The sequence below is a fragment of the Halobacterium hubeiense genome, assembly GCF_001488575.1.
GTDB classification, from domain to species: domain Archaea; phylum Halobacteriota; class Halobacteria; order Halobacteriales; family Halobacteriaceae; genus Halobacterium; species Halobacterium hubeiense.
Window position 1 is genome coordinate 713,389 of record NZ_LN831302.1, and the last position, 54,971, is coordinate 768,359.

The window sequence follows — 54,971 nt, forward strand, 5'->3', positions numbered from 1 at the left end:
GTGGACGTGCAGGACGGCGACGTCGTCATCGTCGACGCCGAAGGCGACGACTGAGCCGACTGCCGGCGGAACTCGCGACGTGGCGGGGGCTTTTCCTGCCGACGCTCCTTGACTCGTGTATGCCGTCTGCACTATTCGTCGTCAGCGAGGAAGGCTACTGGGGAGAGGAGTGCGTCGAACCGCTCACGACGCTCGACAGCGAGGGCTTCGACATCACGGTCGCGACGCCGAGCGGGTCGCCGCCCGTCCTCGACGAGCGCTCCGCGGACCCCGAAGAGGTCGGCGAGGAGACCGCCGAGTGGGTGCGCGAGGTCCACGAGAACGACGAGCGGCTCAACGACCCCGTCTCCGTCACGGAGGTCGAGGCCGCCGACTACGACGCAGTCGTCTTCCCCGGCGGCCACGGCACCGCGTGGGACGTCAATCAGGACGTCCACGCGCGCCGCCTCCTGCGGAACGCCGTGGAGGGCGACAGCGAGAAGGCGCTGGTCGTCTGCCACGCCGTCGGCATCCTCGCGTTCACGCGGGACAGCGACGACGACTTCCTCGTCGCCGGCCGCGACATCACCGGCTTCCCGAACGAGTGGGAGGAAGGCATCGTCGACGACCACGACCGGATGCCCGACGGCCGCAAGCTCCCCTACTGGGTGGAGGACGAAGTGAAGGTCGCGGGCGCGAACTTCGACGCGGAACTGGACGCCGACACCAGCGTCACCGTGGACGGCGACCTCCTCACCGCGCGCGGCCCCGGTTCGTCCAGCGCCGCCGCCCAGGCGCTCCTCGAGGAACTGGACGCGTAGCTGGGGGAGAACTCCCACACGGCGTCCGAAACAGAACCCTTAACTGCCGGACCGGGCTACGAAGGAATGCAGCGGGATGGGATAGCCAGGAGATTCCGCCGGGCTCATAACCCGGAGATCGGTGGTTCAAATCCACTTCCCGCTACTCCTCTGATACTCACGCTTCATAGCGTCGCCTCCGTGCGACGCGTCACGTGAGTTGCTGTGAGTTAGCGAAGTGGATTTGAACGAGAGAACCGAGCGCAGCGAGGTTCGCGTAGTTCAAATCCACTTCCCGCTACTTCTTCCACGAAACCAATCGCGGAGTTTCATCTCCACTGTTTTCCCACCACTCTCGTTCCGTAACGTCCCGTTCGTTCACCCTGCCAGTTTCGCGCCGAGCGCGTCGCGGTAGCGGGCGGCGAGCTCGCGGACGACGAAGCGGTCGCGGGGGTCCACGCCGAGCACGTGGAGCGCGGCGACGTAGACCGGGAGGCCCACGAGCACGCCCACTGGGACGGCGGCGATGCCGTCGATGGCTGTACGAACGCCGGCGAGTACGGCGGCCATGACGACGCCGGCGGCGAGCGGGCGGAGGTAGGTGGCGTCGAACGGCCACAGGTCCTCGAAGCGCCGGAGGAGCACGACTTGGATGCCGTTCTGGACGGCGATGGCGAGCGAGGTGCCCAGCGCGGCGCCGACGAGCCCGAACTCCCGGACGAACAGGTAGGTGAGGCCGACGTTCAGCACGGCGAGCAGCCAATCGAGGGCCATCCGGGCGTACTGGTGGTCGGTCATCATCAGCAGCCAGCCGGTGGCGCCGACGGCGCTCCCGACGAAGACGCCGCCTAAGTAGACTGACAGCGGAACGTACCCCCGGACGTACGTCTCGCCGAACAGCGCGAGGAGTTCCCGGCCGAACACGAGCTGGACGGCGAGAATCGGGACGACGCTCGTGACGATGAGCCGCGTGACCGACGAGTAGACGGCGTTCAGGGTGGCGGTGTCGTCCTCGGCGTAGAGCCGGGAGGCGACCGGCGGGAGCAGTTGGTTGAACGACAGCAGCGGAATCCACGCAATCGAGACGAGCACGAGTACGACGTTGTAGACGCCGGCCGCGACCGCGGTGAGGAGCGCGCCGACGAGGAGGACGTCGACGCGGTTCTGGAACACCTTCCCGAGGCTGCTCATCGCGACCGGGAGCGCGTGGTCGTAGAACTGGCGGGCTTCGCCGCGCGCGCCCCGGAGCGACGGCCGGATGCCGGTGACGCTGGCGGTGACCGGGTAGCCGGCGACGACCACGACGAGCAGGCAGGCGACGAACGCGCCCGCGACGCCGACCACGGAGTAGCCGAGCGCGAGCGCCGCGAGCGCGCCGACGAGCCGCGTGGCGGGTCGCAGGAGCTTGTTGAACAGGACTTCGCCGCGCGCCGACCCGCCCGCCCGGAAGGTCGCGGCGTACGTCATCACGAGCCCGAGCAGCACGACGAAGACGCCGAACAGCCGCATCGTCGCCGGGAATGCGGGGTGGGCGACGGTCTGTCCGTTAATCCACGGCGCGAGCACCCACACGCCGGCGGCGATGAGCGCGCCGACGCCGAGCGTGGTGAGGTAGGCGAGCCCGGTCACGCGGGACTGGCCCGCGGGGTCGTCCTCGTAGGCGGGGAGGTAGCGCTGGAGGGTGGGGACGCTGCCGAACGTGACCAGCCGGGAGAGCAGTTGCGCGATGCGCCACGCGAGCGCGTACACGCCGTACGCGACGGGGCCGAGGCCGCGCGCGAGCACGAACTCCGAGGCGGTAATCAGCGCGCGCTGGGCGGAGACGCCCCCGGAGGTCACGACCGCGCCGTGGGCGATGGTCAGCAGCGCGTCGCGCTCGGCTTCCGGCACTTCGTCGTCGTCGGACGCGGCGCTCATCGGTTCCGCTCGGGCGGAGTCGACTGTGAGCATTAAGCCGTTCGGTCCGCGAGGCGGGACGCGAACCCGAAAGCGTTTGGCGGCGGCCGCGCACGGTTCCACCGATGGAGTACGGCGTCGTCCTGAAGTGGTGGTTGCTCTACCAGGCGCTGCTGGTCGTCGGGCTGCCGTTCGCGGCGCGGCTGCTGCCGGACGCGCCGGACCGCGGCGCGTCGCTGGCGGTGCCGACCGCCGTCGTGTTAGTGACGGTGCCGACGCTGTGGGTCGGCCAACTGGCGTTCGGGCTGTGGGTGGTCGTCGGCGTCGCTGCGGCCGTGGTCGCGGCGTCGGCGTGGCTGGCGCGCGGCGGCATCGACGTGCCGAGGCGCCCGCTCGCGGAGGTCGCGGCGGTGTTCACCGCCGCGTTCCTGTTCCTGATCGTGATTCGGGCGGCCGCGGACGGCGTCCACCCCCACGGCGGCGAGAAGTTCCTCGACTTCGGGTTACTGCAGAGCCTGCTGCGCGCCGAGCAGCTGCCGCCGCAGGACTTCTGGTTCGCGGGCGAGCGCGTCGTCTACTACTACGGCGGCCACCTGATGGCGTCGATACTCGCGCTGTTGTCCGGGACGAGCGGGCGGTTCGCCTACGACCCGGCGCTGGCGGGGTTCTACGCGATGGCCGTGACCGCCGTGTACGGGCTCGCGAGCACGATTACCGCGAGCCGGTTCGCCGAAGCCGACCCAGTGGAGGGTTCGACGGCGCTCGGCGTGGCGGCGGTCGTCTTCGTCGTGTTGCTCGTGACGCTGGGCGTACCGTGGTACTACCTCGCCGTGCCGGCGGCGTTCGCGGCCGCCGTGTTCGCGGGTTCGACGCGAGTCCGCGCAGGGATGCTGGCGGCAATCGTCTACGGGTTCGCGAGCAACCTCGTGACGCCCGTGCGCCTGCTCGCGGGCACCTACGACGTGGTGCGGGAGGCGGTCGTCGCCGCGGGCGTCAAGTCGAATCGGGCGCCGACGATAACGCCGGCGGAGTTCGACATGTGGCACGCGAGCCGCGTCGTGGAGACGGGCATCAACGAGTTCCCGCTGTTCGCGTACCTGAACGGCGACCTGCACGCGCACATGATGAGCGTCGCCGTGCTGTTCCTCGCGGTCGGCATCGGGCTGGCGTACGCGCGGACGCCCGAGTCGGCGCGCCGCCGCCGGCTCGCGCTGCTGTTCGGCGCGTTCCCGGTCGCGGCGGCGACGATTCTCACCGTGAACACGTGGAGCTTCCCGGCGGTCGCCGGCGTGGCGATGCTGAGCGTCGCGCTCGTGGACGCCGACCCGCGAACCCTGTTGCCCGGCTCGCTCGCGCGTCGGTTCGAGCAGTCGAGCGCCGCGGTGCGCGAACTCCAGCGCGTCCTCCTCGGCGTCGCGGTCGCGGTCGCGGTCGCGGTCCTGGGGCTCGTCGTCGCGGCGCCGTTCGTGCAGAGCGTCCTGCTCGCCGGCGCGAGCAACCAACACCCCGCCGCGTTCCCGGTGCCGACGAAGCTCGGCGCGTTCCTGCTCGTCCACGGCCTGTTCCTCGTGGCGTTCGGCGCGTACCTCGTTTCCCGCGTCGCTCGCGACGGCTCGGACTGGGCGGCCGCCGCGCTCGCCGCAGTCGCCGCGGTGCTGCTCGCGGCGACGTTCGACCCCGTGATTGCCGGCGTCCGCGTCGGCGTCGTCGGCGTCCTGCTCGCCGGGCCGATACTCGCGGGCGCGTGGCTGCTGCGGCGCCGGGACGCCGTCGGCTTCGAGGGCGTGCTCGTCGTCGCGGGCGCGGGCCTCGTCGTCATCATCGAGTACGTCTACGTCGCGGACGCCGCCTCCTACGAGCGCTACAACACGATTTTCAAGGTGTACGCGCAGGTGTGGGCGCTGTGGTCGGTGCCGGCCGGCGTCGCGCTCGCCGCGCTCGCCGCACGCAAGCCCGACGTGTCCCGGCTGCGGTCGGTCGGCGGCACCGCGCTCGCCGTCCTGCTGGTCGTGTCGGCGTCCATCTACGGCGGGTTCGCGGTCGCCAGCCACGTCGACAGCGCCGACGACGCGACCCTCGACGCCTTCGAGCACGTCAACGACGAGCGCCCGGACGAGGGCGCCGCAGTCGAGTGGCTGAACGACAAGTCGGGCCAGCCCCACATCGTCTCCGCGCCCGGGACGACGCCGTACACGTGGCAGAATCCGGCGTCCAGTCTCACCGGGATACCGACGGTCGCGGGGTGGGCGCACGCCGGCAACTACCACAGCGACTCGGCGTACCGGACGCGCGTCAGCGACGTCGGCGTCGTCTACGAGACAAGCGAAGCCGTCTCGCGGGCCATCATCCTGCGGAAGCACGACGTCCAGTACGTCTGGGTCGGGCCGGTCGAGCGCGAGCGCTACGACGTGCGCGTCACCGACGAGGAACCGGGTATCAGCGTCGCGTTCACGAACGAGAACGTGACCGTCTACGAAGTCACGCACTCGGAACTCGTCGAGCAGTAAGCAGGGAGGTCGGAGCCGAGAATCAGACCGCGAGGTCGCCGGCGCGCTTTTTCACCGTGATGTCGTCGGCGTCGGCGGTTTCGACGTCGAGCCAGTGCGGGACGAAGTTGCGTTTCTCGTAGTCCTCGAGTTCGTCCTCGTCACCCATCACGCACCACAGCTGGACCTCGTCGGGGCCGTGCCAGTCGCCGTTGCGCGTCACCTGGAAGAGGACTTTCTCCTCGCCGTCGTACTCGATGACGCCGTCGCGGCGCACGCCGGGGTCCCCGTGGATGATGAGTCGCTTCATGACTGCGGGTTCGGAGGGTGGCGGATTAAACGCTTCGAAGCCGGCCGTCACTCGGCGGCGAGCGCGGCGCCCAGCCAGTACGTGGGCAGCCCGAACACGGCGAGCAGCGGAATCCACCCGAACACGAGGAACCACAGCAGCGACGTCGGGCCGAGCAGTGCCACGATGCCTCCGAGCGGCGCGATTACGGTGACGAACGGCGCGACGGCGGTCGCGACGTCGGTCCACCCGCCGCGCTCGGTTCTGGTCGCGCCGACGACCGCGAAGGCCCAGCCGTGCGCGGCCAGCAGGCCCGCGGAGAGCGCGCGAGCCGCCGTCATGGTGGCGACACCCGGGTGGAGGGCCGCGCCGACGCCGGCCGCGGCGACGCCGAGCGCCAGCGGCGTCCCAACCGCGGCCGCCGTCAGCACGCGAGCGCCATCGAGCCGTCCGGTGGCCGCGAGGCCGCCGACGACGACTGCGGTGAGCGCGGCGAACAGCGCGGTCGCGCCGACGAGGCTGAAGGACGTGTCCGCCAGTCCTGCGGCGACCGCGACGACCGCGACGAGCGCTCCGGCCGCCGCGAGCGCGGTGCCGACGCGTTCGGTGTCCTCGGGCGTGCCGGCGCGGTCGACAAACGCGCCGAACGCGCGGAGGAGGACCGCGAGCGCGACGACCGGCACGGCGAGCACGACCCCCGAGGCCGCGAGGAAGCCCGGGAGCACCTCGACGCCGATTGCGAGTTCGGTCGCGACCGTCGAGACGACGCCGCTGTCGGGCGCGAACGCCACGTAGTCGTCGTCGAGGTACTCGCCGGACGCCCGCGAGAGAACGTCGCTGCTCGCGCCCGCGGTAATCGTGTAGCCGTCCGGCGCGTGCAGGCGGAAGGCGTCGGTGTCGACCGCCCAGCCCGTCCGCGCGTCGTGGACCGCGTCCGCGAGCACGACGCCGCCGAACGACGCGTGCCCGAAGTCGGGGTCGAGGTGCGTGATTCTGACGCGGGACTCATCGACGCTGAGGGTGGCGTTCTCGGGGACGGGCGCGAGCCCGTCGTCGCGCTCGGCGAGCACGGCGAGGACCGCGTCGGAGTGGTTCGCGACTCGCTGTGCGCCGTCGCCCGCAAGCTCGTTCTCCACGACGACGTGCGCGCTCCCGTTCGCGCGGACGTGGACGTCCAGCGAGGACGAGACGACGGTGACTGGCGCGCCCGCTTCGCCGGCGGCGGACTCGAAGGACTCGCCGCACGCGCCGCAGACGTCTTGTGGCGGCGGTGCGGCGGCGGCTCCGGTGGCGAGCGCGAGCGCGACGACGAGCGCGGCTGTGGGGAGGGCGACCGTGCGGCGCGGGACCATACTCGGGGCGTCGCGGGCCGCCAGCAAAAACCTGTGCGTGCGCTGGGGGTTCCGTCCGCGAAACCAAACGGATTTTAAGCGGCCGCGTGTAACCGAGAGACAACAGAGCTGATTTAGCCTATGGAGATGCCACGCCGATTCAACAGCTACTGCCCGCACTGTGACGAACACAACCAGATCGAGGTCGAGAAGGTCCGCACCGGCCGCTCGTCCGGCATGAAGTGGGACGCTCGCCGCACCAAGCGCGCGAACGCCTCCATCGGGAACCACGGCCGCTTCTCGAAGGTGCCGGTCGGCAACAAGCCGACGAAGAAGACGGACCTCAAGTACCGCTGCAACGAGTGCGGGAACGCCCACCTCCGCGAGGGATGGCGCACCGGCCGTCTCACCCTTCAGGACTAACGATGACGGGTGGATTCTTCAAAGTCGAGTGTCCGGACTGCGAGAACGAGCAAATCGTCTTCGGGAAGGCCTCCTCGGAGGTCGCCTGCGCCGTCTGCGGGACGACGCTCGCGCGTCCGACCGGCGGCGAGGCGGAGTTCACGGGTGAGGTCGTCGAAACCGTCGAGGCCAGATGAAGTACGTCGGCTGGCCCGAGGAGGGCGAACTCGTCGTCGGCAAGGTCGACGACATCGAGGACTTCGGCGTGTTCGTCGACCTCGAAGAGTACGAGGACAAGCGCGGCCTCGTGCACGTCAGCGAAGTGGCCAGCGGCTGGATCAAGAACGTACGCGACCACGTCAACGAGGACCAGACGGTCGTCGCGAAGGTGCTGGACGTCGACGAGTCCGCCCAGCAGATCGACCTCTCGCTGAAGGACGTCAACGACCACCAGCGCTCGGACAAGATTCAGGAGTGGAAGAACGAGCAGAAGGCCGACAAGTGGCTGACGCTGGCGTTCGGCGAGGACATGGACGACGACCAGTTCCGCCGCATCGCCAACGAGCTCCTCGGTGAGTTCGGCAGCCTCTACGAGGGGTTCGAGCAGGCCGCGATTCACGGCTACGAGGCCCTCGAGAAGACGGACCTCGACGACGACGAGCAGGACGCCATCGTCGAGACCGCACGCGAGAACGTCTCCGTGCCGTACGTCACGGTCACGGGCTACGTGACGCTGACGTCGCCGGACGCCGACGGCGTCGACGACGTGAAAGAAGCCCTGCAGGCCGCCGAGGGGAACGGCGAAGTCCCCGACGAGGCCGACCTCGACGTGACGTACGTCGGCGCGCCCGAGTACCGGATTCGGGTGCAGGCGCCGAACTACAAGACCGCCGAGGACCAGCTGGAAGCCGCCGGCGCCCGCGCCGTCGAGGAGATCGACGCGCAGGGCGGCGAAGGGAACTTCCACCGCGAGCGCCAGCTCGAAGAGGAATGAAGTCCGACATCCGGGTGTGTTCGGCGTGGCGCGAGCGCCACGACCGCCCGGTGTACACGCTTTCTGCGGAGTGTCCGGACTGCGGCGCCGACGCCGTCAACAGCGCGCCGGCGCCGTTCGACCCCGAGGACCCACACGGGCGGTACCGACGCGCTCTTAAGGAACGCAGCCGCCCCTAGGGTATGGACGAAATCGACATCGCGTGGGAGTCAGAGCCGGAGCTGGACGACCCCGTGTTCGTCGAGGGACTGCCCGGCGTCGGGCACGTCGGGAAGCTCGTCGCTGAGCACGTCGTCGAGGAGGCCGACAGCGAACTGGTCGCGCGCGTGCACAGCGAGCACTTCCCGCCGCAGGTCACGGTCGGGGACGACAGCGTGGCTGAGCTGGCGAACGCCGAGATTCACGCCGTGGACACGGCGGGCCGTGACCTCCTTGTGCTGACGGGCAACCACCAGGCGCAGGACAACGTCGGCCACTACCGCGTCACCGAGGCGGTCCTCGACGTCGCCGAGGAGTTCGGCGCGAGCGAGCTGTACGCGCTCGGCGGCGTCCCCACGGGCGAACTCGTCGAGGAGCACGACGTCATCGGCGCCGTCTCCGACGAGGACCTCAAGGAGCGCCTCGAAGACGCGGGCGTGGAGTTCCGCAGCGAGGAGCCCGCGGGCGGCATCGTCGGCTCCAGCGGCCTCCTGCTGGGCCTCGGCGGCCGCCGCGGCTTCGACGCCGCGTGCCTGATGGGCGAGACGTCGGGCTACCTCGTGGACCCGAAGGCCGCGAAGGCCGTCCTCGCCGTGCTGGAGGAGATGCTGGGCTTCGACCTCGACGAGGAAGCCCTCGACGACCGCGCCGACGAGATGGAGGAGGTCGTCAGCCGCCTCCGCGAGATGGAGGACGGCCCCAGTCCCGGCGGCGAGGAAGACCTTCGGTACATCGGCTGACGGACGCGGCGCTGTTTTCGACCGCTGGACCTAACCCCGCGTAGCGCCGACTGGGGGGCGTGAGCGACACTCCCTCGTGGCTGGCGTTCGGTGAGCGCGCCGCGTACCTCCCGGAGGCGGACGCGCTCGTGCTCGCGGACGTCCACGTCGGCCGGGACGCGGCCTCCGACGTCGCTCTGCCGCTGGGGGAGCGCGCGGACCTCGTGGAGCGCCTCGACGCCCTGCTCGCGGAGTTCGAGCCGGCGACAGTCGTGGTCGCGGGCGACCTCCTGCACGTCCACGGGAGCGTCCCCGAGGGCGTCCGCGAGACCGTCGGCGCCATCGAGGCGGCCGTCCGCGAGGCAGACGCTACGTTCCGCGTGGTGCGCGGGAACCACGACGCGATGCTGGACGCCGTCGGTATCGACGCCGAGGAGTCGGTCGTGCTCGCGGACGGCACCGCAATCTGGCACGGCCACGACGACCCGCCGGTGGACGCCGAGCGGTACGTCGTCGGCCACGAGCACCCCGCGGTCGAAATCGAGGGCGCGCGCCACCCGTGTTTCCTCTACGGGCCGCGCCAGCACGACGGCAGCGACGTCGTCGTGTTGCCGGCGTTCACGCGGCTCGCCCCGGGGACGCTCGTGAACGGGCTCCGCCGGGACGACTCGCTGTCCTCGATGCTGTCGGACCCCAGCGGCTTCCGGCCGGTCGTCGTCAGCGACGGGGAGACGCTGGCGTTCCCGGCGCTCGGCGAGTTCCGCGGCCTACTGTAGGTCCGCGCTGACGGCGTCCGCCGCCGCTTTTCCGCTCTCCAGCGCGCCGTTAATCGAGGAGTCGTGGGTGTAGTCGCCGGCGAGGTAGACCGGGCCGTCGGGGTCGCGGACGTCCGGGAGCGACTCGTGGACGCCCGGCGGCTGGGCGAACTGCGCGAACGGCAGGCGGTCGGTGCGCAACACCTCGAAGTCGCCCAGCGACGCCGCCGGGTACCACTCGGCGACGGTCTCCCGGGTCCGGGTTTCGAGGTCGCCGTCGGACTCCGCGCGGACGCCGTCGCGGGCGTCGTCGTGGCCGACCGTCGTGGCGGCGACGAGCGCGCGGTCGTCGGGCGCGTACTCGGGGGCGACGCCGGATAGCGGCGCGACTGTCGTCGGCACTTCGCCGTCGGCGTTCAGGTGGATGCGGTCGCTGTCCGCGAGCGGGTGGCCAGCCGGGACCGCGAAGTACTGGGTGACGCAGCCGCGGGCGTCGGTCGGAATCGCCTCGACGCCCGTGAGGTCGCGGCTGGCCTTCGGGTCCGCGGCGACCACGACGGCGTCCGCCTCGACGGTCTCGCCGGGAATCTGGACGGTCACTTCGCCGTCCCCAGCGGCGAGGTCCTCGACGGGCGCCTCGGTGACGACGCGGGCGTCCTGCTCGACTGCGCGGTCGGCGAGCTGGCGCGTGATGGCGCCCATCCCGCCCGCCGGAATCACGGTCTCGCCCTCAGAGAGCATCTTGAACGTGAACTCGAAGATGCGCTTGGAGGTGTCGAGGCCGCGGTCGAGCGTGATGCCGCCGTAGAACGGGCGCACGAACCGCTCGACGTACCGCTCGGAGAAGCCGTACGTGTAGAGGTGCTGTTCGATGGTAGCGTCGGGTTCGGCGAAGATTTCCCCGACGGACTTCGCCTTGAGGTCCGCGCGCAGCCGGAGCGTGCGGAGCTTGTCCATCGTCGAGACCTCGCTGTTGAACAGCGTCTGCGTGAGCGCGCCGGGCTCCCGCAGGGGGTCCGCGAGCACGGAGCGCCGGTCGCCCCGGCAGATGGTCGCGCCCGGCGAGAACGCGCGCAGGTCCAGCGCGTCGAAGTCCAGTTCGCGGCGCGCCGCGGGGTACGCGGTGAAAAGCACCTGGAAGCCGCGGTCGAAGACGTAGCCGTCGCCGCGCCGCGAGCGCACGCGCCCGCCGACGTCCTCGTTGCGCTCGAACAGCGTCACGTCGAAGCCGTCCGCGGCGAGGTGGCGCGCCGCGGTGAGCCCGGCGAGCCCGCCGCCGACGACCACGACCCGAGAGTCAGACATATCCGAGTGTTCGCCCGCGGGCGACAAGAACGTGCGGGCTCTCGGGGCGGCCGCGCCGGAAGGGACAGGGCTTTTCGCGCCCGCTGTGAAGGCCCGCACATGGAGACGACGCCGGCCTTCGAGGGGCTTCGGTGCGTAGACTGCGAGGAGACGTTCGACGCGGCCGAGGCGACCCACCGCTGTCCGGACTGCGGGGGCATCCTCGACCCGACCTACGACTACGACAGCCTCGACGTCACCCGGGAGACCTTCGAGTCGCGGCGATTCGACTCGATGTGGCGCTACGAGGAGCTGCTGCCGTTCTCGCGGGACGCCGCGGTGTCGATGGGCGAGGGCGCGACCGCGCTCGTGGAGTGCCCGACGCTCGCCGACGAGATGGGCGTCGGTGAGGTGTACGTCAAAGACGAGGGCCGCAACCCGACGGGGACGTTCAAGGACCGCGGGCAGACGGTCGCCGTCACCGCCGCCGCTCAGCACGGCGCCAGCGACGTGGCGCTCGCGTCCGCGGGCAACGCCGGGCAGTCGGCGGCCGCGTACGCGGGCCGCGCGGGCATCGACTCGCACGTCTTCCTGCCGTCGCGCTCCGGCTTCGCGAACAAGGCGATGGTGAACGTCCACGGCGGGGACATGACCATCGTGGAGGGCCGCATCGGGGACGCAGGGGCGGCCTTCGACGACGCGATGGACGAGCACGACGACTGGTACTCGGTGAAGACCTTCGAGACGCCGTACCGACACGAGGGCAAGAAGACGATGTACTACGAGACCGCCGAACAGCTCGACTGGGAGACCCCCGACCACGTGGTCTACCCGACCGGCGGCGGCGTCGGCCTCGTCGGGATGCACAAGGCGGCGAAGGAGCTCCGCGACCTCGGGCTCACCGACGACCTCCCGGCGATGTACGCCGCGCAGGCGGAGGGCTGTGCGCCCATCGTCCGCGCGTTCCAGGAGGGCCGCGACGTCCACGAGCCGTGGGACACCCCGGACACCATCTGCGGCGGCATCGAGATTCCGGACCCGGGCGCCAGCCCGCTCGTCCTGGAGGCGCTCCGGGAGAGCGACGGCGGCGCGGTCGCCACCAGCGACGAGGCGATTCTGGACGCGGCCACGCAGGTCGCGGCTCACGAGGGCTTGGAGATGGGCGCGACGTGCGCGGCCGCCGCGTCGGGCGCGTCGGCGCTCGCCGAGGACGGCGCGTTCGGCGAGGACGACACCGTGGTCATCCTGAACACCGGCACGGCGAACAAGGACGCCGACGTGTTGCGCTCGCACCTGATGAGCAAGGGCATCTGACAACGAACAGAAGTCTGACACGCGTCCACTCCGGAAAATATCAACTACAAAATCAGATAATATCTGGCCACGTTACCCGATTTTGGGCGTCGAACGCGTCTGTTAGAGCGAAATCTTAATACGTTCTGGGGGAGTCCGAATGTACGTATGTCAAATCAGCAATCACGCAGGCGGTTCCTTCAAGCGGCCGGTCTGACCGGCGTCGCGGCACTCGCCGGCTGTCTCGGTGGCGGCAGCGACGGTAACCGGCTCTCGTGGCACGCGGGCGGACAGGGCGGCACGTACTTCCCGCTCTCCAACGAGTTCAAGACGGTCGTCGAGGACAACACCGACTACACGCTGAACGTCCAGTCCACGGGCGCCAGCGTCGAGAACGTCGGTAGTCTCGCGGATACGGACGCCGACTTCGCGCTCATCCAGAACGACATCGCGTACTTCGCGAAGAACGGCACCGGCATCGACGCCTTCCAGGACGACCCCGTCGAGAACCTGATGGGCGTCGCGACGCTGTACCCCGAGACCATCACGCTCGTCACGCTGGAGAGCACGGGCATCGAGACGGTCTCGGACCTCTCCGGCGCCACCGTCAACACCGGCGACCTCGGCTCCGGCACGCAGGTCAACGCGCTCCAGATTCTGGAGGCCGTCGGCGTCGATGACTTCGAGGAGCAGAACGCGTCGTTCTCGCAGGCCGCCGACCAGCTCCGCAACGGCGACATCGACGCCGCGTTCGTCGTCGGCGGCTGGCCGGTCGGCGCCATCGCGGACCTCGCGAACACGAACAACCTCAACATCGTCCCCATCGACGGCGAGAACCGCGAGGCCGTCAAGGACTCGGCGTCGTGGTTCGCGAACGACACCATCCCCGGCGGCACGTACTCTGGCGTCAGCGAGGACGTCGAGACGGTCTCCGTGCAGGCGATGATTGCGACCAATGACAGCGTCGACGACAGCACCGTCGAGGAGGTCACCGCGGCCATCTTCGACAACGTCGACGACCTCACCATCAAGACGGACTTCATCGGCGCGGACAGCGCACAGGACGGGATGTCCATCGAACTCCACCCCGGCGCGGCCGCGTACTTCGACCAGTAACGCCCGACTCGCGGCGGCCGCTGGCCGCCGCTTCGAACCGCGTTTCACTCGTCACGACCCCACACAGATGACACTACAGACGTCCCCATGAGGCGGACGCGCGTCGCCGTCCTCGCCGTCGTCGCTCTCGCGGTCAGCTCGGTCGCGGTCGCCGCGGTGGCGCCCGGCGAGACCGTCCTCGTCGTCGAGGACACCGAGACCGGCGAGCAGTACCTCGACGCCCCGGTCGAGGACGGCACCACGGTCGCACTCGAGTACACGCACAGCGTCGAGAAGACGCGCGTCTACGACGGCTACACGGTCCGTGGCGACCGCCTGGAGATGACTCGCATGGCGTTCGAGTCCTACGGCTGGGGGTTGCCCAGCGGCGCGAACGTCACCCGGGAGAACGGGACGTTCGTCTACGACCCGCCCGGCAACACGACGCGGCTGACGGTCGCTCCGGGTCGCGTGGCGAAGCACAAGCTTCACGTCGGCGATGAGACCTACGACCTCGTAGCGCTGACGGACGCCGAATCAGTCGACGTTCACGTCGTCCACCGTTCGGTGTTGGCGGACGCACTCGACGCTATCCATGTCTGAACACCCAACCGACTCCCCGGCCGAGGACGCCGAATCAGTACTGCAGGAGATAGAACGCAAGCGCAGCTTACGCGGCTGGAGCGTGATAGCCGTCGCCGTCGTCGGCGTCGCGTTCTCCGTCTTCCAGATGTGGCTCGCGGCGCGCGGCTCCGAGCTCTCGGTCACGCTCCCGCTCGTCGGCGAGTTCGTGCTCGCGCGGCTCCAGCTCCTCCAAACCAACGCGGTCCACGTGGCGTTCGCGCTCGTGCTCACGTTCCTGCTGTACCCCGCGAGCACGGGTGACGGTCCGGTCGCGAGGCGGTGTGTCGCGTTCGCCGCCGCGCTCGACGACCGGCTCGGCGCCTCCCATCCCGTCACGCGCGGCGTCCGCCGCGTCGGCGCGTTCCTGGCGTGGGCGATGGTCGACCGCGACCTCGACCGCGTCGCCCCCGTCGACGTCGTCTTCGCCGCGGTCTCGGCGCTCACCGCCGTCTACTTCATCACGGACTTCGCCGAGATTCAGGAGATGCGCCGGTTCGGGCTGGAGGCCGGGCGGCCCGCCCCCGAGGTGTGGCTGGGCTACCTCGACGCGCTCAGCTTCGTCGTGGAACCGCTGGCGTCCCTATTGGAGCCGCTGGCGTTCCTGCTCGGCCCGCTCGCGGACACCTCCTACGCGTTCGTGCTGGGCGTCGTCGGCGTCCTGCTCGTGCTGGAGGCGACCCGCCGCGCCATCAGCCTCTGGCTGATGGTCATCGTCGGGCTGTTCATCGTCTACGCCCGGTTCGGATTCTACATCCCACAGGACGCCGCCTACGTCGGCGTGCTTTCGATTCCGTCGTTCTCGTGGCCGGACATCGTCCAGAACCTCTGGTACAACACCGAGAACGGCGTGTTTGGGATTCCCGTGACGGTCTCCGTGCAGTTCATCTACATCTTCATCCTCTTCGGCGCGTTCCTGGAGATGTCCGGCGCAGGCCAGTGGTTCATCGACCTCGCGTACGGCGCCACCGGCACCCGAAAGGGCGGCCCCGCGAAGGCGTCCATCCTCGCCTCCGGATTCATGGGCACCATCTCCGGGTCCTCTATCGCGAACACGGTGACCACGGGCGCGTTCACGATTCCGCTGATGAAGAAGTCCGGCTACCGGCCGGAGTTCGCGGGCGGCGTCGAGGCCTCCGCGTCCTCGGGCGGCCAGATTCTCCCGCCCGTGATGGGCGCGGCGGCGTTCCTCATCGTCCAGTACACGCAGACGCCGTTCGCGGACGTCATCGTCGCCGCCACCATCCCCGCTGTCGTGTTCTTCTTCGGCGTCTGGGTGATGGTCCACTTCGAGGCCGTCAAGCAGGGCATCGGCGGCCTCGACAAGTCCGAGCTCGTGGACATCCGCTCGCACCTCCGGTCGGGGTGGTTCTACCTCCTGCCGCTGGGGCTGCTGTTGTACTACCTCATCATCGAGCGGCTGTCGGTCGCGCGGTCGGCGTGGTTCACGGTCGTCGCCATCGGCGCGCTACTCGCGCTGGTCGCCGCGTACGGCGACGAGACCCGCGGCATGCTCGCGGTCGTCTTCGCGGCGCTGGCCGGCGGGACGTTCCTCTCGGAGCTGCTGGTCGGCGGCGGCATCCTCGCCGCGCTCACCGGCGGCGGGAGCGGTGCCCAGCCGGCGGCCGCGGCGTTCGCCGCCGTGCTCGGTGACATCGGCTGGCTCGCCATCGCGGCCGGCGTCGTCACGATGCTGGTGCGGCCCGGCCTCGATGCGACCGTGCTGAACTTCGACGAGGCCGTCGACGACGCCGCCGAGACGACCGCCGGTGCGGTCAACCGCCCCGGTCTCGCGTCGAACGCGCTCTACCGCTACGGCACGTTCGTCGCGAAGTCCATGGAGGACGGCGCGCGCACGGCCGTCCCGGTCGTCGTCGCCGTCGCCGCCGCCGGCATCATCCCCGGCGTCATCAGCATCTCCGGCCTCGGCCCGAACCTCGTCTCGCTCATCCGGTCGGTCGCCGGCGGGTCGCTGGTGCTCGTGCTGTTCATCACCGCCGTCTCCTCTATCATCCTCGGAATGGGGATGCCGACGACGGTGACGTACATCATCCTCTCGGTGCTGCTGGCGCCCGTGTTGACGCCGTTCGGCGTGCCGGAGCTGGCCGCACACCTCTACATCCTCTACTTCGGGGTGATAGCGGACATCACGCCTCCCGTCGCGGTTGCCGCGTACGCCGCCTCCGGGGTGGCGAAGTCGGACGCCTTCCAGACGGGCATCGAGGCGTTCAAGCTCTCCTTGAACAAGGCCATCGTGCCGTTCGCGTTCGTCGTCACGCCCGGCATCGTGATGCTGCGCCGCAACCCCGGTGACCTCCCGGTCGGCGAGCAGTTCAGCGTCGTCGGCGTCGCTGACCTGCTGGACTTGAGCTACTCCGTCCCCGAGATTCTGCTCCCCGTAATCGGCGTCTTCCTCGGAGTCATCGCGCTCGCCGCGACGGTCATCGGGTTCGTCTACACGGACGTGAGCGGCGTCGAGCGCACCGCGTTCGCGGTCAGCTCGCTACTGTTGATGGCGCCGTCGCTGGTCGTCACCAGCGCCTTCGACGTCCTGGGGCTGTTCGGCGTCGCCACCGGCGCCGTGCCGCTCGCGCTCGACCTCGCGCTCCGCGGCGTCGGCCTCGTGTTGTTCGCCGCGCTGCTCGCGCGCAACCGCCGCGAGAGCACCGCTGCGACGCCCGCGGACGCCAGCGACCCGGCCTGACTCACTTCCACTCCTTCCTCAGCCGAGCGCGTACAGTCCGCTGTCGTCGTTCGCGGCGACGAACACGCGCCCGTCGGTCGCGCCCGCGACGTACCCCCAGTCCGTCGGCAGCGTGACCCGCCACTGCTGCGTCCCGTCGGCGGGGTCGTACGCCGCGACGACGGTTCCGTCGGCCGACGCGCCCCACGTCGCGTACACCAGCGACCCCGCCGCGGCCAGCGAACTCGGGCGCGCCGGCAACGACTCCCTCCAGACGGGGCCGTCGAAGTGCTCGTCGAAGCCCGCGAGCCGCGGCCCCGCGGCGGCGACCGCGCGGTCGCCGGCGACTGTCAGGCCGTCGAACCACGCGCCCGGGAACGTGTGGCGAACCGCGACGCGACCCTCGGACAGCGAGACGGCGGACAGCACCGCGCCCAGCCCTCGAATCCCGGCGCCGACGTGCGCCCACCCGTCCCGGACCGCGAGTCGCTCGACGGTCCCGGGGACGCCGAACTGCCACTGCACGTCGCCGCTGTCGGCGTCGTATGCGACGACCGTCGACCGGGTCCGCGCCGTGGTGTCGTCGTCCCGCGGCCGGTGACGGTACGTGTACGCGGCGACGACCGTGTCCCCCTCGCAGGCGACGGCCGGCACGTGGTCCGCGTGAGCGGCGCCGCGGGACCACGCGGTTCCCCCGCCGGGTCGTGCAGCGGCTATCGTGTCGGAGCCCGCGTCACCGAGAATTCGGCCGGCGGCGAGTGCGGTCGGCGCCACCTTGGCGCCGGTCCACGCGCGCTCGCCGGACTCGCGGTCGAGCGCGACGAGACCGCCGTCCATCGAGTCCGCGACGACGGCGTCGCGCGTGAGCAGCGGCTGGCCGTAGTAGCCGGCGTCGTCGCGCCAGCGCACGCCGCCGTCCGGCGCGACGGCGACGACGGCGTGCGTGTCGACAACGAAGGCGCCGCCGTCGGCCGTGAAGACGGCGCCCTCGTACTGCGGGAAGTCGGTGTCGCGCCACTGTCTCGCGGGCGCGGCGGTGACGGCGGCCGCGTCGCTGGCGCGGGTCCGCCGGCTCCCGCCGTGTCTGGTCGCCCACGCGTCGGACGCACCGGTCGCGTCCGGACGGCTCTCCCGGAGGGGGCCGCTACAGCCGGCGACTGCGCCGGTCGCGAGGGCGGCGGTGCTGGCGAGGAGGGCGCGCCGGGTGCGGGGCATACGCGGGACTGTCAGGCGGACACTACAGGTAACTTGTCCTTCGGCGCCCCCTCGCGCTCACAGTTGGCCTCCGCCAACTATTTGTTTAGACGCGTCTAAAACACGACAAGGAATGCTCTCGGACGTCATGGAGGACTACCTGAAGGCGGTCTACGTGCTCCAGCGCGAGCGCGGCCCGCCGGTGAAGACCTCCGCCATCGCCGACTACCTCGACGTCACGCCCCCGACGGTCACCAGCATGGTCGGGAAGCTCGAAGACCGCGGGCTCGTCGCCCGCGAGAAGTACAAGGGCGTCGAACTCACCCCCGAGGGCGAGACCGTCGCGCTGGAGGTGCTTCGCCACCACCGCCTGCTGGAGTCGTTCCTCGCGGACCACCTGGACTACGAGTACGACGAGGTCCACGACGAGGCCGACGCGCTCGAACACCACATCAGCGAGGAGTTCGAGCGCCGGCTCGCCCGGAAGCTCGACGACCCCGCCGTCGACCCGCACGGCGACCCGATTCCCAGCGCCGACCTCGAACCCCCCGAACACCCTGAGACCACCGCGCTCGCGGACCACGCCGCCGGCGACCGCGTCGTCGTCGCGCGCGTCGACGACCGCAACTCCGAGGAGCTTCGCTACCTCAAGGACGCCGGTATCCAGCCCGGCACCGAACTCGCCGTCCGCGAGCACGCCCCCATCGGGCTGTTCGTCGTCGAGGCCGACGGCGAGGACGTCCACCTCCCGGACCGCGTCGCGACCGTCATCCGCGTGCGCGCAGCCGACGACGACGCCGAGGTGACCGAGGCGTGACCGGCTTCGCGGAACTGGCCGCCATCGCGTTCGCCGCGCAGCTGGCCGCCCTCCCCGGCGAGAAAGTCCAGTTCATCATCGCCGGGCTGTCCACGCAGTACGACCCGAAGGTCGTCGTCGCCGCCGCCACCTCCGCGTTCGCCATCTGGACCGCCATCGAAATCGTCGTCGGGAACGCGCTCCGCAGCGCGCTGCCCGGCGTCTACCTCGACGCCATCACGGGCGTGCTCTTCTTCGTGTTCGGCGTCGTCCTGCTGCGCTCGATGCCCGCCGAGGGCGAATCCGGCCCGATGCAGGGGGACGGCGGCGTCGTCGCGCTCGGCGGCCGCTTCGAGCAAGCCACCATCTTCGGGCGCGCCATCCCCACGTACTTCGGCGGGTTCGTCCCCATCTTCGCGATGATGTTCGCCGGCGAGTTCGGCGACAAGACCCAGATGGTCACCATCGGACTGGCCACCCAGTACGGCGCCGCGCCCGCCATCTGGGTCGGCGAGATGGCCGCCATCGTCCCCGTCAGCCTGCTGAACGCGATGTTCTTCGCGCGGTTCTCCCGGAGCTTCGACGTGCGCCGCGCGCACGCCGCGGCCGCCGCGCTGTTCTTCTTCTTCGCCGGCGACGTCGCGCTCCAGCTCCTGTTCGACGTCTCCGTCTGGGAGGCCATCGTCGCGACGGTCGCCCGCCTGCTCCCGGTGTCGCTGACGCCGTAACCGGCGTCTTTTTCTCCGGCCGCGACTACCTGTAGCCGTGTTCGACGCCGCCGTCTCCGTGGTCGCCGGGCTCGCGCTCGGGCTGTCGCTGGCCGCGCCGCCCGGCCCGATGAACGCCGTCATCGCCGAGGAAGCCGTCACCCGCGGCTGGCGCGCGGGCTTCTTCGCGGGGCTGGGCGCGATGACTGCCGACGCGTGCTTCTTCGCGCTCGCGCTCGTCGGCGTCGTCGCCTTCATCCAGGACGCGCCCACGGTGCGGACGCTGATGGTCGGCGTCGGCGGCGTGTTGATGCTCTACTACGCGTACGGCGCGTTCCGCGACGCTGGCTCGTTCTCCGACGCCGAGCCCGCCGAGGGCCGCGGCTTCCGGAAGGCGTTCGTGCTCGCGCTCACCAACCCCTACCAGGTGACGTGGTGGCTGACCGCCGGCGTCGGCCTGCTGAACCCGACCGAGTTCTCGGCGTTCGGCGTCCAGCTCTCCGCCGCGAACGGCGCGCTCACCATCGCCGGGTTCTTCGCCGGCATCCTCGTGTGGGTCGCGGGGTTCCCCGCGTCGCTGCGCGCGGCCGGCGAGCGCGTGGACGCGTTTGGCACGGTCGTCGCGTACGCCAGCGCGGGAGTGCTGGCGCTGTTCGGCGTACTCTTCCTGAGAAGGGCGGCCGGGCTGTAGCTACTCGCGCATCCCCGGCACTTCGGCTTCCAGCCACTCCCGGAACCACCGCACGCGCTTGACGCGCTGGTGGGCGATGGAGTCGGCGGTGTCGCTCTCCACGCGCTCGGCGGCGGTCTCCCCTCGTTCGAGCACGCGGTCTATCATCTCCGCGGCGTCGACGTGCGTGCGGGCCTCGTAGCCCATCCGCAGCAGCATCAGCGCCGCGCCGTTTGCGCCCGCCTTGTCGAGGACGTCGGCCTCGATGAGACACCGCGTCTCCAGCGGGAGTTCCGAGAGGTCGCCCTGATGGGAGTGGTCGGCGATGGCCGCACACACTTGGTCGACGAACGACGGCGCGAAGTCGCCGTGGGTCTCCAGGTACTTCCGCGCGATGCGCGCGCCCTCGTCGGCGTGTTCCTCCTGTTCGGCTTCCAGTTTCGCGATGTCGTGGAACAGCGCCGCGACGCGGACGACGTCGACGTCCGCGCCCTCCTCGCTGGCGATGCGCTCGCCGAGGTCGACGACGTTGCGGATGTGCGTGAACCGGTACTCCGCGGAGTGCCACGGGTACCACCGCATCCGCCCGCCGTCGTCCTCGTTCTCCACGCTGGCTTCGAGGTAGTCGCGGACGAACGCCGCCATCTCGTCGAACTGCGACTCGGAGACCGGCGACTCCTTTATCTCGACGCCCACGGTCTCACCTCCGTTAGTCGGCGTACACGTACAGTCATTACTACAATGAAGGCTTGTTTCTCTCTTTAGCCTTTTGCAGGCCTCCCGAGACCCAGTGAGTCACTCGAGGTCGTAGTCCGCGACGGCGGCCTCGCAGTCCCGCATGGCGTCGAAGCGCTCCTCGTCGGGGTCGTCGATGGCGACGGACTCGACCTCCAGCCAGCCGTCGTCGTACACCAGCCCCGTCACCCAGTCGTCGGTGCCGAGGATGACGCGCTCGGTGATGACGACGGGCTCGCGGGTGTCGGCCTCGACGGCGTCCTCGCGGTCGACGGGCACCACCAGCGAGAACGCGTCGGCGTGGTTGAGCGCGGTGACTTCCTGCTGTCGCAGCGGCCGGTCCGGCAGCGACTCCAACGTATCGCTCATACCGGCTGGAGGCGGCCGCGACGGTTAGGCCGTTCGCTCCGCGGGCTCCCGAGACCTATTTATTCACCTCGCTGGAACGCACACAAAACATATATACTGACACTTCATCCCCTCCAATCGAGATGCCGCTCTGCCAGAACTGCGAGTCGTTCGTCACCAAGGACTACGTCCGCGTGTTCACGCCGCCCGGCGTCGAACAGCCCCGCGTCTGCCCGGACTGCCCGGACATGGTGCGGGACGGCGCGGACGTCCGCGAGGCTCGCGCGACCCGGTCGTAACGAGCATCAGCCGCATCGGCTTCTCTCCTGCCCTCCACCACGCGGTACCGCTGCTCGCGCCCGCCGCGTCGCTGGCACCTACTGCGCGTCCGCGATTTCCTCGACCAGTTCCACGCCCGTGAACTCGAAGCGCGCGCCGCCCTCGGCGCTGTCCGTGACCTCGACCTCCCAGCCGTGCGCGTCCGCGATCTCCTCCACGATGGCGAGCCCGAACCCCGTGCCGTCGTCGCTGGTCGTGTACCCGTGCCCGAAGACCGCCTCCCGTTCCTCGGCGGGGATGCCGCGGCCGTCGTCCGCCACGTAGAACCCCGAGGCGTCGTCGAGCACGCCGACGCGAACCGTGACGTCGTCGCCGGCGTGCTCCACGGCATTCCGGGCGAGGTTCTCGAACACCTGCTGGAGCCGGTCGCGGTCCCCGCGAATCGCGAACTCGTCGACGACCGCCAGCGACCCCGACTCGTCGACGACGCGCTCCCAGCACTGCTCGGCGACCGCCGCGACGTCGACGCGCTCGCGGTCGGTCACCGCCTGCCCCTCGCGCGCGAGCGTCAGCGTGTCCTCGATGAGCGTCTCCATGCGGTCCAGCGCCTCCGCGACCGCCGCGAGGTTCTGACTGTCGCCGTCCTCGCGAGCGAGTTCGAGGCGACCGCTCGCGACGTTCAGCGGGGCGCGGAGGTCGTGGCTGACGATGGTCGCGAACTCCTCGAGGCGCTGGTTCTGTCGCTCCAGCTCAGCCGTGCGCTCGCGGAGCCGGCGCTCGGACTCCAGGCGCGTGAGCGCCTCGCGGGCGTGCCCCGCGAGCAGCTCCGCCAGCTCCCGGTCGGTCGCGCCGAACGCCTCCGGCTCCCGGGAGACCGCCTGAAACGTCCCGATGTCCGCGATGGGCGTCGTCAACGCCGACCGGTAGTCGGGGTCGGCGGGCGTAATCTCGTACTCCCGGAGGTCGTCGGCGACGATGGTCTCCTGCCGGCGGTACGCCCGCGTCGCGAACGTGTCCTCGTCCAGCGGCGTCACCTCCCAGTACCCCTCGGTGTCGGCGTCCAGCGACCACGCCGCCTGCACGAGCGCGTCGCCCTCGTGGATGTCCACGGCCACGAGGTCGAAGTCGAGGATGTGCTCGGCGGCGTCCACGAGAATCTCGTACACCTCGCCGTTCGTGTCGGCCGCTTCCAGGTCCGTTGCCGCGTCGTGCAGCGCCGCCAGCGCCTGCCCGCGCTCGCGGTCCTCCGTGACGTCCCGCACCGTGCAGACGAGTTCGTCGTTCTCGGTCTGGGCCAGCGTGTGGTCCTCGACGAACGTCTCGCCGTCCGCCCGCAGCCCCGTCGTCTGCCCGCTCCACACGCCCGTGTCCCTGACGTGCGGGAGGATCTCGTTCTCGACGCGCGACACCGCGCCGTCGGGGTACAGGATTCGCCAGTGCTCGCCGACGAGATCGTCGGCCTCGTAGCCGTAGAGGTCGGCGTACGCCTCGTTGACGTACATGAACTCGCCGTCCGCGTCGAGGATGCTGATGCCCTCCTCGGCGGCCTCGATGGCGTCCAGCTGGCGCTGCCGGTGGGCGTTCGCGCGCGCCGTGTCCACGTAGTTCAGCACGCGGTTCGCCAGAATCGTGTACTGGTCGGTGCCCGCCTCCTTCTGGAGGTAGTCGGTCGCGCCCGCGGAGATGGCGTCGCTGGCGACCTCCTCGGAGCCCTTCCCGGTGAAGAGGATGAATGGAAGGTCGGGATAGTCGTCGCGGACGGCTTCGAGGAACTCGATGCCGTTCTTCCCCGGCATGTCGAAGTCGGAGACGACGCAGTCGACGTCGTCCTCGGCGAGAATCCCGCATCCGTCGCTGGCGTCGGCGGCCGTCACGACCTCGATGCGGTCGTCCTCGCGTTCGAGGAACTCGCCGGCCATCTCCGCGAACCCCGGCTCGTCGTCGACGTGGAGGACGCGGATGGTCTCGGTCATTGTCCTCCGTACGCGCTACAGATTAACGGGTCTGCCGGTCCCCTCAATCGACGTCCGCGCTGCAGCCCTCGCAAAAGTGTAAGAAATTTGACAGTAGTCCCGGGCGGATTCGAACCGCCGTCATGGGCTCCAAAGGCCCATATGATTGGCCACTACACCACGGGACTGCAACCGACGGTAGCCGGCGGGAACACAATAAGATTGCTTTTCGCGGGCTGTGGAGGAGTCCCCGCGCCGCCTCAGTCGTCAGCTTCGATGCCTTCCTCGACGAGCAGGCCGCACGCGTCGGCGTCGGCGTCGAAGCACTCCGGACACTGCGGCTCGCGGTCGATAATCATGTCGAGGCGGTCGGCGACCGTCTCGTCGATGACCGGTTCCAGCTGGCGGGCTTCCGCGCGGAAGTCGTCGACGTCGAGGACGTTCGCGAGGAAGCGCTCGAGGATGCAGTACGTCTGCAGCGCCTCGCGGGCGCGGGCTTCGCCGTCGTCGGTGACGGACGCGCCCTTGTACTTCTCGTGGGTGACGAGTCCGCGGTCCTCGAGCTTCCCGACCATCTCGTTGACGCTCGCGGGGCTGACGCCGAGGCGGTCGGCGAGTTCGCCGGTCGCCGCGGGGCCGTCCTCGAGCTGTTCGACGAGGAAGATGGTCTTCAGGTACTGGTCGGCAGTGTTCACGCGACACACCTCCGGCGTTGAGTGGGTTCGTTCGTGCTCATGCGCGGGCCTCCATCAGTTTCGCGACTTCTTCGACGCCCTCCGCTTCGGCGTGGCGAATCTCCCGGAGCGTCTCCAAGACCGACTCGCGGTCGACGCTGAACGACGCCTCGCTGGCCTCGACGGCGTCGATGAGGTCGTCGTAGAACTTGTACGCGGTCTCCTCGCCGTGGAGCTGGTCGTAGAGCACGCCGTCGAAGTCCTCCGGGCCGGTCTGCCCGTAGCTCCCCGCGACGAGCTCCTTGACGTCCTCGAAGGGGATGCTGTCGGCGTCGAGGGCCTCGACGAGCGATTCGAGCCGGCGGCGGTGTTCCGCGGACTCCTCGCTGGCTTCCGAGAGCAGCGCCTCGATGGCTTCGTCGCGCTCCGCGGCGGGCAGCGACTGGTAGTGGCGGTGCGCGCGCGCCTCCACGACTTCCTCGAGGACGATGCCGATCTGGAGGAGGCGCGCGAGCTGGTCGTCGGAGTCGACGCGGGCCGCGACCGTGCTCACGGCACACACCTCGACGGCGGTACTCCGGTCATACTACTCGTAACTGAGAGAGAAGCGGACTTAAACCGTTCCCTCCGACGACGGCGCGTCGGTGCCGTCCTCGGAGCGAGCGCCTACTGCAGGCGCTCGTGGATGCGCGTCTGGAGGTCCTCGCGGAGCTCCTCGACTTCGACCTCTTCGAGCACCGGCACGAAGAAGCCCTCCACGAGCATGTCCGTGGCGAGCTGCTCGGGGACGCCGCGGTTCTCCATGTAGAACAGCGTCTCCTCGTCGACCTGGCCGACGGTCGCGGAGTGGCTGGCCTCGGTGTCGTGGTTGTTGATGATGAGCTTCGGGGAGGCGTCGGCCTCGCTCTCGTCGCTCAGCATCAGCGTGTTCTCGCGCTGGTAGCTGGACGTGTCCCAGGCGTCCTTCCCGACGTCCTGGACGCCCTCGTACACCGAGCGCGCGTCGTCGTCGATGACGCCGCGCGTCACGAGGTCGGCGGTCGTGTGTTCGGCGCGGTGCCAGACCTTCGAGTCGAGGTCGAAGTGCTGGCCGTCGTGGCCGAAGAACGCGCCGACGATCTTCGTCTCGCTGGAGTCGCCGTTGAGCTCCGTGGAGACGCTGGTCTTCGTCAGGCGGCTGCCGAGGTTGCCCTCGATCCAGTCGACCGTGCTGTAGGTGGTCGCGTCAGCGCGCTTGACGGTGTAGTTGTACGTGTCCTCGTCGAAGTCCTGCAGGCTCCCGTACTGGACGTAGGAGTTCTCGCCCGCGTCGAGTTCGACGACGCCCGAGTAGTAGCGGCCGTCCTCGACCTCGGCGGCGTCCTCGGCGGTGTCCTGGCGCTCCAGAATCGTCACGGAGGCGTTGTCCTCGGTGACGACGAGCGTGTAGTTGAACAGCGACCGGGAGGTCATCGACGTCCGAATCGTCACGTCCTCGGCGTCGACGCCCGCGGGCACGTAGACGACCGTGCCGGTCGTGAACAGCGCCGTCGAGAGCGCGGTCAGGCGGTTCTGCTGGGGGTCGACGATGCTGCCGAAGTGCTCCTCGACGAGTTCGGCGAGGTCGTCGTCCTGCAGGGCCTCGTGGAAGGACGCCACTTCGACGTCCTCGGGGCCGACCTGGTCTTTCTGCTCGGTCTGTCCGAGCGGGTCGACCAGCGCCTCGAAGTCGAGGTCCTCGAGGTCCGTCCACTTGCGGCCCGGCGTCTCGATGACGTTCGGGTAGTCGAGGTCGTCGAGCGCGTCGAGGGCGTCCAGTCGCGTCTGGAGCAGCCACTCGGGCTCGTCGCGCTCGTCGGCGAGCTGCCGTACGGTCTCTTCGCTGATGTCCTGGTGCAGTTGCGCGCTCATGTTATCCGAGGCTCCCCTCCATCTCGAGTTCGATGAGGCGGTTGAGCTCGACCGCGTACTCGATGGGCAGTTCCTCCGTGATGGGCTCGATGAAGCCCGCGACGATCATCTGCTTGGCGTCGTCGTCGTCGAGGCCGCGCGACTGGAGGTAGAAGACGTCCTCGTCGCCGATCTTGCCGACGGTCGCCTCGTGGGCGACGTCCACCTTCGACTCGTTGATCTCCATGTACGGCATTGTGTCGCTGGTGGACTCGTTGTCGAACATCAGCGCGTCGCACTCGACGGACGTCGAGGAGTTCTCGGCGCCGTCGGCGATGTGGACGAGGCCGCGGTAGTTCGTGCGGCCGCCGTCTTTCGCGATGGACTTGGACTCGATGGTGGACTTCGTGTCGGGCGCGTTGTGGTAGACCTTCGCGCCGGTGTCGATGTCCTGGCCCTCGCCCGCGAACGCGATGGTGATGTGGTTGTCGGTCGCGCCGCGGCCCTTCAGAATCGAGGAGGGGTACAGCATCGTCGCCTTCGACCCCATGGAACCGGAGACCCACTCCATGGTGCCGTTCTCCTCGACGATGGCGCGCTTCGTGTTGAGGTTGAACGTGTTCTTCGACCAGTTCTGCACGGTCGAGTACTGCACGTGAGCGTCCTCTTTCACGAAGACTTCGACGCCGCCGGAGTGGAGGTTGTGGCTGCCGTACTTCGGCGCCGAACAGCCCTCGATGTAGTGGACCTCCGAACCCTCCTCGGCGATGATGAGCGTGTGCTCGAACTGGCCCATGCCCTCGGAGTTCATCCGGAAGTACGCCTGCACGGGCATATTCACGGTCACGTCCTCGGGGATGTGCACGAAGCTCCCGCCGGACCACACCGCGCCGTGGAGCGCCGCGAACTTGTTGTCGCTGGCCGGCACGCACTTCGTCATGAAGTGCTCTTTGACCAGTTCGGGGTACTCCTGCACGGCCTCGTCCATGTTGCAGAAGACGACGCCCTTCTCCTCCCAGCGCTCCTGCATGTTCTGATAGACGACCTCGGACTCGTACTGGGCGCCGACGCCGGAGAGCGCCTCGCGCTCGGCCTCGGGGATGCCCAGCTGTTCGAACGTGTCCTGGATGTCGTCCGGGAGGTCCTCCCAGTTGTCCGCGCCCGAGCGCTTGTCCACGTCGGGGCGGATGTAGGGGACGATCTCCTCGACGTCGAGTTCGGAGAGGTCCGGCTGACCCGGCCAGTCCGTCGGCATCGGCATCTTCTTGTACTGCTCGAGGGCGCGCAGGCGCCGGTCGAGCATCCACTCGGGCTCGTCTTTGTCTTCGGAGATGAGCCGAATGGTCTCCTCAGTGAGACCCTTCTCGGACTTGAAGGCGGACTTCTCCTCCTTCTTGAATTCGAATCGGGCCTCGGTGTCGGTTTCTTCGAGGTGGTCTTGGTCTGAACTCATGATGTTGTGTTATGCGGTCTCGTAGACCTGCTCGCGCACCCAGTCGTACCCCTTGTCTTCGAGCTGTTCGGCGAGCTCGGCGTCCCCTTCCATGACGACTTCGCCGTCGAGCATGATGTGGACGCGGTCGGGTTCGACGTAGTCGAGGATGCGCTGGTAGTGGGTGATCTGGAGGATACCCGTGTCCTGTTCGTCGCGCAGCGCGTTGATGCCCTTCGCGACGTCCTGCAGGCGGTCGATGTCGAGGCCGGAGTCGATCTCGTCGAGCACGGCGATCGACGGTTCGAGGATGGCGGCCTGGAGGACCTCGTTCTGCTTCTTCTCGCCGCCGGAGAAGCCGGCGTTGAGGTAGCGCGTCGCGAACGACTCGTCCATGTCCAGCGCCTCCATCTTCTCGGAGAGGAGCTCCTGGAACTCGGCGACGCCGACTTCGCCCTCGTCGGCGGGCCCCTCCATCGGGGAGGTCTCGTAGCCCGCGTCCTCGTCATCTTCCTCGGCGTCCTCGTCCTCGCCGAAGAGGAGTTCGTCGCGCTCTTCGAGCTTCGCGTTGAGCGCGGTGCGGAGGAAGTTCACGAGCGTGACACCCTCGATTTCCGCGGGGTACTGGAAGCCGAGGTAGATGCCGAGCGCGGCGCGCTCGTTCGGCTCCAGTTCGAGGAGGTTCCACGTCCGCGCGTCCTCCGGCAGCTCGGCGACGTCGTCGAAGTCACCCTCCTCGAGGTGGAGGAGGACTTCACCCTCGGTGACGTCGTAGGCCGGGTGGCCGGCGATGATCTTCGAAGTGGTCGACTTGCCCGACCCGTTCGGGCCCATCAGGGCGTGAATCTCGCCCGAGGGAATCTCGAGGTCGACGCCTTCGAGAATCTGCTCTCCGCCTTCTTCTGCGACTTTCGCGTGTACGTTTTTGAGTTCGAGCGTAGCCATTGCCTCAGTCGTCTGTACGGAGGGGCGTGGGACGCATAACGGTTACGGATTTCACGGGTTCCGGTTCGCGTTTGCGAAAAAACTGTTTCCGATTGGGAAAACCTAAAGCGAGTTTCTGCGGACGTGCGGGCGCCCCCGGCGGTCAGTCGCCGGCGGGAACCCCCTCGCCGTGTTGGACTTCCGTCCCGAGCAGGTCGAGGAACTGGGAAATCCACTCTGGGTGGTCCGGCCACGCCTGCGCGGTCACGAGGTTCCCGTCCGTCGTCACCTCGTCGACCCACGTGCAGCCGGCGCGCTCGCACTCCGCGCGCACCGCCGGGTACGACGTCATCTCGTAGCCGTCCAGCACGCCCGCCGCCGCGAGAATCTGCGGGCCGTGGCAGAGCGTCGCGACGGGCTTGTCCGCCTCGAAGAAGTGCTGGACCGTCTCGATGACCTCGTCGTACGTCCGGAGGTACTCCGGCGCGCGGCCGCCCGGCACCACGAGGCCGTCGTAGTCCGCGGGGTCGACCTCCGCGAGGGTCGCGGTCAGTTCGAAGTCGTGCCCGCGCTCTTCGAGGTACGTCTGGTCGCCGCGGAAGTCGTGAATCGCGGTCTTCACCTTCTCGCCGGCTTCCTTCTCGGGGCAGACGGCGTCAACCTCGTGGCCGACCGCCTGCAGCGCCTGGAACGGGACCACGATTTCGAGGTCTTCGCCGAAGTCGCCGACCACCATCAGTAGGTTCTTGCCTGTCATTGTCTCCCGGTATTCTGTTGGTGCTCCCCGAACATAACTGTTCGCTGGGCGAACTATCAAGCCGCTCGCGCCACACGCGCCGCACATGGTCTCAGCAGGACTCGACGGCGACGTCGCCATCGTCACGGGCGCGAGCAGCGGCATCGGCGAAGCCACCGCACACGTCTTCGCCCGCGAGGGTGCGACGGTCGTGCTCGCCGCGCGACGCCGCGAACGCCTCGAAACCATCGCGGACGACCTCGCGGCCGAGTACGACGCCGACACCCACGTCGTGCCGACGGACGTCACCGTGGAGGCCGAAGTCGAGTCGCTCGTCGACGCCACCGTCGAGGCGTACGGCGGCGTCGACGTGCTCGTGAACAACGCCGGCCTCGGCCGCAGTGGTGACGTCGAGAGCCTCGAAACGGCGGCGTACCGGCAGATGATGGACGTCAACTGCGACGGCGCGTTCTTCGCGACGCGCGCCGCGCTCCCGCACCTCCGCGAGGCCGACGGCAACCTCGTCTTCGTCGGGAGCTTCGCCGGCCAGTACCCGCGGCCGTCGAACCCCGTCTACGCCGCGACGAAGTGGTGGCTGCGCGGGTTCGCGCACAGCGTCGAAGCCGCCTACGGCGACGACGGCGTCGCCGTCACCGTCGTCAACCCCACGGAGGTCCGCACGGAGTTCGGCAGCGAGGACGGCGACGCCTTCGAGGAAGTGTTCGAGCCCGACGAGGTCACAGAACCAGTAGAAATCGCGGAAGCCATCGCGTTCGCCGCGCGGCAGGAGCCCCCGACGACGACCAGCGAAATCGACGTCTACCGCCGCGACAAGTTCGGCCACATCTGACGCGGCCGCCCGCCGCTCACATGAAGTTCCCGAGCCCGGTCTGGGTTTGCCCGCTCTTGACCTCGTCCCAAGAGATGTCCAGCGCTTCGAGGATGCGCTCGATTGGCCCCTTCAGCGTCTTCTCCAGCATCACGTCGTAGTCGATCTCGAACGTCTCGGGAATCTGGTCGGCGTACTCGTAGCAGATGACGTCGTGGTCGGTCTTGAACTCCACGTACAGCGGGTCGTCCCGCAGGTCCGGGTTCTCCGCCTCCAGTTCGCGGAAGAAGTCGGGGTGGACCTTCTGGAGGTAGACGCGCTTGGGTTTCGAGCCGCGCTGGAAGTTCGTGCCGAGCAGGAGGTTCGCGTACTTTGCGCCCCGGACCTGTGCGGTGTCCGTGTCGTAGTTGTCCAACCGCTTGCCGATGCCGCCCGGGATGCCGATGTCGTCGAGGTCCACGTCCCCGTCCTGGTACTCCTCGATGACGTCGTGGACGTACTCCTCGACGGCGTCGACGTCGCCCTCCTTGACGATGAGCTCGATGACGCGCTTCTGCACGCGCTTGGTGATGGGCGCGATGTCCGAGCGCTGGTACTCGAAGCCCGTGATGTCGATGTCGTCGACGTCCTTGCCCTCCTTCCAGACGATGTGGCCGGCGTAGCGCTTCTTCTTGCCCGCCTGGAAGAACCGCCGGTAGAGCTTCTCGAACTCTATCTGGAAGCGGTGCTCGTCGGCGTTGAGCTGTTCGCTGGCGAACTCGTCGTAGGCGTCGTTGATGTGGTCCTCGATGTCGAACGACTCCTCGATGGCTTCCTCCTTCGAGAGGTCCGGCCCGAGTTCCAGCATCACGGAGTCGGTGTCGCCGTACGCGACCTCGTGCCCGACCTCGTTGGCGGCCTCCTCCGTGAACGAGATGACCTCGCGGCCCGTCGCGGTGACCGCCGCGCCCATCTCCTTGTCGTAGAGGCGGAACCGCTCCCAGCCCAGCACGCCGTAGAGGCTGTTCATGATGACCTTCACTGCGGCCTGCTGGCGGTCGTAGCGGTCGTAGGCCTCCGAGTCGGGGTCGTGTTCGTTGCGCGCGGCCTTCTTCTGCTCGCGCTCCGCGAGCGTCTCGTCGATGATTTCGCGGATGATGCCGTCCGGCTCCTTCCGGAAGTGCGTCCCGTTGGGCGCGCGGTACGTCTCCCCGTCGTAGCTCTCGGGGTCGACCTTCGTCTCGGGTGACGCGTTCGTCGTCACCATGCACATCGGGTAGAGGCTCTTCAGGTCGAGCACGGTGACGTTCTCGCGGACGCCCGTAATCGGGTCGAAGACGGCGCCGCCCTCGTAGTCCTCGGACTCCTGTTGGCCCTTCGACGGCAGCACGAACCGGCCGTACGCCTTGTGCAGGATGTACAAGTCCACCGCGTCCCCGGGCGTCGTGGCGTCCTCCAGTTTGCAGCCGACGAACTCCGCGACCTCCTTCCAGAACGGGACGATGTTCTGCTTGCGGTCGATTTCCACGCAGAGCTCCACGTCCCTGACGTTGTACTCCAGCAGGCGCTCGGGGTCGTCCTCCCAGAGGTCGCCGATGTCGCCGGTGTAGCGTTCCTTCCCGGCGTCGAGTTCCTTCTCGCCGACCGCGTCCAGCCGGTAGGAGTCCAGCTCCGAGCGCTGCATCCGCTGGTAGCCGTACAGCAGGTCGAAGACGACGCGGCCCTTGATGTTCGGGCCGCCCCAGCCCGACGTCCACACCTCGCCGACCCGCGAGAGCCTGTCCGAGTCGATGTCGTGCTCGCCGTACGAGCCGAGTTCGTCCAGCCGGTCGACGTAGTAGGGGGCGTCGAAGTCGTCGAAGTTCCAGCCCGTGAGCACGTCCGGGTCCGTCTTCTCGATGTAGTCGAGGAACGCCTCGTGCATCGCCTCCTCGCTGTCGAACGCCCGGACTTCGAGGTCCGCGCCGTCGTCCATCAGGTCGTGGTCGGCGAGCGCCTCCGGGGAGGGCGCGGTCGCCTCGGGCGCCTCGTAGAGCCACGCGACGTACTCGTCCCGGTAGGAGTCGTGGCTCGTCAGGCAGACGATTGGCTCCTCGCCGTCCTCGGGGAAGCCCGAGCGGTCGTCGACCTCGATGTCGAAGGTGTTGACGCGCACGTCGGCGTCCACCTCGCAGGTCTCGATTTCGTCGTGGTGGACGTAGACGGCGCCGTCGTCGGCGCGCCGCTCGGGCACGCGCAGGCCGCTGGTGATGTCCTTGTCGATGAGCAGGCGGTTCGGGAAGAGGATGTCCGCCTCGTAGTGGTCGAAGCGGTCCCGGACGTTCCCGACGTCCCGGGGGGTCCGGCCGAAAATCTTCGTGAGCTTCTCGCCGCGGATGGACTCGTAGGGGTCGCCGTGCTCGTCGGTCTCCTCGGAGCCCGTGATGACGTCCTGCGCGAGGTCGTCCTCGTCGATGCTGTCCGTGGGCGCGTAGAAGTACGGCCGGAACCCGTGGACGCGGACGTGCTCGGCGGTGTTGTCGGCGGTGCGGCCGAACACGTGGACGACGGGGCGCTCGCGGTCGCCGTCGCCCTCGACGGTGTAATCGACTTGCGTGACCATCAGTTCGACGTCGCCGTCGGCGTCCGGGAGCGCCTCGGCCTCCGCGGAGACGATCTCGTCCACGACGGGGTCGCCGTCCCCCGCGACGACTTCCGCTTCCGCGCGGACCGTGTCGTCGGGGACGCCCTCCGGGGCGTCCTCGCCGGCGTCGCCCCCCTCGTGCATGAACTCGGAGAGGTCCGTGTCTTCCATTACCTCATCGTTCGGTCCTGTCGCCTAAAAACTCGCCCTTCCGACCGGCGAAATCGGTCGCCGGGAGAAGGCTTATGGTATGCTACTTCTTACCACAGGTCGAGGTGACAGACGTGACTGACCACGCAGCGGGCGACACGCACCGCTACAACGACGTCCCACAGCTGCCCGAGGGCGACGACGCCCGAGACACAGTCGAGTCCTACGACACAGAGGACGGCGTCGTGTTCTACGACGCCGACAATCCGCTCGCGTGGCTCAAGGCGACGAACGCCGTGTCGCTGGGCGACGTGCTCTGATAGGCAACGCTTTTCCACCGACGCCGCCCTTCTGTGAGCGTGTTCGACGAAGACGAGGCGGACGGCGACCACGACTTCCTCGACGAGGAACCCACCGACGCCGAGCAGGACCTCGCCCCCGAGGTCGATGTCCCGTCCGTCGACGCACCCGAGGTTCCGGACGCCTCCGACGCGCCCGCCGGGCTCCGCCGGAAGTTCTGGACGCTCGTCGCCACGTTCAACATCGCGCTGTTCGCGGTCAGCATCGGCCTCCTGTTCGTGGTGTTCCGTGGTCGCGTGCGCGACGGCGGCCTCGCGGTCGTCCTCGGGCTCGCGCTGTTCACCGCCGGCTACCGCCGCTACCGCCGCTACACGAACGAGGGCGTGGCCGGCGACGCCGACGACGACTGAGCCCGGAAGGCCTAACGCCACACGCGCCTTTCTCCCGGTCATGCGCACGGTCCGCGACGACGACGGCCACCGCTACCTCCTCCTCAAGCAGAGCAGCGACAGCAGCCTCGTCCGCGACCCCGAGACCGGCGACGAGCGTCACGTCCCCAACGACGACCTCGAACCCGCGGACGGCGAGGCGCCGCTGGACGCGCTCGCGTCCGCCGTCCCCGAGCCCGCGCGCCGCGTCGTCACCGCCTGCCATGACGACTGGCACCTCGGCCTGCTCGTCGACCTCTCCGAGCGCGGCCCGCTGGCCGCCCGCGAGATGCTCGGCGCGTACGACACCTGCGAGAGCGACCTGCTCGGCGGCGTCACCGAACTCCGCGCCGCGGGTCTCGTCGAAGAGGCCACGGTGAACGGCGAGCGCGGCTACCGGCTCACCGAGACCGGAAAAGACGGCATCGACGCGCTCCGACAGAACTAGTCCGCCAGCACTTCCTCGGCGTCCCGCACCACGCGGGAGCGATTTGTTGTCGCGTCCTTCTCCACGCGAACCACGTCGTCGGCGGCGTCCACGAGTTCGTCGTCGTGGCTCACCACGACGATTTGCTCGACGCCCATCCGGCGCATCTGCTCGACCAGTTCGACGAGCTGGGAGACGTGCCCCGAGTCGAGGAAGACGGTGGGCTCGTCGAGGATGAGCGGCGGGAGCGGCGCCTCGCCGTCGATGCCCTCCGCGAGTAGGCGGTAGATGGCACACCGCAGGCTGAGGTTGAACAGCGCGCGCTCGCCCCCGGAGAGCTGCTCGGGTTCCAGCGGCTCGCCGTCCTTCTGGTAGACGGTGAGCTCGTAGTCCCCGGAGAGCTCGATGCGGGCGTACGAGTCGTTCTGGTAGACCAGTTCGAACGTCTCGTTCAGCAGGCGCTCCAGTTTCGCGACGTTCTGCTGGCGCAGCTCCGCGCGCAGGTCTCCGTACGTCGCCTCCAGCTCGGCGACCTCGTCGTGAATCTCCTGTAGCTCGTCGAGGCGCGCGGCCACCGTCTCGCGCTGCTCGCGCAGGGCCTCCAGTTCCTCGATAGCGTTCTCCGCCGCGCCAATCTGCCCCTGTAGCTCGTCGCGGCGCTCGCGGAGGTCTTCGAGCTTGGGTTCGACCTGTTCGAGGTAGTCCTCGGCGCGCTCCTTGTCTTCCTTGGCGGCCTCGATGCGGTCCTCGTCGAAGTCGGCTTCCAGCGACTGCTTGCGCTCGCGGAGGTCGCTCAGGCGGTCGCGGCGCTCGTCGTTGCGGTCGTCAAGGCTCGCGCGCTTCTCCGCGAGCTGGTCGGCGGTCTCGCGGTGGTCGGCGGCCTCCGCCAGCACGTCCACGAGGTCCGCCAGCCGCTCGACGCGCTCCTTGAGCGACGACTGCTCGGCGTTCAACTCCGCGAGCGCCTCGCGTTTGTCCTCGGCCTGCTCGCGCTTTTCCTCGGCTTCCTCGCGGGCGCCCTCGGCCTCGGCTTCGAGGTCGTCGGCCTGCTCGCGCTTCGCTTCGGCGTCCGCGCGCGCTTCGCTCGCGGCGTCCGCGCGGTCGTCGCGGCGCTCGACCGCCAGCTCGCGGTTGCGCTGGAGGTCCGCGACCTCGCGCTCGCGCTCCACGAGTCCCTCCGCGCGGTCGATGCGCTCGGTGACGTCCTCGACGTCCTCCTCGATGGTCTCCAGTTCGGCTTCGAGGTCCGCGACGCGCTCGCGGTACTCCTCGACGCTCTCGACGTGCGGCGACCCCTCGATAGGCTGGCCGCACTCCGGGCACTTCCCGGCGTCCAGTAGCTGTTCGGCCTCCTCGACGCGGTCCTCCGCGGACTGGAGGTCCGCGCGCACGCCCTCCCGGCGCTTCCGGAGGTCGTCGAGGTCCGCGTTCAGGGATTCGAGGTGCGCCTCGGCGTTCCCGAACTCCACGGGTGCATCCTCGAAGGCCGCCTTCGCCTCGGCGACTTCCTCGTCCAGCTCCGCGATGCGCTCGACGGCCTCCTCGCGCTCGGCGTCGAGTTCGTCGGCCTCGCTCTCGAGTTCGTCGGCCTCCGCGCGGAGGTCCGCAGCGCGTTCTTCGAGGTCGTCGGCGCGCTCGGCGGCGTTGTCGGCCTCCGTCGAGAACTGCGAGACCTCGGGCGCGACCTCTGAGACGCGCTCGGTGACGGCCTCGCGCTCTTCGGCGAGTTCCTCGCGCTTCGCTTCCGCGGCCTCGGCGTCGGCCTCGTCCAGTTCGGTCTCCGCGACCAGCTCCTCGGCCTCGGCTTCGAGGTCGTCGGCCCGCTCGCGGTGCTCGGCGATTTCGTCGGCGAGCTCCTCGCGCTCGCTCTCGGTCTCCGCGATTGCCTCCCGGACGTCGCTAATCGTCTCCTCCACGTCGGCGAGTTCCGCGCGCTTCTCCTCGTAGGCCTCCAGCACGCTCTCGGCGTCTTCGAGCGTCTCGCGTGCGGTCTCGCGCTGGTCCTCGAAGTTCTCGATTTCCTCGGTGACGTCCGTGAGTTCGGACTGCAGGCTCGCCAGCGTGTCGTGGGGATTCTCGGATTCTTTGGCCTCGATTTGCTCGTCCAGCTGGTCGAGCTTCCCCGCGACGTTGCTCTTGACGTCCTCCACGCCGAGCCGCGCGTCGCCGGCGCGCTGGCGGTAGTCCTCCAGCTTCCCGAGTTGGAGGAGGTCGTCGAGCATGTCCTGCCGGGTGCTCGGCGACGCGTTGATGAGCTTGTTCACCTCGCCCTGCCGGACGTACGCGCAGTTCACGAACGCCTCCGCGTCCATCCGCAGCAGGTCGCCGACGTAGTCCTCGACGTCGGTGACGCCGTCGATGCTCCCAGAGGGCGTTTCGAGCGTGCAGTCCGGCGTCGAGGCGCGCTCGCCGGTGTTCCGCACGCGGCGGTGGACGTGGTAGTCGTTGCCGGCGTGCGTGAACCAGAGGTCGATTTCGGCTTCCTCCGCGCCGATGGTGACGATTTCGTCCAGCGTCTTGTCTAACGCGGACGCGCCGTACAGCGCGAAGAAACACGCCTCCAGCAGGCTGGACTTCCCGCTGCCGTTCAGCCCGTGGATGACCGTGACCCCGCGGTCGAGGCGCACGTCCGCGTCCTCGTAGCACTTGAAGTTCCGCAGGGAGACGCGCGTGAACCTCACGAGAAGTCCTCCATGGTCGTCGCCTGCGCTTGCTCGGCCGATTCGTCGTCTGTGTCGGCGCCGGCGCTGGGCTCGTCGTCGAGCACGTCCTCGACGCGCTGTTTCACGCGCTCGCGGACGTTGGAGTCCGCGACGTCGAGGTCCCGGACCGTGTCGTCGACGTCGAGGCCCGCTTCGCTCAGCCCCATCTCGCGGACGCGCTCGCGGACGGCCTCGTCGGGGTCCGCGAACGACACCTCGACGTCCTCGTCGGTTTCGACCTCGCGGCGGTCGTTGACGCGCGTGAGCAGCGCGCCGCGCTCGTCGCCGAAGCGCTCGACGTCCGCGGGCGTCACGGTGTCGCCGTCACCCTCCACGGTGACGACGACCACCGCGTCCTCTACGTCGCGCTCGCGGAGTCGCTCGCGGACGTACTCGGTACCGTCCTCCGGCCTGAGTTCGACGTCCACGAACACGAAGTCGCGGGTCTCGATGCCCTTCCGGGAGATGGCGACGTCGCCGTCGTCGAACTCCACGAGGTTGTAGCCGCGGGGGTCGCGCTCGCTGGCGCTCGCGCGCTCCGTCGAGCCGCAGTACGTGACCCAGGTGTCGCCGACCTGCGCTTGCTGGGCGGCGTGGTTGTCGCCGAGGAGGACGGCGTCGAAGTCGACGTTCGACTCGCCGAGCACCGCGTCGAGGTCCCAGTTGGCGTGCGCGAACGGCGTGAACAGGCCGTGGGAGACGAGCGCGGTGTGCTCGGCGTCCGGCTCCTCGAACTCGTAGTCGAGGTCGGCGCGCTTGGACTCGGGGACGTAGTCGAGCCCGTAGAAGGTGGTGTCGCCGACGCGGCGACCCGTCTCGTCGAGGCGCTCGGCGAGCCCCAGCGTCTCGAAGAGGTCCAGCCACTGGGCGTCCCGCGTGCCCTCGTGGTTGCCGACGATGGCGAGGAACGGGATGCCGGCCTCGCGGAGCGGCCGCAGCACGTCGATAGTTCCCAGAATGTCCCGGAGGCCGGGGCGGCGGTCGTGGTAGAGGTCGCCGGCGTGGACGACGGCGTCCACGTCCGCCGCGACGGCGTCCTCGACGACGGACTCGAAGGCGTCGAGGAAGTCCTGCCGGCGCTCGGGGGAGTGGTACTGGCGGTAGCCGAGGTGGGTGTCCCCCGTGTGGATGACGCGAGCCATTACTGTGGGGATGTAGCGCTACGCCGGATAAAGGTTCGGCGCTTCCGCGGACGACGCGGTGACCACCGGGCGGCGCGACAGCCAGCGAGACGGCGATTACGCGAGCGTGTAGATGCGCTTGCGGGCGTCCGAGAACGAGAACCGGGACTCGACGACGTCCTGCTCCTCGAGGCGGGTGAGCGCGTACCGGACGGTGCGGGCGGGGAGCAGCGTCTCCTCCGCGAGTTCGCTCTGCGTGAGGGTGTCGTTGTATTCGAGGACTTTCGCGACGAGCTTCGCGCTCGGGGGGAGGTCTTCGAGTGCTTCGACCGTGTCGCCGTCGATTGCGGTGGCGCTCATACCCACCGATACTGAATGCACTTAGATAATGGTTTCGCTATCTAAAATGCACAATAGTAATCTATAGGCTCACGGGCGCTCGAACGGCACTGTCGCTCGGACGTCGCCAGCGGACCGCGCCAGTTCCACGACAAACGGCCCCTCGCGCTCCTGCCACCCGTCCTCGTACCGGCGGAACGCGTCGTTGGCCAGCGTCACCTCGACAGTCACCGCTTCCCCGGCGTCGAGGTGGACAGACTGGAACCCCGCCAAGTCGCGGACGGGCGCGTCCCCGTTGGCGTCGTCGGCCGGTCGCACGTACGCCTGCACGACCTCGCGACCCGGACGCTCGGCCGTGTTCGCCACCGTCGCCCGTACCGTCGATGCGTCCACCTGCTCGGCGCCGCGGTACGCGAACGACGCGTACGACTCGCCGTGCCCGAACGGGTAGACCGCTCCGTCGTCGCTCGCCTCGAAGTGGCGGTACCCCACGCGGCACCCCTCGCTGTACTCGACGACTCCGTCCTCGCCCGGGAACCGCTCGGATGCCGTAGTCGGATACGCCGACTCCGCGGCGAACGACACCGGCAGCCGGCCGCCGGGGTCGCTGTCCCCGTACAGCACCGCCGCCGCCGCGTCCCCGTGAGCCTGCCCCGGATACCAGTTCTCCACGACCGCCGCCACGTCCTCCCGCCACGGCAGCTCCACGGGTCCGCTGGAGTTGACGACGACCACGGTGCGGTCGTTCGCGTCCGCCACCGCCGACACCAGTTCGTCCTGCCGGCCGGGCAGCCGCAGGTCCGGCCGGTCCATCGCCTCGGTCGCTCGGTCCCGGACGAAGACGACCGCGACGTCCGCATCCGCGGCCGCCGCGGCAGCGTCCTCGACCGAGCTATCGGCGTCCGCGGGCGGTTCCGTCTCCTCGAAGAACGACAGGTCCGCGACCGGCTCGACGCCGTGCGCGACGGTCACCTCGCCGCCCGCGCGCTCGGTCACGCCCTCGACGGGCGTCGACGAGACGAACGGCGTGACCTCCGAGGACCCGCCGCCGCCCAGCAGCGCCTCGTCGACGTTCGGGCCGACCACCGCGACGTCCGCTTCGTCGTCCAGCGGGAGGACGCCGTCGTTGGCCAACAGCACCGTGCCGCGGACCGCGACGCGCTCCGCGAGCGCGCGGTGTTCGTCGGTGTCCAGTGCGCCGTCGGGTCGCTCGCCGTCGAGCCGACCCACGGACGCCATCTGGGAGAGGACGCGGCCCGCCATGTCCGCGAGCCGGTCCGCTGACACGTCGCCGGCTTCGACGTCGGCCGCGAGCTCCGTCTCGAAGCGCGCCGCCGTCCGCATGTCCGGCATCCCGCCGCCGAGTTCGTCGAAGTCCACGTCCGGCCCGCCCTCGTCCATCCCCATCAGCGACGCGAGCTCCTCACCGGTGACTCCGGGCATCTCCACGTCGAGGCCGCCGTTCGCCGACCGAACGGAGTCCGTGGTCCCGAACCAGTCCGAGACGACGAACCCCTCGAAGCCCCACTCGCCTTTGAGCACGTCGCCGAGCAGGCGGCCGTGTTCGCTCATCGGCGTCCCGTTGACGCTGTTGTAGCCGGACATCACTGCGCCCGCGCCGGCGTCCACGGCCGCCCGGAACGCCGGCAGGTAGAGCTCCCGCAGCGGCTGCTCGCCGACGCGCACGTCCACGGTCGCCCGGTCGGTCTCCTGGTTGTTCGCGACGTAGTGTTTCACGCACGCGAGCACATCCTCGGACTGGACGCCCTCGACGACCGCGGCCGCGAACGCCGCCGAATGCACCGGGTCCTCGGAGAAGTACTCGAAGTTCCGGCCGCCGTGGGGGACTCGAATCAGGTTCGTCCCCGGGCCGAGCAACACGTCCTGCCCGTGGGCCGCCGCTTCGCGTCCCATCGCGGCGCCCTGCGAGCGTGCCAGCGACGGGTCGAACGACGCCGCCAGCGCCAGCGGCGCTGGGAACGCGGTCGCTCGTCGGTCCGGAATCCGGACGCCGAGCGGGCCGTCGACGAACCGGAGCGGCGGGACGTCCAGCCGTTCGACGCCCGGGAGGTAGCCAGTCGCGGTTCCCTCGGGGTCGAGGGCGCCGTGGACGAGTCGGACTAGCTCCGCGCGGTCGAGTTCGTCGAGGAGGGCGGCCACCTCGTCGTCTGTTGACTCCATGCCGGACGTTCCAGTCCACCGACACATAGGCTTCGTGCTTTCGGACGCCGTGCTGGCCGACGCTGCGCCGACGTGGCGAGGGGTTAGGTCACCCGAAGCCTCTTATGAACTAACACCCTACCCAGTGGTGATGACCGAGACCGCAGAGGACGCCGAGCTGCCCTACGACGAGGGCGCCTCGCTCCAGGAGAAGATCGAGGCCCTAGAGGAGCAGCTGTCGGCCCTCGAGGACGAGAACGAGGAGATGCGGGACCGTCTGCTCGACGCCAACGCAGAGAACAACAAGTACCAGCAGAAGCTCGAGCGGCTCTCCCACGAGAACAAGAAGCTCAAGCAGTCGCCGCTGTTCGTCGCCACCGTCCAGGAGCTCAACGACGAGGGCGCCATCATCAAGCAACACGGCAACAACCAGGAGGCGCTCACCGAGGTCACCGAGGACCTCCGCGAGGACCTCGAACCCGGCGCCCGCGTCGCGGTCAACAACTCGCTGTCCATCGTCGAACGCCTCGACGACGAGGCGGACGTCCGCGCTCGCGTCATGGAAGTGGACGAGTCCCCGGACGTCGGCTACGAGGACATCGGCGGCCTCGACGACCAGCTCCGCGAGGTCCGCGAGACCGTCGAGCTCCCGATGAAAGAGCCCGGGATGTTCGACACCGTCGGCATCGACCCGCCGAGCGGCGTGCTCCTGCACGGGCCGCCGGGCACCGGGAAGACGCTGATGGCGAAGGCCGTCGCCGCCCAGACGGACGCGACGTTCATCAAGATGGCCGGCTCGGAGCTCGTCCACAAGTTCATCGGGGAGGGCGCGAAGCTCGTCCGCGACCTCTTCCAGGTCGCCCGCGACCACGAGCCCGCCGTCGTCTTCATCGACGAGATCGACGCCATCGCCTCCAAGCGCACGGACTCGAAGACGTCCGGCGACGCGGAGGTCCAGCGGACGATGATGCAGCTGCTCAGCGAGATGGACGGCTTCGACGAGCGCGGCGACATCCGCATCATCGCGGCGACGAACCGCTTCGACATGCTCGACCGCGCCATCCTCCGCCCGGGCCGCTTCGACCGCCTCATCGAGGTGCCAAACCCCGACGAGACCGGCCGCGAGAAGATCTTCCGCATCCACACGCGGAACATGAACCTCGCCGAGAACGTGGACTTCGCGCGCCTCGCCGCCGAGACCGACGACAAGTCCGGCGCGGACGTCGCCGCCATCTGCACGGAGGCGGGGATGTTCGCCATCCGCGACGACCGCGAGGAGATCACGATGCAGGACTTCCAGAACGCGCTGGAGAAGCTCGAACAGGACACCGACGCCAGCGCCGAGCCCACGCGCACGTTCGCGTAGTCGGCGCCCCCGCTCTCGTTCTCTCCTCTCCGCTGCCCGCCGCGCAGCCGCGGCGCTGTTCCGGTTCGCGGACGGCAGGGAGAGCGCCGCTACCTCACAGCGCCGTGAAGACTGCGTACGGGACGCCGAACAGGAGAATGGTCATCGCGAGCAGGACGAGCCCGTAGCTCGCGAACGTGGCGAGCGCGGTCACCCACGAGGGGTGCTCGAACTCCGAGAGCGTCGCGGTCATACGCGTCGGTTGCCGCGCTCGCCCCTAAAAGTTCGCGTTAGACGATGTCGCCGATGCGTCGGGGCTCGCCGGACAGCGACGGGTCGCGCTCGACGAGCTTGAGCACCTCGTGGTCGGTGACCTCGTGGTAGTCCTTGTCTGTGGCCTCCTCGATGAGCTCGCGCTCCATGCGGAACTCGGTGCCTTCGTAGACGACGTCGACGCCGTCGTCCTCGAACGAGAGCGTAGTCATACCGCGGCGTAGGCGGCGGGCGGACAAAAGCCCGCCGTCCGACGGTTGGCGTGCGCTCTCGCGGGGTTTATTGGCGTGCGGGGTGATTGGACGGGTGTGCTCGGCCCGAACCCGATAGACGAACTCGTCGTGCCCGACGGCACCACCGTGCAGGAACACGACGTGGTGGTGGACGGCGACGTGCTGGTGGGCGGCCAGTCCACGGTCGAACTCGGGGTTCGCGGCCACAGCGTCATCGCGGGCGAACGCGTCTCCGTCGCCGGCGACATCGAGGCCGACGGCGACTGCCGGCTGGACATGTGGTGCGACGTGGACGGGAACGTGCTCGCCAGCGAGGACGCGTACCTCGGCGAGCGCGTCCACATCACCGGCCGGCTCGTGGTCGGCGGCGACCTCGACATCGGCGACGACGTCGACATCGAGGAGGGCTTCGAGGCCTCCGGCTGGATCGTCATCCGGAACCCGATGCCCACCATCACGTTCTTCGTCGTCTACCTCTCCCACCTCCTCCAGATCGGCGAGGAGGAGGAAGCCGAGGAGCTCGTCGAGCAGTTCGCGACCGACGGCGACGCCCAGCCGCTGACGATTCCGCGCTCGGGCAGCGTCTCCGACGACGCGTGGCGGGTCTCCACGCCCGCCACCATCGGCGACGACTGCCGGCTGCACGGGAACATCCGCGCGACCAGCATCGACGTCGGCGAGGACAACAACATCTTCGGGAGCCTGCGCGCCCAGGACGACGTGAGCGTGGGTTCGGGCACGAAGATTCACGGCGACGTCACCACGCGAAACGGCGACGTGCGCGTCGAACCGGGCGCGGTCGTGCTCGGCGACGTCTCCGGACAGGATGTCCACGTCCACCCGGACGCCGACGTGGATGGCGTCATCCGCGCTCGCGGCGAGATGCACCTCGGCAGCCGCGCGGACCGCGACCCCGAATAGTTTAGTCGGCTCCCCGACCAGTCCTATCTATGTCTGATTCGCCCGCCAGCGACGACGCCGACGCGGGCAACCCCCACGTCCCCGAGCGCGGCGAACCGGACTCGTCGCCGTCGCCGCTCGTCGTCGGCGTGACGCTGTGGCGCGAGGGCGTCGTCGCGGCGCTGGGTCTCCTCGCGCTGCTCACTGGCGTCCACGGCTTCTGGTTCGTCCTCGACGGCGGCCTCTACGACTACCAGTACACCGACGTGAACCTCGCCGGCGACCTCGCGTTCCTGTTCGCCGGCGTGATTCTCGTCTTCGTCGCGGTCGGGAGCGCCGCGACGCGCCTGCGCGCCGATTAACGCTCGTGCTCGTCGTCGAGCGGGTCCTCGACCTCGCCGGCGATGGCCTCCAGCGCGTCCGTGACCGTGACGAGGCCGACGACGCGGTCGTCCTCGTCAGTGACGAACGCCAGCTCCTGGCGCTCGGACTGGAAGCGGTCGATTGCCTCACTGACGGACAGCGACGCCGGAATCGTCATCGGCGGCTGCGCGACGTCTTCGAGGGTGTCCTCGCCCGTCCGGAGGTCGTCGAGGTCGCGGAACACCGCCGGCAGGTAGACGATGCCGCGGAAGTCGTCGAGGGTCTCGCCGACCAGCGGGTACCGGACGTGGGGCGTCTCGCTCATCCGTTCGAGGTTCTCCTCGAGGCTGACGCTCGCCGACAGCGCGACGACGTCGTCGGCATCCACCATCACGCTCTCGACGGGCATCTGGTCGATGTCGAGCGCGCCCAGCACCTCCTCGCGGCGCTCCCGGGTGAGGTCGGACTCGCCGAGCACGGACCCGAGGCGGTTCCGGAGGTCGGCGCGCGTCTCGATGACGTCCTCCTCGGTCTCCAGCCACGCGCCGGTCATCTCCACGCCGAACAGCTTCAGCGTCCCCTTCGCGATGCCGTCCCCGAGCTTGATGATGGGGGAGATGGCGAAGTGGAACCAGTAGAGGGGCGCGGCGCCGTACTTGGAGACGAACCGGGAGCGCTCGACGCCGAGGTACGTCGGCGTCTGCTCGCCGTGCGTGAGGTGGACGAGGTTGATGAGGAGGAACGCGAGCACGGCGCCGCCGCCGACGGAGGCGAGGAACGTGTCGTGGAATATCGGCTCGAAGATGGCGGCGAGCGCGGGCTCGGCGACGATACCGACCGCAATCGAGGACGCGGTGATGCCGACCTGACAGGTGGTGAGGTAGAGTTCGAGGTCGTTGGTCATCTCCCACGCCCGCTCGAGGGCGGGGTTGCCGTCCACGAACTCTTCCTCGGTGAACTGCCGGGCACGAGTGAGCGCGAACTCGATGGCGACGAAGAAGCCGTTCGCGAGAATCAATCCGAGTCCCGCGACCAGACGGAGCGTGACCTCCAGCGTGTTCATCGCCGGAGTGGTTCCGGCGGGCGCCGAATATCCCTTGTGGTGGGTCGCGGGACCGAAAGCCATTCTTCCGCGCTCGCGCTACCCCGTGGTATGCTCTCTATCGCGCTTGCCGGGAAGCCGAACGCCGGCAAGTCGACGTTCTACACCGCGGCGACGCGCTCGGAGGTGGACGTCGCGAACTACCCGTTCACCACCATCGACGCGAACCGCGGCATCACGCACGCCCGCACGGAGTGCCCGTGCCTGGAGCGCGAGGAGCGCTGCGGCCACGAGCACTGCCACGACGGCAAGCGCTACGTCCCCGTCGAACTGCTGGACGTGGCGGGGCTCGTCCCGGGCGCTCACGAGGGGCGCGGCCTCGGCAACCAGTTCCTCGACGAGCTCACGAACGCGGACGTCATCGTGAACGTCGTGGACGCGGCTGGCGCGACCAACGAGGAGGGCGAACCCGTCGAGGTGGGCGCCCACGACCCAATCGAGGACATCGACTTCATCGAGGAGGAGATGGACCTCTGGTTGGCGGGCATCGTCGACCGCAACTGGGAGACCGTCGAGCGCCAGTCCCGGAGTCCCGGCTTCGACATCGAGGAGGCCGTGACGGACCTGATGACGGGCTTCGGCGCGACCGAGTACGACGTCGCCGCCGTCCTCCGCGGGATGGACTACTCCGAGGACCCCGTGCAGTGGTCCACGGAGGACCGCGAGGCGCTCGCTCGCGGCGTCCGCGAGCGCACGAAACCTATCGTCGTCGTCGCGAACAAGATCGACGTCGCGCCCGCCGAGAACGTCCAGCGGTTGCTCGACCTCGACAAGCCCGTGATACCCGCGACCGCGCAGGGCGAGCTCGCGCTCCGCCGCGGCGTCGACGCCGGCTTCCTCGACTACGACCCGGGCGACGAGGACTTCGAGATTACGGGCGAGGTCAGCGACGGCCAGCGCGACGCCCTCGGCGACCTCCGCGAGACGATGCGCGAGTACGGCGGCACGGGCGTCCAGGCGGCGCTGAACCACGCGGTCTACGACCTGCTGGACATGGTCACCGCCTACCCCGTGCAGGACCAGTCGAAGTGGACCGACGCGAAGGGCAACGTCCTCCCGGACGCGTTCCTCCTGGAGAACGGCTCGACGCCAGTCGATTTGGCGTACGCAGTCCACTCGGACATCGGCGACGGTTACCTCCACGCCGTGAACGCCAAGACCAACCGCGAGGTCGGCGAGGAGTACGAACTCGAGGAGGGCGACGTCGTGAAAATCGTCTCCACCGCGAAGTAGCTACTCGGACGCGACGAACAGCCCGACGGACCGCTCGACCTCGAAGGCGTCGTCGCCGATTCGCTCGCGGAACGCGTCCTCCAGCGCGAACGCGGCGTCGCCGTCGAAGCCGGGCAGCGAGAGCAGGTACGCGACCACCGGCTCCGGCTTCGTGATTCGCAGCGCGTGCTCGAACTCGCGGCGTTCGACGTTCGCGAACCGCTCGCGCAGCTGCGCTTCGCCGTTCTCCAGCGCGAACCCGTCGTCTGCGGGCCGGTCGCCGTACTCCGCGGCCGCGTCGTAGACGGCGGCGAGGTCGTCGGTCCCGGTCGTCGCCGCATATAGTGTCCCGTCAGCCTTCAGTACGCGCCGGATTTCGCGCAGCGCCTGCTCGCGGTCCGCGTCCGTCAGGTGCGAGAGGACGAAGTGCGCGGTGACGGCGTCGAAGGTGTCGTCGGGGTAGGGGATGTCGCGGGCGTCCACGGCGTCGAAGTCGAACTCGCGGTCGACGTCCTCCAGCGCCTCCATCGCGTCCATCACCATCCCCGCGGAGGAGTCCGTCACGGTGACGTCCCAGCCGGCGGGAATCCGGTCGGCGTTGGCGGTCCAGAGCGCGCCGTGGCCCGAACCGAGCGAGAGCACGACGGCGTCCGCGGGGAGGTCGAACTGGTCGAACAGCCACTCGTGGGTGGACCGATCCGCGGTCGAGAACCGCGCGTGCAAGACCTGTCGGGCGGCGAGGTTCGACGCGTCCGCGTACTGGTCGGCGAGCGCGTCGTCGTCCTGCCAGGCGTCCATACCCGACAGTCGCCGTGCGCGCCCTTCAGGACACCGCTCTCGCTACGCGAGCGGCCGGAACCACACCGCCGCCACGAGCACCGCGAGGAAGACGTAACAGCCCCGCACGAGCAGCATCGTTGCGACGGTGGGTTCGGCGCGTGCCGCGAACCACGCGACGACGGCGAACGCCGCGACCGCGACGACGGCGCTCGGCGGGAAGACGGCGAGCGCGGCGAGCGCGACCACGCCCGCCATCGCGGCCGCCATCAGGCCGTACGCGAGTCGTCGCGCGCCCGGCTTCCCGAGGACGACGGCGACGCTGCGCTTGTCGATGGAGCGGTCGTAGTCGTAGTCCTGCGCGTCGTCGACGACCTTCACGCCCGAGAGCAGCACGAGCAGGACGCCCGCGAACGCCAGCGGGCGGACCGCGAGCGTCCCAGCCTGCGCGTAGTAGCCGCCGACGAGCGCGACAGCGATGCCGAGCGGGTAGCCGGTCGTCGTCGTGACGGGGTTCGTGTCCAGTTGCGGCGCGTGGTGGTACGCGATGAGCCACGCGGGCACCGCGAGCGCGGCGGCACCCGGACCGGCGAGCCACCAGAGACCGGCGACGCACGCGAAGAAGGCCAGCGACGCGGCGCGGATGGCGAGCCGACAGCCCGCCGCTGTGAGCGGGTGGTCGTCGTCCTCGCCGCGCACGTGGAAGTCCACGTAGCCGTCCTTGACGTGCGCGGTGTAGACGGCGGAGAACATCGCCGCGAGGTGGACGCCCGCGACCGCCAGCGAGAACTCGCCCGCGAGCACGGCGCCGAACCCCGCGGCCGCGAGCGGCGGCAGCATGAACACCGGGTGGACCTGCGAGAACAGCGCCGAAGCGGTCGCGCGGCCCCCGCTCCCGTGCCGCGTGATGTGCATACACGTACCATAGGCGGCGGGCGGCATAACTGTCAGGGACCGAACCACGAGAACGAGACCGGGCCGCTACCGGAGCGCGTTCGTCGCCGCGCGCATCACGTCCAGCGCCTCGCGGAGCTGTTCGGTGTCGGCGGCGTAGGAGATGCGGGCGTAGCCCTCGCCGTGCTCGCCGAACGCGTCGCCGGGCACGACGACGACGCCGCGGTCGATGACCTCCTCGACCCAGCCCTCGGGGACTTTCGGCATCGCGTAGAACGCGCCCTCGGGCTTCGGCACGTCCAGGCCCATGTCTTCGAGTTCGTCGAGCACGAGGTCGCGGCGCTGTTCGAACGCCGCGACCATCTCGTCGACGACGTCCTGCGGGCCCGTGAGCGCGGCTTCGGCGGCGTACTGGGCGGGCGCGCTGGCGCAGGCCTGCGAGTACTGGTGGACGCGCAGCATCCGCTCGGCGCGGCGCTCGCTGGCGGCGACCCAGCCCAGCCGCCACCCCGTCATCGAGTACGTCTTCGAGCACGCGCCCACCACGACGACGTTGTCGGTCTCCGCGAACTCCATCGGCGAGCGGTGCTCGCCGTCGAAGACAATCTGCTCGTACACCTCGTCCGAGATACAGAGCACGTCGTGCTCGTCGGCGATGCGCGCGAACTCCCGCATGTCCTCCGGGGACTGCACCGCGCCCGTCGGGTTCGCGGGCGAGTTCACGACGAACGCCGCCGTGTCCTCCGTGATGTGCTCCTCGACGGTCGCCGGGTCGAGCGTCAGGTCCTCGCGCAGCGGCAGGCCCACGGGCTCGCCGCCCGCGAGCTTCGTCAGCGCGTCGTAGGAGACGAACCCGGGGTCCGGGAACAGCACTTCCTCGCCGGGGTCCACGTGGGCTTCGAGCGCGAGGTGGAGGGCTTCGCTCCCGCCCGAGGTCGCGATGACGCCCTCCGGCGCGACGTCGAGGTCGTTGTCGCGGTCGTGCTTCCGGACGATGGCGTCCACGAGTTCGGGCGTCCCGCGGTTCGACGTGTACGCGTCCGCGTCGCCCGCCTCGATGGCGTCCACGGCGGCCTGCCGGGCGTGCTCGGGCGTCGGGAAGTCGGGCTGGCCGAGCCCGAGGTTGATGGCGTCCTCGCCGGCCGCCTCGAACACTTCCCGGATGCCGCTGATGGAGATGGCTTCGACTCGCTGGGAGAACTCCGTCATACGAACGACCCGGGCGGCGGGCGCCATAATTCCTCCTGTCCGCCCGTGGACTGCTGGGAGCCGAACCGTTTTCTCTCGCAGTCCACGAAGGCGAACATGGACCTCTCTGTCGTCGACCTCTCCCCGGTCCCCGAGGGCGGCACCGCGACGGACGCCTACGCGAACACCGTTGAGGCCGCCGAGCAGGCCGAACGACTCGGCTACGAGCGCTTCTGGGTCGCCGAGCACCACGGCATGGGCGACACGCTCGCCGGCACCACCCCCGAGGTGTTGCTCGGCCACCTCGCCGCAGAGACCGAGTCGATTCGGCTCGGCTCGGGCGCCGTCCTCCTCAACCACTACAGCCCGCTGAAGGTCGCCGAGGAGTTCGGCGCGCTGGACGCGCTCGCTCCGGGCCGCATCGACGCCGGCCTCGGGCGCGCGAACGGCTCGCCGGCGGTCGACCAAGCGCTCGGCACCGAGCGCCACGTCCCGAACCCCGACGAGGACCACCGCGAGAAAATCGAGGCGGTCGTCTCCCACCTCTACGACGACTACCCCGACACGCACGCGTACGGCGACATCGAGATTCCGCGCTCCGGCGACGAACCCCCGGTCCCGTGGGTGCTCGGCTCCAGCCCCTCCAGCGCGGAAATCGCGGGCAAGCTCGGGCTGCGGTACTGCTTCGCGGCGTTCATCCGCCCGCAGTTCGCCACGCACGCCTTCCAGCAGTACCGCGAGGCGTTCCAGTCCTCGCAGTTGCCCGGTAGTGTGGACGAACCCGAGGGCATGGTCGCGGTCAACGCCGTCTGCGCGGAGACCGACGAGGACGCCGCGCGACTGCGCGCGACCGCCGAGGCCTCCTTCAAGCGCATGCAGCGCGGCGTCACCGGCACCGCTCCGTCCGTCGAGGAAGCCATCGCGGAACTCGGCGGCGTCCCCGAGCCGACGCCCGAGACGCTGGACGACGACGAGTGGCCCCGCGCCATCTCCGGCAGTCCCGAGACATTGAACTCCCTCCTAGAACAGCTGGCGGACCGCGTGGGCGTCGACGAAGTGATGATTCAGCACGTCGTCGCCGACCACGACGACGCGCTCCGCTCGCACGAGCTACTCGCCGACGGCGTCGGCCTCACGCCGCGCTGACGCGTCGGCCGCCGGCTCCGCGGCTCGCCCGTCGCCCGACTGGTCTTCGGCTCCGGCGTTCGCAAACTCGAAGCGCGCGCCCCCCGCCTCGCTGTCGGTCACGCTCACCGTCCAGCCGTGGGCGTCGGCGATGCTCTCGACGATGTTCAGCCCGAACCCCGTGCCGTCCGGGGACGTCGTGAATCCGGCGTCGAAGACGTTCTCGCGGTCGCTCTCGGGGACGCCGGGGCCGTCGTCCGCCACGTAGAACCCCGACCCGTCCGCGAGTTCGCCGACTTCCACCGCGACGTCGTCGCCGCCGTGTTCGACGGCGTTCCGGAAGAGGTTCTCGAACAGCTCGCGGATGCGGCTCTCGTCGCCCGCCACGGTCCCTAGCGACGCCGCCACGTCCAGCGTCGCGTCCCGGGTCTCGGTGGTCTGCCACGCCTCGGCGGCGACCCCGCCGAGGTCCACGCTGTCGAACTCGCTGACGACCTGGCCGCTGCGCGCCAGCGCCAGCACGTCCTCGACGAGCTCGTTCATCCGCGTGAGCGCGCGGGACGCCCGCTGGAGCGCCTCGCTGTCCCCCTCCGCGCGCGCCAACTCCACGGATCCCTCCGCGACGTTCAGGGGGTTGCGGAGGTCGTGGCTGACGACGCTGGCGAACTCCTCCAGGCGGTCGTTCTGACTGGCGAGCTCGCGCTCCCGGCGGCGCAGCTGCGTGCGCGCCTCGATGGACGTGACCGCGTGCCCGATGGTCTCCCCGAGCTCCGCCAGCACCTCCCGCTCGGGCTCGTCGAAGACGTACGCGCGGTTCGCGTACACGCTCAGGACGCCGTAGACGGTGCCGTCGTGGGTAATCGGGACGACCGCGACCGACTCGACGCCGTGCTCCGCGAACAGGTCGTGCCACGGCTCCATCGACGGGTCGGCGAACACGTCCTGCGAGCACTGAATCTCGCCCGTGCGGACGGCGCGCCCGCCGGCGCCACGCCCCTCAGGGACGTCCTCGTCGAGCGGGATGGCCAGCGGCTCGTAGTAGTCGTCCTCCAACCCCGCCCACGCGACGGGCGTGAGTTCGTCGTCCCCGGGCTCGTAGCGCCCGATCCACGCCGACTCGTAGGAGCCGGACTGCTGGATGCGCTCGCAGACGCGCCGTTCGAGGTCGTCGCGGGTGTCCGCGGCGACGACCTCCCGCGTGGCGATGCGGAGCGTGTCGTTGATGCGGTTCAACTGGTCGGCGCGCACCTGCTGTTGGCGGCGACCCACGTCGTAGACGCCGACGAGGTAGCCGATGAGGCCGCCGAACGTCGCGGCGTTCGCGAGCGTCGACCAGAGGTTCGGCGGGAGGCCACCGCTGTCTGCGCCGGTCGCGTACAGCCACGTCGTCGCGGCGACCAACACGACCACGCCGACGGCCACCCACGAGAGCGCCCGCGGGACGAACTGGTCGGCGACCCCCTCCGAGCGAGCGAACTGCACGCCCGCGGCGACGACGGCCGCCGACAGCACCAGCGGGAGGAACCCGTCGGCGAGCAGGTGGGCTGCCGACTCGCCTCTCGCCGCGCTGATCGTCCCCACGTGGAACGCCGCGAGGGCGAGCCCGAACACCGCGATGACGGTGCCGCCGGTACGGGACGACAGGGACACGAATACGATTGACGTACGCGCTATTCGAATAAGAGTCTACCCCCGGCCGACTACAGTTCGATGCGCTCGACGAGCTGGTCGCTGTCGCCGCCGGTGTTGAGCGCGACGATGCGGACGTCGTTCTCGATGCCGGACTTGTGGAGCTTCTCCTTGAGGAGGTTGTCCACCTGGTAGACGCCCGCGGCGTTGCGCATCTCGATTTCCACGAGCACGGGGCGCTCCTCGCCCTGTTCGAGGGTCACCGAGTCGATGGCCTGACTGGAGATGGTGTTGATGCCGCGGCCGCCGCGCTCGTAGGGGAGCCGCGACCGCCCGCGCTCCATGTCGAGGCCGTCGGCGACGCGGATGACGCCGGCCTCGGTCGTGAGTGGGTCCTCCTCGGTGTGGTGACAGAGAATCGCGTGCAGCACCTCCGCCTTCACGCGCACCGCTTCCGGGGTCGCGTAGAACTCCGGGAGGATGCGGTCCAGCAGGTCCGACGCGAGCGGAATCGAGTAGTACGCGTGGTCGTCGCGGTGGACGACGTGCCCGATGTCGTGCAGCGTCGCCGCGAGCGCGACGATGACGGCCTCGTCGGCCTCGTCGAGCCCTTGGTCGGTCGCGCCGTTGAACTCTACGCCCCCGCGCTTCAGGAGGTCGTAGAGCCGCAGCGCGCGGTTCCGGACGATCTCGATGTGCTTGGTGCCGTGGTCGTTGTACCCCTTCCGCTTCACGGGGTTGACGTTCTGCGCGTCGAGGTACGTCGTAATCTCGGGGTCGTCGGTGACGAGCTCCAGCACCTCGTTGAGCCGCTCGTCGGGGAACGCGTGCTCGGCGTCCGGGTCGTACTCGCGGTCGGCGTCGGACTGCGTGGCGTCGCTCATACTCCGACGGTTCGCGGGCCGCCGTGAAAAACCGTGTGACGGGGCCGACACGCCGCATCGCCGACCCGCCACGAGCGGAAACGCCCGCGAGGACGCGTAGCGGCGTTTTCAGGAGGGGAACTGGGCGTTATTGCGAGCCTGAGAACAGCATAAAGCCTATAATTGCGAACCGGCTACCACCGAGTAGCGATGTTCACCAGTACTCCCCTGTTCATCGGCGGGCTGCCGGGCGGCATGGAGTGGGCAGTCATCCTGCTCATCGCCGTCCTCCTGTTCGGCGCGAACAAGATTCCGAAGCTCGCCCGCTCCAGCGGCGAGGCCATCGGCGAGTTCCAGAAAGGCCGCGAGGAAGTCGAACAGGAACTCCAAGAGATGCGCGACGGTCCCGAAACCGACGGCGAATCCACGACCACGGAGACCGAGACCACCACGGACTCGACGACCGGCGACGCGGACTCCGAGACCCCGTCCGGCAACTAACGTAACGGTTTTTCTGTGCCCCGTCCTCGCTCGACGTAGAGGGCGTGTGGCCAAGCGGACACGGCGAGAGGTTCCTAACCTCTAGATCGCGGGTTCGAGTCCCGCCACGCCCGCTCACTCACTTCGTTCGTTCGCGGGCGTGACGTAGCTCGCAAACGCGAAGCGTTTGCTCACTCCCGCCACGCCCGTTTCCTCAGTTCTGTCGCGCCCGCTTTCTGCCCGTTCGAGGAGGAATGACGGCTTCGGCCGTTCTCGGGAAGTAACTGTTCGGACCCGAACTAATATCATCAACGTCCATGATTGTCCGGTATGGAGCGACCACTCCTCGTCACGGACTTCCTCGACCGCGCCCGCGAGTACTACGGCGACGAGACCGCTGTCGTCGCGACGACGGGCCAGCGGTACACGTACGACGAACTCGGCGAGCGCGCCGACCGGTTCGCCGCCGCACTGCAGGCCCGCGGCGTCGAAGCGGGCGACCGCGTGGCCGTCCTCGACCCGAACACGCACTACCACCTCGAAGCCGCCTACGGGACGATGCAGGCGGGCGCGATTCACACGCCGCTGAACTACCGGCTGACCCCCGAGGACTTCGAGTACGTCCTGAACGACGCGGGCGTCACCGCCATCTACGCCGACCACGAGTACGCCGAGAAGGTCGAAGCCGTCCGCGACGAGGTGCCCGTGGAGACGTTCATCACGAACGACGCCGACGCCGTCGACGGCGACTGGGAGGGCTTCGACGACGTGCTCGCGGCCGCCGGCGACTACGACCGCCCCGAGATGAGCGAGGACGACGTCGTGACCATCAACTACACGTCGGGGACGACCGGCGACCCGAAGGGCGTCTGCCGCACGCACCGCAACGAGACGCTGCACGCGTTCCTCGTCTCCTACCACCAAGACGTCCGGGACACCGACACCTACCTCTGGACGCTCCCGATGTTCCACGTCAACGGCTGGGGCCACATCTACGCCGTCACGGGCGCCGGCGCCACCCACGTCTGCACCCGGGGCGTCGATGCCGCGTCCATCTTCGAGACCGTCCGCGAGGAGGACGTCTCGTACCTCTGTGCGGCGCCGACGGTTCTGAACATGCTCCAGGACTACTACGCGGACCACGACGTCGAGCCCTCCGGTGACGCGCCCGTGCGGGTGGCGACCGCGGGCAGTTCGCCGCCCGAGGCGACGATTCGCACCGTCGAGGACGAGTTCGGTTGGGACCTCGTCCACGTCTACGGCGCGACCGAGACGGGGCCGCTGGTCACCACGTCGAGCGCCGAGCGCCTGCTCGACGGCGAGGACCGGTACGCGCTCCAGAAGCGACAGGGAATCGGGTTCCTCGGCACCGAAATCCGGGTCGTCGACGAGGACGGCGAGGACGTGCCGTGGGACGACTCCACCATCGGGGAAATCGTCGTCAGCGGCAATCAGGTGATGGACGGCTACTGGAACAAGCCCGAGGCGACCGAGGAGGCGTTCAACGACCGCGTCGAGGGGTACTACCACACGGGCGACCTCGCAGTCGTCGACGAGCACGGCTTCGTCGCCATCCAGGACCGCTCGAAGGACATCATCATCTCCGGCGGGGAGAACATCTCCTCCATCGAGCTGGAGGACGCCCTCTTCGACCACCCCGAGGTGGGCGACGCCGCCGTGATTCCGTCCCCGCACGAGGAGTGGGGGGAGACGCCGAAGGCGTTCGTCGTGCCGGCGTCCGGCGACCCCGAGAGTCCGGGCGTCACCGCCGACGAGCTCGCGGAGTTCACCCGCGAGCGCCTCGCCTCATACAAGGCGGTGCGGCGCGTCGAGTTCGTCGCGGAGCTGCCGACGACGGCCACCGGGAAGGTCCAGAAGTACGAACTCCGCGAGCGAGAGTGGGCCGACGAGGAGTCGATGGTCGGACAGGGGTAGTCGGCGGCGCTGGCCGCGCTCGTGGTCGTTCGCCGACAGTTCCCCGTCACCTTCTTGCGTGTCACCAGCCAACCGAGGGGGCATGGACGCGCGCGGACAGAGCGAGACCATCGGGGTGGTGTTGCTGCTCGCCATCACCGTCGCCGGCGTCGGGGCCGTCGTCGCGGTGGGCGGCAGCGCACTCGACACGGCGCAGGACCAGTCGTCGGTCCAGCGCGCCGAGCAGTCGATGAGTCTCTTCGACGCGCGCACCGCGCTCGTGGCGCTCGGGCGGTCGGACGGCCAGTCGCTGACGCTGGCGAACGCCGAGCGCGGCCGCTACGAGGTGCGGCCGGACACCGGCCGCATGGTGGTCGTCCGCGAGCAGCAGGACGGCACGACGACCGAGTACGTGGACACGACGCTTGGGTCGGTCGTCTACCAGAACGGCGACAGCGAGGTCGCGTACCAGGG

The 54,971-nt window shown here is 69.4% G+C and carries 56 protein-coding genes and 3 tRNA genes (2 of these 59 only partly in view); 31 read left to right on the top strand and 28 right to left on the bottom strand.

The features are described from left to right. The 3 genes from hpt to HHUB_RS03660 all read left to right on the top strand — a co-directional run. On the top strand, window positions 1-54 hold the end of the coding sequence (hpt, locus tag HHUB_RS03650) for a hypoxanthine/guanine phosphoribosyltransferase (RefSeq protein ID WP_059056246.1). It extends 513 nt beyond the left edge of the window; the window shows 54 of its 567 coding nt (coding positions 514-567); its start codon lies off the left edge, out of view; it ends in the stop codon at window positions 52-54. A 65-nt stretch (window positions 55-119) separates the two neighbouring features. Then, window positions 120-800: a type 1 glutamine amidotransferase domain-containing protein gene (locus HHUB_RS03655; protein WP_059056247.1), complete on the top strand. Its 681-nt coding sequence runs from the start codon at window positions 120-122 to the stop codon at window positions 798-800. 70 nt (window positions 801-870) lie between these two features. Beyond that, a tRNA-Met gene (locus HHUB_RS03660) sits at window positions 871-945 on the top strand. Between the two features lie 212 nt (window positions 946-1,157). Here the strand turns inward: HHUB_RS03660 and HHUB_RS03665 are convergent. Then, window positions 1,158-2,696, bottom strand: coding sequence for a lipopolysaccharide biosynthesis protein (locus tag HHUB_RS03665; RefSeq protein ID WP_197570632.1), 1,539 nt, complete (start codon window positions 2,694-2,696; stop codon window positions 1,158-1,160). 104 nt (window positions 2,697-2,800) lie between these two features. On the opposite strand from HHUB_RS03665, the gene HHUB_RS03670 reads away from it, so the two are divergent. Then, window positions 2,801-5,182, top strand: coding sequence for a DUF2298 domain-containing protein (locus HHUB_RS03670; RefSeq protein WP_238324002.1), 2,382 nt, complete (start codon window positions 2,801-2,803; stop codon window positions 5,180-5,182). Between the two features lie 22 nt (window positions 5,183-5,204). On the opposite strand, the gene HHUB_RS03675 is transcribed toward HHUB_RS03670, so the two are convergent. Next, on the bottom strand, window positions 5,205-5,471 hold the full coding sequence (locus HHUB_RS03675; protein WP_059056249.1) for an HAH_0734 family protein: 267 nt from the start codon (window positions 5,469-5,471) through the stop codon (window positions 5,205-5,207). Between the two features lie 47 nt (window positions 5,472-5,518). Next, on the bottom strand, window positions 5,519-6,802 hold the full coding sequence (locus HHUB_RS03680) for a hypothetical protein (RefSeq protein WP_059056250.1): 1,284 nt from the start codon (window positions 6,800-6,802) through the stop codon (window positions 5,519-5,521). A gap of 120 nt (window positions 6,803-6,922) precedes the next feature. On the opposite strand from HHUB_RS03680, the gene HHUB_RS03685 reads away from it, so the two are divergent. From HHUB_RS03685 to HHUB_RS03710, 6 genes are read left to right on the top strand one after another with little or no spacing between them, the layout of a single operon-like run. Continuing rightward, entirely contained in the window at window positions 6,923-7,204 is a 282-nt protein-coding gene (locus tag HHUB_RS03685) for a 50S ribosomal protein L44e (protein ID WP_059056251.1), read from the top strand. A gap of 2 nt (window positions 7,205-7,206) precedes the next feature. Next, window positions 7,207-7,380: a 30S ribosomal protein S27e gene (locus HHUB_RS03690; RefSeq protein WP_059056252.1), complete on the top strand. Its 174-nt coding sequence runs from the start codon at window positions 7,207-7,209 to the stop codon at window positions 7,378-7,380. Next, complete coding sequence (locus HHUB_RS03695) at window positions 7,377-8,177, top strand: translation initiation factor IF-2 subunit alpha (RefSeq protein WP_059056253.1); 801 nt, start codon at window positions 7,377-7,379, stop codon at window positions 8,175-8,177. Before HHUB_RS03690 ends, HHUB_RS03695 begins: the two co-directional genes overlap by 4 nt. Further along, complete coding sequence (locus HHUB_RS03700) at window positions 8,174-8,356, top strand: RNA-protein complex protein Nop10 (protein ID WP_059056254.1); 183 nt, start codon at window positions 8,174-8,176, stop codon at window positions 8,354-8,356. Before HHUB_RS03695 ends, HHUB_RS03700 begins: the two co-directional genes overlap by 4 nt. Window positions 8,357-8,359: 3 nt before the next feature. Beyond that, on the top strand, window positions 8,360-9,115 hold the full coding sequence (locus HHUB_RS03705) for a proteasome assembly chaperone family protein (protein WP_059056255.1): 756 nt from the start codon (window positions 8,360-8,362) through the stop codon (window positions 9,113-9,115). 59 nt (window positions 9,116-9,174) lie between these two features. Next, complete coding sequence (locus tag HHUB_RS03710; protein WP_059056256.1) at window positions 9,175-9,870, top strand: metallophosphoesterase; 696 nt, start codon at window positions 9,175-9,177, stop codon at window positions 9,868-9,870. On the opposite strand, the gene HHUB_RS03715 is transcribed toward HHUB_RS03710, so the two are convergent. Continuing rightward, window positions 9,862-11,154, bottom strand: a complete 1,293-nt coding sequence (locus HHUB_RS03715; protein ID WP_059056257.1) for an NAD(P)/FAD-dependent oxidoreductase — start codon at window positions 11,152-11,154, stop codon at window positions 9,862-9,864. The two genes, HHUB_RS03710 and HHUB_RS03715, sit on opposite strands and share 9 nt — an antisense overlap. 99 nt (window positions 11,155-11,253) lie before the next feature. Here HHUB_RS03715 and HHUB_RS03720 point away from each other — a divergent pair, with 99 nt between their 5' ends. The 4 genes from HHUB_RS03720 (at window position 11,254) to HHUB_RS03735 (ending at window position 16,846) form a co-directional block, all read left to right on the top strand. Next, on the top strand, window positions 11,254-12,447 hold the full coding sequence (locus HHUB_RS03720; protein WP_059056258.1) for a threonine synthase: 1,194 nt from the start codon (window positions 11,254-11,256) through the stop codon (window positions 12,445-12,447). A gap of 147 nt (window positions 12,448-12,594) precedes the next feature. Further along, window positions 12,595-13,542, top strand: coding sequence for a TAXI family TRAP transporter solute-binding subunit (locus HHUB_RS03725; protein ID WP_059056259.1), 948 nt, complete (start codon window positions 12,595-12,597; stop codon window positions 13,540-13,542). An 87-nt stretch (window positions 13,543-13,629) separates the two neighbouring features. Continuing rightward, on the top strand, window positions 13,630-14,124 hold the full coding sequence (locus tag HHUB_RS03730) for a DUF1850 domain-containing protein (RefSeq protein WP_059056260.1): 495 nt from the start codon (window positions 13,630-13,632) through the stop codon (window positions 14,122-14,124). Next, window positions 14,117-16,846, top strand: coding sequence for a TRAP transporter permease (locus HHUB_RS03735; protein WP_059056261.1), 2,730 nt, complete (start codon window positions 14,117-14,119; stop codon window positions 16,844-16,846). Before HHUB_RS03730 ends, HHUB_RS03735 begins: the two co-directional genes overlap by 8 nt. A gap of 18 nt (window positions 16,847-16,864) precedes the next feature. On the opposite strand, the gene HHUB_RS03740 is transcribed toward HHUB_RS03735, so the two are convergent. After that, the gene (locus HHUB_RS03740) at window positions 16,865-18,040 is read right to left on the bottom strand and encodes an outer membrane protein assembly factor BamB family protein (RefSeq protein ID WP_059056262.1); all 1,176 of its coding nucleotides are present in this window, start codon (window positions 18,038-18,040) and stop codon (window positions 16,865-16,867) included. Window positions 18,041-18,152: 112 nt separating this feature from the next. Between HHUB_RS03740 and HHUB_RS03745 the strand changes: the two genes are divergently transcribed. Genes HHUB_RS03745 through HHUB_RS03755 form a run of 3 tightly spaced genes read left to right on the top strand, consistent with a single transcriptional unit; the run spans window position 18,153 to window position 20,213 of the window. Next, window positions 18,153-18,836 carry a metal-dependent transcriptional regulator gene (locus HHUB_RS03745; RefSeq protein WP_059056263.1) on the top strand — a complete coding sequence of 228 codons (684 nt, stop codon included), beginning with the start codon at window positions 18,153-18,155 and terminating at the stop codon, window positions 18,834-18,836. Then, entirely contained in the window at window positions 18,833-19,543 is a 711-nt protein-coding gene (locus tag HHUB_RS03750) for a TMEM165/GDT1 family protein (RefSeq protein WP_059056264.1), read from the top strand. Before HHUB_RS03745 ends, HHUB_RS03750 begins: the two co-directional genes overlap by 4 nt. 37 nt (window positions 19,544-19,580) lie before the next feature. After that, window positions 19,581-20,213: a LysE family translocator gene (locus tag HHUB_RS03755; protein ID WP_059056265.1), complete on the top strand. Its 633-nt coding sequence runs from the start codon at window positions 19,581-19,583 to the stop codon at window positions 20,211-20,213. On the opposite strand, the gene HHUB_RS03760 is transcribed toward HHUB_RS03755, so the two are convergent. Further along, window positions 20,214-20,888, bottom strand: a complete 675-nt coding sequence (locus tag HHUB_RS03760) for an HD domain-containing protein (protein WP_059056266.1) — start codon at window positions 20,886-20,888, stop codon at window positions 20,214-20,216. Between the two features lie 99 nt (window positions 20,889-20,987). Beyond that, window positions 20,988-21,296: a hypothetical protein gene (locus HHUB_RS17220; protein WP_059056267.1), complete on the bottom strand. Its 309-nt coding sequence runs from the start codon at window positions 21,294-21,296 to the stop codon at window positions 20,988-20,990. A 122-nt stretch (window positions 21,297-21,418) separates the two neighbouring features. Here HHUB_RS17220 and HHUB_RS17005 point away from each other — a divergent pair, with 122 nt between their 5' ends. After that, window positions 21,419-21,574, top strand: coding sequence for a DUF7563 family protein (locus tag HHUB_RS17005; RefSeq protein WP_169793386.1), 156 nt, complete (start codon window positions 21,419-21,421; stop codon window positions 21,572-21,574). Between the two features lie 78 nt (window positions 21,575-21,652). Here the strand turns inward: HHUB_RS17005 and HHUB_RS03770 are convergent, their stop codons facing one another. The 8 genes from HHUB_RS03770 to HHUB_RS03805 all read right to left on the bottom strand — a co-directional run bounded on the left by HHUB_RS03770 (window position 21,653) and on the right by HHUB_RS03805 (window position 29,162). Continuing rightward, window positions 21,653-23,527: a hybrid sensor histidine kinase/response regulator gene (locus HHUB_RS03770; protein WP_059056268.1), complete on the bottom strand. Its 1,875-nt coding sequence runs from the start codon at window positions 23,525-23,527 to the stop codon at window positions 21,653-21,655. A gap of 94 nt (window positions 23,528-23,621) precedes the next feature. Further along, window positions 23,622-23,694, bottom strand: a tRNA-Gln gene (locus tag HHUB_RS03775). A gap of 72 nt (window positions 23,695-23,766) precedes the next feature. Beyond that, on the bottom strand, window positions 23,767-24,201 hold the full coding sequence (locus tag HHUB_RS03780) for a metal-dependent transcriptional regulator (protein WP_059056269.1): 435 nt from the start codon (window positions 24,199-24,201) through the stop codon (window positions 23,767-23,769). Window positions 24,202-24,238: 37 nt separating this feature from the next. Next, complete coding sequence (locus HHUB_RS03785) at window positions 24,239-24,733, bottom strand: rubrerythrin (RefSeq protein WP_059056270.1); 495 nt, start codon at window positions 24,731-24,733, stop codon at window positions 24,239-24,241. A gap of 113 nt (window positions 24,734-24,846) precedes the next feature. After that, complete coding sequence (gene sufD, locus HHUB_RS03790; RefSeq protein ID WP_059056271.1) at window positions 24,847-26,070, bottom strand: Fe-S cluster assembly protein SufD; 1,224 nt, start codon at window positions 26,068-26,070, stop codon at window positions 24,847-24,849. Window position 26,071: 1 nt separating this feature from the next. Further along, a complete protein-coding gene (gene sufB / locus HHUB_RS03795; RefSeq protein WP_059056272.1) occupies window positions 26,072-27,502 on the bottom strand; it encodes a Fe-S cluster assembly protein SufB in 1,431 nt (476 codons plus the stop codon). 9 nt (window positions 27,503-27,511) lie between these two features. Next, window positions 27,512-28,426: an ABC transporter ATP-binding protein gene (locus HHUB_RS03800; protein WP_059056273.1), complete on the bottom strand. Its 915-nt coding sequence runs from the start codon at window positions 28,424-28,426 to the stop codon at window positions 27,512-27,514. A gap of 142 nt (window positions 28,427-28,568) precedes the next feature. Continuing rightward, entirely contained in the window at window positions 28,569-29,162 is a 594-nt protein-coding gene (locus HHUB_RS03805; RefSeq protein WP_059056274.1) for a DJ-1/PfpI family protein, read from the bottom strand. 85 nt (window positions 29,163-29,247) lie between these two features. Between HHUB_RS03805 and HHUB_RS03810 the strand changes: the two genes are divergently transcribed. Then, window positions 29,248-29,991, top strand: coding sequence for an SDR family oxidoreductase (locus HHUB_RS03810; protein ID WP_059056275.1), 744 nt, complete (start codon window positions 29,248-29,250; stop codon window positions 29,989-29,991). Window positions 29,992-30,007: 16 nt separating this feature from the next. Here HHUB_RS03810 and HHUB_RS03815 read toward each other — a convergent pair whose 3' ends face one another. Beyond that, on the bottom strand, window positions 30,008-32,743 hold the full coding sequence (locus HHUB_RS03815; protein WP_059056276.1) for a DNA-directed DNA polymerase: 2,736 nt from the start codon (window positions 32,741-32,743) through the stop codon (window positions 30,008-30,010). 104 nt (window positions 32,744-32,847) lie between these two features. Between HHUB_RS03815 and HHUB_RS03820 the strand changes: the two genes are divergently transcribed. From HHUB_RS03820 to HHUB_RS03830, 3 genes are read left to right on the top strand one after another with little or no spacing between them, the layout of a single operon-like run. Next, window positions 32,848-33,042 carry a DUF7331 family protein gene (locus HHUB_RS03820; RefSeq protein ID WP_179204581.1) on the top strand — a complete coding sequence of 65 codons (195 nt, stop codon included), beginning with the start codon at window positions 32,848-32,850 and terminating at the stop codon, window positions 33,040-33,042. Between the two features lie 39 nt (window positions 33,043-33,081). Beyond that, the gene (locus HHUB_RS03825) at window positions 33,082-33,432 is read left to right on the top strand and encodes a DUF7322 domain-containing protein (RefSeq protein ID WP_059056277.1); all 351 of its coding nucleotides are present in this window, start codon (window positions 33,082-33,084) and stop codon (window positions 33,430-33,432) included. Between the two features lie 40 nt (window positions 33,433-33,472). Then, window positions 33,473-33,898 carry a DUF7346 family protein gene (locus HHUB_RS03830; RefSeq protein ID WP_059056278.1) on the top strand — a complete coding sequence of 142 codons (426 nt, stop codon included), beginning with the start codon at window positions 33,473-33,475 and terminating at the stop codon, window positions 33,896-33,898. Here HHUB_RS03830 and rad50 read toward each other — a convergent pair. The 4 genes from rad50 to HHUB_RS03850 form a co-directional block, all read right to left on the bottom strand. After that, window positions 33,895-36,558, bottom strand: a complete 2,664-nt coding sequence (gene rad50 / locus HHUB_RS03835; RefSeq protein ID WP_059056279.1) for a DNA double-strand break repair ATPase Rad50 — start codon at window positions 36,556-36,558, stop codon at window positions 33,895-33,897. The genes HHUB_RS03830 and rad50 overlap by 4 nt on opposite strands. Further along, a complete protein-coding gene (gene mre11, locus HHUB_RS03840) occupies window positions 36,555-37,721 on the bottom strand; it encodes a DNA double-strand break repair protein Mre11 (RefSeq protein WP_059056280.1) in 1,167 nt (388 codons plus the stop codon). The genes rad50 and mre11 overlap by 4 nt, the downstream gene beginning before the upstream one ends. Window positions 37,722-37,817: 96 nt before the next feature. Next, on the bottom strand, window positions 37,818-38,060 hold the full coding sequence (locus tag HHUB_RS03845) for a MarR family transcriptional regulator (RefSeq protein ID WP_059056281.1): 243 nt from the start codon (window positions 38,058-38,060) through the stop codon (window positions 37,818-37,820). A gap of 69 nt (window positions 38,061-38,129) precedes the next feature. Beyond that, window positions 38,130-40,220, bottom strand: a complete 2,091-nt coding sequence (locus HHUB_RS03850) for a beta-glucosidase (protein ID WP_059056282.1) — start codon at window positions 40,218-40,220, stop codon at window positions 38,130-38,132. A 130-nt stretch (window positions 40,221-40,350) separates the two neighbouring features. Between HHUB_RS03850 and pan1 the strand changes: the two genes are divergently transcribed. Next, the gene (gene pan1, locus HHUB_RS03855; RefSeq protein WP_059056283.1) at window positions 40,351-41,565 is read left to right on the top strand and encodes a proteasome-activating nucleotidase Pan1; all 1,215 of its coding nucleotides are present in this window, start codon (window positions 40,351-40,353) and stop codon (window positions 41,563-41,565) included. 94 nt (window positions 41,566-41,659) lie between these two features. Here pan1 and HHUB_RS17010 read toward each other — a convergent pair whose 3' ends face one another. Together HHUB_RS17010 and HHUB_RS03860 are read right to left on the bottom strand one after the other, a co-directional pair. Beyond that, on the bottom strand, window positions 41,660-41,797 hold the full coding sequence (locus HHUB_RS17010; RefSeq protein WP_169793387.1) for a hypothetical protein: 138 nt from the start codon (window positions 41,795-41,797) through the stop codon (window positions 41,660-41,662). 37 nt (window positions 41,798-41,834) lie between these two features. Further along, on the bottom strand, window positions 41,835-42,029 hold the full coding sequence (locus HHUB_RS03860) for a DUF5800 family protein (RefSeq protein WP_059056284.1): 195 nt from the start codon (window positions 42,027-42,029) through the stop codon (window positions 41,835-41,837). Window positions 42,030-42,125: 96 nt separating this feature from the next. Between HHUB_RS03860 and HHUB_RS03865 the strand changes: the two genes are divergently transcribed. Beyond that, complete coding sequence (locus HHUB_RS03865) at window positions 42,126-42,971, top strand: polymer-forming cytoskeletal protein (protein ID WP_082687162.1); 846 nt, start codon at window positions 42,126-42,128, stop codon at window positions 42,969-42,971. A 29-nt stretch (window positions 42,972-43,000) separates the two neighbouring features. Further along, a complete protein-coding gene (locus HHUB_RS03870; RefSeq protein ID WP_059056285.1) occupies window positions 43,001-43,312 on the top strand; it encodes a hypothetical protein in 312 nt (103 codons plus the stop codon). Here the strand turns inward: HHUB_RS03870 and HHUB_RS03875 are convergent. Beyond that, complete coding sequence (locus HHUB_RS03875) at window positions 43,309-44,376, bottom strand: hemolysin family protein (RefSeq protein ID WP_059056286.1); 1,068 nt, start codon at window positions 44,374-44,376, stop codon at window positions 43,309-43,311. The two genes, HHUB_RS03870 and HHUB_RS03875, sit on opposite strands and share 4 nt — an antisense overlap. A gap of 90 nt (window positions 44,377-44,466) precedes the next feature. On the opposite strand from HHUB_RS03875, the gene HHUB_RS03880 reads away from it, so the two are divergent. Then, window positions 44,467-45,648 carry a redox-regulated ATPase YchF gene (locus HHUB_RS03880; protein ID WP_059056287.1) on the top strand — a complete coding sequence of 394 codons (1,182 nt, stop codon included), beginning with the start codon at window positions 44,467-44,469 and terminating at the stop codon, window positions 45,646-45,648. Here HHUB_RS03880 and HHUB_RS03885 read toward each other — a convergent pair whose 3' ends face one another. The 3 genes from HHUB_RS03885 to HHUB_RS03895 form a co-directional block, all read right to left on the bottom strand. After that, window positions 45,649-46,425 (bottom strand): class I SAM-dependent methyltransferase, encoded by a 777-nt coding sequence (locus HHUB_RS03885; RefSeq protein ID WP_059056288.1) that lies wholly within the window; start codon window positions 46,423-46,425, stop codon window positions 45,649-45,651. It lies immediately after the preceding gene. 42 nt (window positions 46,426-46,467) lie between these two features. After that, complete coding sequence (locus HHUB_RS03890; RefSeq protein ID WP_059056289.1) at window positions 46,468-47,319, bottom strand: UbiA family prenyltransferase; 852 nt, start codon at window positions 47,317-47,319, stop codon at window positions 46,468-46,470. A gap of 66 nt (window positions 47,320-47,385) precedes the next feature. Continuing rightward, window positions 47,386-48,507, bottom strand: coding sequence for a pyridoxal phosphate-dependent aminotransferase (locus tag HHUB_RS03895; protein WP_059056290.1), 1,122 nt, complete (start codon window positions 48,505-48,507; stop codon window positions 47,386-47,388). Window positions 48,508-48,603: 96 nt separating this feature from the next. Between HHUB_RS03895 and HHUB_RS03900 the strand changes: the two genes are divergently transcribed. Continuing rightward, window positions 48,604-49,632: an LLM class flavin-dependent oxidoreductase gene (locus tag HHUB_RS03900; RefSeq protein ID WP_059056291.1), complete on the top strand. Its 1,029-nt coding sequence runs from the start codon at window positions 48,604-48,606 to the stop codon at window positions 49,630-49,632. On the opposite strand, the gene HHUB_RS03905 is transcribed toward HHUB_RS03900, so the two are convergent. After that, on the bottom strand, window positions 49,597-51,261 hold the full coding sequence (locus HHUB_RS03905) for a receiver/sensor box histidine kinase (protein WP_082687163.1): 1,665 nt from the start codon (window positions 51,259-51,261) through the stop codon (window positions 49,597-49,599). The genes HHUB_RS03900 and HHUB_RS03905 overlap by 36 nt on opposite strands. Before the next feature lie 50 nt (window positions 51,262-51,311). Further along, a complete protein-coding gene (locus tag HHUB_RS03910) occupies window positions 51,312-52,124 on the bottom strand; it encodes an HD domain-containing protein (protein WP_059056292.1) in 813 nt (270 codons plus the stop codon). Between the two features lie 189 nt (window positions 52,125-52,313). Here HHUB_RS03910 and HHUB_RS03915 point away from each other — a divergent pair, with 189 nt between their 5' ends. The 4 genes from HHUB_RS03915 to HHUB_RS03930 form a co-directional block, all read left to right on the top strand. Then, the gene (locus HHUB_RS03915) at window positions 52,314-52,604 is read left to right on the top strand and encodes a twin-arginine translocase TatA/TatE family subunit (protein WP_059056293.1); all 291 of its coding nucleotides are present in this window, start codon (window positions 52,314-52,316) and stop codon (window positions 52,602-52,604) included. Window positions 52,605-52,644: 40 nt separating this feature from the next. Continuing rightward, a tRNA-Arg gene (locus tag HHUB_RS03920) sits at window positions 52,645-52,717 on the top strand. A 196-nt stretch (window positions 52,718-52,913) separates the two neighbouring features. After that, window positions 52,914-54,518 carry a long-chain-fatty-acid--CoA ligase gene (locus HHUB_RS03925; RefSeq protein ID WP_059056294.1) on the top strand — a complete coding sequence of 535 codons (1,605 nt, stop codon included), beginning with the start codon at window positions 52,914-52,916 and terminating at the stop codon, window positions 54,516-54,518. Between the two features lie 82 nt (window positions 54,519-54,600). Next, on the top strand, window positions 54,601-54,971 hold the start of the coding sequence (locus tag HHUB_RS03930) for a DUF7289 family protein (protein WP_059056295.1). The gene runs 940 nt beyond the window's last position; only the first 371 of its 1,311 coding nucleotides appear in the window; the start codon lies at window positions 54,601-54,603; its stop codon lies beyond the right edge, outside the window.

Bases quoted from the DNA above. Each gene is read 5' to 3' on its own strand.
- HHUB_RS03815 (WP_059056276.1), bottom strand. From the start codon at position 32,743: ATGGAAGACACGGACCTCTCCGAGTTCATGCACGAGGGGGGCGACGCC.
- sufB (WP_059056272.1), bottom strand. From the start codon at position 27,502: ATGAGTTCAGACCAAGACCACCTCGAAGAAACCGACACCGAGGCCCGA.
- sufD (WP_059056271.1), bottom strand. From the start codon at position 26,070: ATGAGCGCGCAACTGCACCAGGACATCAGCGAAGAGACCGTACGGCAG.
- HHUB_RS17005 (WP_169793386.1), top strand. From the start codon at position 21,419: ATGCCGCTCTGCCAGAACTGCGAGTCGTTCGTCACCAAGGACTACGTC.
- HHUB_RS03680 (WP_059056250.1), bottom strand. From the start codon at position 6,802: ATGGTCCCGCGCCGCACGGTCGCCCTCCCCACAGCCGCGCTCGTCGTC.
- HHUB_RS03910 (WP_059056292.1), bottom strand. From the start codon at position 52,124: ATGAGCGACGCCACGCAGTCCGACGCCGACCGCGAGTACGACCCGGAC.
- HHUB_RS03665 (WP_197570632.1), bottom strand. From the start codon at position 2,696: ATGAGCGCCGCGTCCGACGACGACGAAGTGCCGGAAGCCGAGCGCGAC.
- HHUB_RS03720 (WP_059056258.1), top strand. From the start codon at position 11,254: ATGGAGACGACGCCGGCCTTCGAGGGGCTTCGGTGCGTAGACTGCGAG.
- HHUB_RS03745 (WP_059056263.1), top strand. From the start codon at position 18,153: ATGCTCTCGGACGTCATGGAGGACTACCTGAAGGCGGTCTACGTGCTC.
- HHUB_RS03810 (WP_059056275.1), top strand. From the start codon at position 29,248: ATGGTCTCAGCAGGACTCGACGGCGACGTCGCCATCGTCACGGGCGCG.
- HHUB_RS03880 (WP_059056287.1), top strand. From the start codon at position 44,467: ATGCTCTCTATCGCGCTTGCCGGGAAGCCGAACGCCGGCAAGTCGACG.
- HHUB_RS03670 (WP_238324002.1), top strand. From the start codon at position 2,801: ATGGAGTACGGCGTCGTCCTGAAGTGGTGGTTGCTCTACCAGGCGCTG.
- HHUB_RS03770 (WP_059056268.1), bottom strand. From the start codon at position 23,527: ATGACCGAGACCATCCGCGTCCTCCACGTCGACGACGAGCCGGGGTTC.
- HHUB_RS17220 (WP_059056267.1), bottom strand. From the start codon at position 21,296: ATGAGCGATACGTTGGAGTCGCTGCCGGACCGGCCGCTGCGACAGCAG.
- HHUB_RS03735 (WP_059056261.1), top strand. From the start codon at position 14,117: ATGTCTGAACACCCAACCGACTCCCCGGCCGAGGACGCCGAATCAGTA.
- HHUB_RS03675 (WP_059056249.1), bottom strand. From the start codon at position 5,471: ATGAAGCGACTCATCATCCACGGGGACCCCGGCGTGCGCCGCGACGGC.
- HHUB_RS03915 (WP_059056293.1), top strand. From the start codon at position 52,314: ATGTTCACCAGTACTCCCCTGTTCATCGGCGGGCTGCCGGGCGGCATG.
- HHUB_RS03845 (WP_059056281.1), bottom strand. From the start codon at position 38,060: ATGAGCGCCACCGCAATCGACGGCGACACGGTCGAAGCACTCGAAGAC.
- HHUB_RS03900 (WP_059056291.1), top strand. From the start codon at position 48,604: ATGGACCTCTCTGTCGTCGACCTCTCCCCGGTCCCCGAGGGCGGCACC.
- HHUB_RS03870 (WP_059056285.1), top strand. From the start codon at position 43,001: ATGTCTGATTCGCCCGCCAGCGACGACGCCGACGCGGGCAACCCCCAC.
- HHUB_RS03715 (WP_059056257.1), bottom strand. From the start codon at position 11,154: ATGTCTGACTCTCGGGTCGTGGTCGTCGGCGGCGGGCTCGCCGGGCTC.
- HHUB_RS03725 (WP_059056259.1), top strand. From the start codon at position 12,595: ATGTCAAATCAGCAATCACGCAGGCGGTTCCTTCAAGCGGCCGGTCTG.
- HHUB_RS03805 (WP_059056274.1), bottom strand. From the start codon at position 29,162: ATGACAGGCAAGAACCTACTGATGGTGGTCGGCGACTTCGGCGAAGAC.
- HHUB_RS03850 (WP_059056282.1), bottom strand. From the start codon at position 40,220: ATGGAGTCAACAGACGACGAGGTGGCCGCCCTCCTCGACGAACTCGAC.
- HHUB_RS03830 (WP_059056278.1), top strand. From the start codon at position 33,473: ATGCGCACGGTCCGCGACGACGACGGCCACCGCTACCTCCTCCTCAAG.
- HHUB_RS03655 (WP_059056247.1), top strand. From the start codon at position 120: ATGCCGTCTGCACTATTCGTCGTCAGCGAGGAAGGCTACTGGGGAGAG.
- mre11 (WP_059056280.1), bottom strand. From the start codon at position 37,721: ATGGCTCGCGTCATCCACACGGGGGACACCCACCTCGGCTACCGCCAG.
- HHUB_RS03690 (WP_059056252.1), top strand. From the start codon at position 7,207: ATGACGGGTGGATTCTTCAAAGTCGAGTGTCCGGACTGCGAGAACGAG.
- HHUB_RS03860 (WP_059056284.1), bottom strand. From the start codon at position 42,029: ATGACTACGCTCTCGTTCGAGGACGACGGCGTCGACGTCGTCTACGAA.
- pan1 (WP_059056283.1), top strand. From the start codon at position 40,351: ATGACCGAGACCGCAGAGGACGCCGAGCTGCCCTACGACGAGGGCGCC.
- HHUB_RS03700 (WP_059056254.1), top strand. From the start codon at position 8,174: ATGAAGTCCGACATCCGGGTGTGTTCGGCGTGGCGCGAGCGCCACGAC.
- HHUB_RS17010 (WP_169793387.1), bottom strand. From the start codon at position 41,797: ATGACCGCGACGCTCTCGGAGTTCGAGCACCCCTCGTGGGTGACCGCG.
- HHUB_RS03925 (WP_059056294.1), top strand. From the start codon at position 52,914: ATGGAGCGACCACTCCTCGTCACGGACTTCCTCGACCGCGCCCGCGAG.
- HHUB_RS03890 (WP_059056289.1), bottom strand. From the start codon at position 47,319: ATGCACATCACGCGGCACGGGAGCGGGGGCCGCGCGACCGCTTCGGCG.
- HHUB_RS03740 (WP_059056262.1), bottom strand. From the start codon at position 18,040: ATGCCCCGCACCCGGCGCGCCCTCCTCGCCAGCACCGCCGCCCTCGCG.
- HHUB_RS03730 (WP_059056260.1), top strand. From the start codon at position 13,630: ATGAGGCGGACGCGCGTCGCCGTCCTCGCCGTCGTCGCTCTCGCGGTC.
- HHUB_RS03800 (WP_059056273.1), bottom strand. From the start codon at position 28,426: ATGGCTACGCTCGAACTCAAAAACGTACACGCGAAAGTCGCAGAAGAA.
- HHUB_RS03685 (WP_059056251.1), top strand. From the start codon at position 6,923: ATGGAGATGCCACGCCGATTCAACAGCTACTGCCCGCACTGTGACGAA.
- HHUB_RS03695 (WP_059056253.1), top strand. From the start codon at position 7,377: ATGAAGTACGTCGGCTGGCCCGAGGAGGGCGAACTCGTCGTCGGCAAG.
- HHUB_RS03875 (WP_059056286.1), bottom strand. From the start codon at position 44,376: ATGAACACGCTGGAGGTCACGCTCCGTCTGGTCGCGGGACTCGGATTG.
- HHUB_RS03885 (WP_059056288.1), bottom strand. From the start codon at position 46,425: ATGGACGCCTGGCAGGACGACGACGCGCTCGCCGACCAGTACGCGGAC.
- HHUB_RS03705 (WP_059056255.1), top strand. From the start codon at position 8,360: ATGGACGAAATCGACATCGCGTGGGAGTCAGAGCCGGAGCTGGACGAC.
- HHUB_RS03895 (WP_059056290.1), bottom strand. From the start codon at position 48,507: ATGACGGAGTTCTCCCAGCGAGTCGAAGCCATCTCCATCAGCGGCATC.